Consider the following 55,593-nt stretch of genomic DNA (forward strand, 5'->3'; position numbering starts at 1 on the left):
GACGACGCCGATCGCGACGAACACCCATTTCAGATAGCGGCGCCACGCCGGCGCAGGCTTCACGCCCAGGAAGTCGTCGATCGGTTCGTCGGCCATCAGCGGGTCTCTGCCACGGGAGTTGGGGTCGCGCCGCGATCGGGCGCCTGCGGAACGACGCTCGCGTCCCAGCCGCCGCCCAACGCATTGTAGAGCGCGACGAGCGCGGTCGACTGGTCCGATCGCGCCTGAACGAGGCCATTCTGTGCGGACAGCAAGGCGGCTTCCTGCTGGTTCAGCGTCGTGAAGTCGGTGAGGCCGCTGCGATACTGGCTGCGCGACAGGATCGCCGAGGCGCTGGCCGCGTCATAGGCGATGCGGAACTGCGTCTCGCGCTGGCGGGCGGTGTCGAGCGCGACGATCGCATTCTCCACGTCCTCCAGCGCGGTCAGCACGATCCCGCGATAATTGGCGAGCGCGGCGTCGGCCGCCGCCTCGCTGGCGCGGACCTGGCTGCGCAGCCGGCCGCCGTTGAAGATCGCCTGCGTCAGCCCGGCGAACAGGCCGCCGGTGATCGCGTCGCCCAGACTGCCGATGCTGGTCGCGTTGGTGTTGATATTGCCGGTGATCGCCAGCGCGGGGTACAGCCGCGCCTCGGCGACGCCGATCTGCGCGGTCGCGGCGGCAAGCGCGCGCTCGGCGGATCGCACGTCCGGGCGGCGGCGCAGCGTGTCGGCGGGAATGCCGACGCCGACCGTGGCCGGGCCGCGCGGGATCGGGCGCGCCGCCGCCAGTGCGGAGCGCAACGCGCCCGGCGCCTGCCCGGTCAGCACCCCCAGCCGCGCCACCGCGGCGGCATATTGCTGCTCGATCTGCGGGACCGTCGCGGCGGTCTGCGCGCGCTGGCTGCGCGCCTGTTCGACGTCGACCGAGGAAACGAGGCCCGCCTGCACGCGAAAGCCGGCGATCTCCAGATTGTCGTCCTGGATGCGAAGGCTGGCGCGCGCATTGCCGAGCTGCGCCTGATAGGCGCGCGCCAGCACGTAGTTGCGCGCGACCTCGCTCTCCACCGTCAGCAGCACGGTGGCATAGTCGAAGCCGCTCGACTCATATTGCGCGCGGCTCGATTCGACGGTGCGGCGAATCTCGCCGAACAGGCCGACCTGATAGCTGGCGGACAGGCCGCCCGAAAAGCTGTTGGTGCCGCCGCCGCCGGTATCGACCACCGTCCCGTCGGGCAGGGTGAACGACCGCCCGCCGCCGCGCAGGTTCTCGTTGCGCTGGTAGCCCGCCGACCCCGACAGCGTCGGCAGCAGCGACGCGCGGCTCTGCGTCAGCGCCTCGCGCGCCTGACGCAGCCGGGCGACGGCCTGTGCGACGTCGGTGTTGGCGACGCGCGCCTGCTCGACCAGCTGCCCCAGCGTCGGATCGTCGAAGTTCGACCACCAGCGCGTCAGATCCTCAGGCGACTGCCGCGCCGGAACCGAATAGCCCGCCGGCACACCCAGCTCGGCCGCGCTCTTCGGGCGATAGTCCGGGCCGACGGTGCAACCGGCGAACGCCGCGGTGGCCAGAAGGAGTGCGGGAACGCGTGCCATGGCGTGCTGTGTGGTCAACACACCGTTGCACGTCCAGCGTTTTTGTGTCGCAATCTGTGTCGCCGCGGTGGCGGCGGCGACACGGGCCGTGTCACGCGCCGGTGAAACGCGGCTTGCGCTTCTGGAGGAAGGCGAGCCCGCCCTCCATCGAATCCGCCGAGCCGCGGGCGCTGCGCTGCGCCTCCGCCTCGGCCAGCAGCGTGGTGGCATAGTCGGTTTCCAGCGCACGGCCGAGTGCGCGGCGCATCAGCCCCAGCGCAACCGTCGGCCCGGCGGCGAGCCGCGTCGCCAGCGCCAGCGCCTCGGCATCGAGTGCCTCGTCGGCGACGACCCGGTGGATCATGCCCCAGTCGAGCGCGCGCGCGGCGGGCACACGCTCGCCGAGCATCATCATCTCCGCGGCCCGCGCGCGTCCGATCAGCCGCGGCAGCATCCACGACGCGCCGCCGTCGGGGACCAGCCCGATGTTGACGAACGCCTGCAGGAAATAGGCGGTCTCGCTCGCGACGCAGAAATCGGCGGCGAGCGCGAGCGAACAGCCGATGCCCGCGGCCGGTCCGCGCACCGCGCTGACGACCGGCACCCCGAGGTCGGCGATCGCCGCGATCGTCGGATTGTAATGGGCGGTCAGCGCGGCGTAGGTCGCCTCCCCCGGCGCATCGCTGCCGAGCGCACCACCGGCGACGTCGGCGCCGGAGCAAAAGGCCCGCCCGGCGCCCGCGATCAGCACCGCCCGCGCGCCGCCGAGATCGGCGAGCGCGGCGCGCAAGTCGTCGAACATCTCCGGCGGCGCGGCGTTGAGCCGATCGGGCCGGTCGAGCGTCAGGATCAGGACGTCGCCCTGCGTCTCGACGCGGATATGCTGATAGGTCATGGCGCGTCCCCTCCCGTGCGGCGCAGCACGCCGGCGAAGGTTGACGGCGATGGCTGGCGCACCCGACAGGATTCGAACCTGTGGCCTCTGCCTTCGGAGGGCAGCGCTCTATCCAGCTGAGCTACGGGTGCCTGGGGAAGGCGCCTAGCAAAGGCGGTGGCGGGGCGCCAGAGGCTTTATCGCGCGGGGGTGCGGCTTTCGGGCGGCGGGGTCTTGGCTTTGAACGCGCACAGGTCCGCGACGATGCACCGCCAGCATTCGGGCCGCCGCGCCTTGCAGACGTAGCGGCCATGCAGGATCAGCCAGTGGTGCGCATGCAGCCGAAAAGGCTGCGGCGTCGCCCTGTCCAGCTTCAGCTCGACCGCCAGCGGCGTCTTGCCGCGGGCGAGGCCGGTGCGGTTGCCGACGCGGAAGATATGCGTGTCGACCGCGAACGTCGCCGCGCCGAAGGCCACGTTCATCACGACGTTGGCGGTCTTGCGGCCGACGCCGGGCAGGCGTTCGAGCGCGTCGCGATCGTCGGGGACCTGCCCGTCATGCTCTGCGACCAGCATCTCCGACAGGGCGATGACGTTCTTCGCCTTGGTGTTGAACAGGCCGATCGTGCGGATGTGGTGTTTCAGCGCGTCGAGGCCCAGCGCGACCATCTGTGCGGGCGTGTGCACCGCGGCGAACAGCGCCCGCGTCGCCTTGTTGACGCCGGCATCGGTCGCCTGCGCCGACAGGACGACGGCGACGAGCAGCTGATAGGCGTTGCCCGATTCGAGTTCGGTTTCCGGATGCGGGTTGGCCTCCGCCAGCCGGGAATAGAAGGTGAAGACGTCCGCCTTCTTCACAACCCGAGCACGTCCCCCATGCGATAGCGGCCCGCCGGCCGGCCCGCGATCCACAGCGCTGCACGCACCGCGCCGCGCGCGAAGATGCTGCGGTCCTGCGCGAGATGCGCCAGCTCGATCCGCTCGCCCTCCGCGGCGAAGATCACGTTGTGGTCGCCGATCACCGATCCGCCGCGCAGCGAGGCGAGCCCGATCGTCCCCTCGGTCCGCGCGCCGGTCAGGCCGGCACGGCCGTCCACGCGCAGCTCGGACAGCGTCGTCCCCCGCCCCGCCGCCGCCGCCTCGCCGAGCAGGATCGCGGTGCCGGACGGCGCGTCGACCTTGTGACGGTGGTGGCTCTCGACGATCTCGATATCCCAGTCGGTGCCGAGCCTGGCGGCCGCCTCGCGCACCAGCTGCGCGAGCAGCGTCACGCCGAGCGAGGTGTTGCCGGTCTGGAGCACCGCGATGTCCGTCGCCGCGGCATCGATCAGGCCGTGCTGCGCCTGGCTGAGGCCGGTGGTGCCGATGACGATCGGCGTCCGCGCGGCGCGCGCGATGGCAAGGTGCGCCGCAAGCGCGGACGGCGCAGAGAAATCGACCAGCACGTCGGCGACCTCGGCGAGCGCCGCCGGATCGCCGCCCGCATCGACCCCGCCGGCGAGCGTCGCGCCCTCCGCGACGATCTGTTCGGCGATCGCGCGTCCCATCCGCCCGCTGCTGCCGTAGATACCGATCGCGGTCATGATCGCCCCGCCGGATCACGGGGGGTGCGGTGGTTTCGCGAGGCTGGGGATCGGACGCCGGTCATGCGCCTTCCTTGGCACAGGCCCGCCGGATAGGACAGAAGCAGGCGACAGGGCGTTGATATATGGGCTTATCTCCCGGACGAGCGGCACGCCGCACGATCCGGCGTGGCGATCGATCCGCGATTCCCCTACATCGCGGCCGTGCCCCGCGCGGGCGTCACTTGACGGACGAGGACAAACGATGAAGCTCAGTGCCCGCAACCAGATGTCCGGCACGGTCGTGGCGATCACGCCCGGCGCGGTCAACGGGACGGTCAAGGTCGACATCGGCGGCGGCACCATCGTCACCGCGAGCATCACCGAGGAAGCGATCGCCGATCTGGCGCTGGCCGACGGCGATCGCGTGACGGTGATCGTCAAGGCCAGCGACGTGATGATCGGCAAGTGAGATGAAGATCGGCCCGCTCTGGCTGAAGCTGCAGATCGCCTGCGGCGATGCGCTGGCGCTCGGCCCCGGCAAGGCGGACCTGCTCGACGCGATCGGCACGCATGGGTCGATCTCGGCGGCGGGGCGCGCTTTGGGAATGAGCTATCGGCGGGCGTGGGTGCTCGTCGACGAGATGAACCGCTGTTTCGACCCGCCCGTCGTCGAGACGTTGCGCGGCGGCGGGCTGGAGCGCGGCGCGCGCGTCACCGAAACCGGCGTCGCCGTGCTGGCCGCGTATCGCGAGATGGAGGCGGAGGCCGCGGCGATCGCGGACCGACCCGCCTATGCGCGGCTGCGCGCCAGCCTGCGCCCCACGCCGCTGCCGCCGACGACGAAATGAGATGATCCACTTTATATACGGATGAATATAACCTCGATATACGGCCGGACATAACGAGCGTGGACTGCCCGCGCCGCCCCGGGGGGTCCTGCCGATGTCGATGCGTCTGTCCGGATTGTTCTGCACGATCGCCATGCCGCTGTGCGCGTGGCCCGCGATCGCGCAATCGGTCGATGCGACCGACGACGCGCCGGGGGGCGCCGCCGAGGCCGATACGCGCGGCCTGCCCGACGTCGTCGTGACGGCGCGTCGCCGCGCGGAAAACGCGCAGACCGTGCCGGCGGCGCTGTCGGTCGTCGACGGCACGCTGATCGACCGCAGCCTGACCGTGAACACGCAGGGGCTGACGACGCTGATCCCCAGCCTCAACTACAGTTCCGCCAACCCGCGCAACACCGCCTTCACGATCCGCGGCCTGGGGTCGAGCGTCGTCGCGGTCAGCCAGGCGAACGACGGGCTCGAACCGGGCGTCGGCTTCTACGTCGACCAGGTGTATCACGCGCGCCCCGCGACCGCCGCCTTCGACTTCGCCGATATCGAGCGGGTCGAGGAACTCCGCGGGCCGCAGGGGACGTTGTTCGGCAAGAACACGACCGCGGGCGCGCTCAACATCACGACGCGGGCGCCGGTCTTCACGCCCGAAGGCTTCGTCGAGCTGTCCTATGGCGAACGCAACCTCGTCCAGGCCAAGGGGTGGGTGTCGGGACCGGTCACCGACACGATCGCCTATCGCGTGTCGGGCGTGTCGACGCGGCGCGACGGGGTGATCGACAACGTCCGCACGGGTCGCGACACCAACACGCTCGGCACGCAGGCGGTGCGCGGCCAGCTGCTGTTCGTGCCCGACGACGCGATCCGGATGCGGGTGAGCGCCGATTTCACCAATTTCCAGGCCTATTGCTGCGGACAGGTCTATCTGCGCACCGGCACCAGCCTGCGCGCCGCCAGCCGCCAGTTCGGCGGCCCGGCGGGGCTCGCCGCGCAGTTCGGCTATGCGCCCGCCAGCACGAACCCCTACGACCGCGTCACCGACATCGACGGGCCGCTCGGCGTCGACACCAACGAGGGCGGCGTCGCCGCGATCACCGACTGGAACCTGGGCTTCGCGACGCTGACCTCGGTCAGCGCGTGGCGCTTCTGGAACTGGGATGCCGAGAACGACCGCGACTATACCGGGTTGCCGATCCAGTCGTCGCAGCACATCCCCTCGCGCCAGGACCAGTACAGCCAGGAGCTGCGGCTCGCCTCCAACGGCACCGGCCGGATCGCCTATGTCGTCGGACTGTACGGGTTTCGCCAGCGGATCGTCGGACGGCCGATCAGCATCTACGGCCCGGCGGCGGCGCGCTACCTGATCGGCACCAGCGTGACGACGGGCACCGCGCCCAACCAGGTGGTGACGGCGGTGCCGTCCAGCCTGCTCGACGGCTACGGCCAGGACGGCCGGACCGATTTCCGCAGCCGCAGCTATGCCGCGTTCGGCGAGCTCAACTGGCGGATCGTGCCGCGGGTCACCGCGACGATCGGCCTGCGCTACACGCAGGAGGACAAGGACGGGTCCTACGCGACCACCGTCTCCGGCGGCCCCGCCACCACCAATGCCGCGCTGGTCGCCGCGCGGCTCGGCGTGCTGCGTCCGCAAAGCTATGCCGCGCACGACAGCGACGGCAGCCTGTCGGGGCGCGGCAACGTCGCCTGGCAGGCGACCGATGCGACGATGGCCTATGCGAGCTATGCGCGCGGGTACAAATCGGGGGGCATCAACATGTCGGGCCTGCCGCTCGACAACGCCAACCGCCCGGTGCTCGCGACCGCGGTCGTCCGGCCGGAACGCAACGAAACCTATGAAATCGGGCTCAAGAACACGCTGTTCGATCGTCGCCTGACCTTCAATGTCGATGCCTTTTACACGCGGGTGCGGGATTTCCAGGCGACGGTGGTCGAAAATTCGCTGACCCAGACGGTGCAGCTGCGCGGCTATCTGTCCAACATCCCGGCGGTGACGGTGAAGGGGATCGAGGCGGATGCGGCCGCGATCCTGCTGCCCGGCCTGACCGCGCGCGCCAGCATCGCCTATAGCGACGGGCGGTACAGCGACTATCCCGCCGGCCCCTGCCCGCTCGAGGTGCAGACCGCCGCCACCACGCAATGCAGCCTGACCGGCCGGCGGCTCGCCTCGCTGCCGCGCTGGGCGCTGACCGCGGGGCTCGACTATGTTCGCAGCATCGGGCGGGGCGCGGCGTTCGTCCACGTCGATACCGCCGCACGCAGCGGCTATAACGGCGACCCGAGCCTGTCGCGCTTCACCCGCATCGAGGCCTATGCGCTGACCAACGCCAACATCGGCTATCGCTTCGCCGACGGCACCGAAGTGCTGGTCTTCGCGCGCAACCTGCTCGACGCGGACTATATCCAGAACCTGACGATCCAGGCGGGCAATTCGGGACTGATCCTCGGCTCCCCGAGCGATCCGCGCACGATCGGCGGCACGATCCGGTTTCGGATGTGAGGCACGCTCGGCTCGTCATGGCGCGAGCCGGAGGGAAGTTTACGCTCAGTTCCCGACGATCGAGCCGGTAACCCACGCTGCCGATAACGGCCATTTGTGATATGTGATGCTTCCCGTTTCTCCGTCTCCGTCGGGCTACTGCGGGAAAGAGCAATCGGGAACAGATTCTGGGAAAACAGCCGGCCCCAACGACCATTGGCGCCATCACCGGAGCGACTGTCCCGCTGTGGGTTCCCAAACGGGAATGGCGACGGAGAACATTGCGGCGTACTGATCCATCACCAACCACCCGGACTTGATAGGATCGTTGTGTCGGAAGCGCCGTTCGGTTTGAACGAGAAAGAGCGGGAGGTGCTCCGGCTGCTAACGCAAGGGCACGACGTAAAAAGTGCTGCCGCGTCCTTGGGCTTGTCAGTTCACATGGTGAACGAGCGCCTTAGAGAGGCTCGCGCTAAAACGCAATCAAGCAGCAGTAGAGGAGCGGCGCGCCTCTTGGCCGAGATCGAAGCTCCCAAGAATCTTGGGCACACAAAAACTGATGTTTCGTTTGTGCCTGCTGCGCCGAAAAGGTCGGGGCCGTCCCATGATGGGGCGACAAAGAGCTCTCGCTTTTCGAGCCGTTGGAGATCCCTGACCATGCTGATCGCATTCATAGCCGCGACCGCAATCGCGGGCATTGCTTTCGTTTCGGATAAAGCGCTCAAGCCGGCCCCTCCAAAGGTGATTTCTACCTTTCCGACGCAGGGTGCCATCATCACACCCGGTCCAATAAAACTGAGCGTCACATTCGACCGACCCATGAGGCAAAGGAGCTATTCCTTCGTCCAGAAAAGCGCGGAGACCTATCCCGATTGCGGGACAAACCAGCCTGTGCAGTCGAATAATGGCAAAACCTTCACGCTGACGTGCAAGGTCAAGGCTGGTCACCGATACGAAGTCTGGTTCAACAACCCGCCGTACCTGCACTTCGCCGGTGAGAATGGCGATCCCGCCGTCCCGTTCGGGTTGAGTTTCCAAACAAAGCCAAGTGCGAACAGCAGCGAATAGCGAGTACTGGCGCTACGACCGCCTCGACCCGTGAGGGGCCGTAGCGGCCAATTGACGTAAATGCGGTCAGCGGCCGATGACAATTTTCCCGTTTTACCATCGTCTTCGGGAAAGGCAGCGACCCGACGATGTTTGCTATTGGGTCCTGCCTTGCCGACAGCCGCCGGGCCGCTTCTCCCCCACTTCCTGCCGCTCATCGCCGCCCGTATAACCGACGCATGACCGCCGTCCGCAATATCGTCGTCCTGACCGGGGCCGGCGTGTCCGCCGAATCCGGCATTCCGGTGTTTCGCACCGCGGGGGACGGGAGCCTTGGATGGGACACGGGCAAGACCGTCTACCGGATCGAGGACGTCTGCACGCCGCGGGCACTGGCGGCGGATGCGGCGCTGGTGCATCGCTTCTACGACCAGCGCCGGGCGGCGCTGGCCGATGTCGTGCCCAATGCGGCGCATGTCGCGCTGGCGCGGCTGGATCGGGAATGGGACGGCGGGCTGCTGATCGTGACGCAGAACGTCGACGACCTGCACGAGCGCGCGGGCACGCGGCGGCTGCTGCACATGCACGGCGCGCTGCGGTCGGCGCTGTGCGCGGCGTGCGGAGCGCGGCAGCCATGGGACGACGCGCTGCCGCCGGGCGCCATATGCGCGGCCTGCGGGGCGGCGGCGCTACGGCCGGACATCGTGTTCTTCGGCGAGATGCCCTATGACATGGAGCGGATCGAGACGGCGCTGGCCGAGGCCGACCTGTTCGTCTCGGTCGGCACGTCCGGGGCCGTCTATCCGGCGGCGGGCTTCGTCCAGCTTGCGGATGCGCACGGGGCCGATACGCTCGAACTGAACCTCGACCGGTCGGCGGGCAGCGGATATTTCGCGCGGACGCGACTGGGGCCGGCGGCGACGCTGGTGCCCGCGTGGGTGGAGGCGATGCTCGCCGGCACCGGGGGCTGATCGCCGGCACCTGCGGACACCCCCGGCCGGTGCGTCACTCGACCCAGTCGAGCCCCAGGTCGCGATAGACGTCGCGGTCCTCGTCCCAGCCGGGCTTGACCTTGACGTGGAGGTAGAGGTGGACCGGGCGGCCGGTGATCGTGGCGAGTTCGGTACGGGCGCGTGCGCCGATTTCCTTGATGCGCGCGCCGCCCTTGCCCAGCACGATCGCGCGCTGGGTCGGGCGCTCGACGAGGATCTGCTGGTGGATCTCGACCGATCCGTCCGGGCGTTCGCTGTATTTCTCCGTTTCGACCGTGCTGGAATAGGGCAGTTCGGCGTGGAGCTGGAGGAACAGCTGTTCGCGCGTCACCTCGCTGGCGAGCGCGCGTTCGGTCGCGTCGGACACCTGGTCCTCCGGGTAGTGCCACGGCCCCTCCGGCATCGCGCGCGCCAGCGCCGCCTTGAGTTCGGGCAGCCCGTCGCCGGTCTGCGCGGAGACGAACCACGTGTCGTCGAAGTGCATCAGCGCATTCAGCTTTTCGGCGTGGAGCAACAGCTTCGGCTTGTCCGCGACGTCGACCTTGTTGAGGATCAGGATCTTGCGCTCGGGGCGATCCTTCAGCGAGTCCGCGATCGCGGTCACCTTGCTGCCGATCCCGCCCTTGCCGTCGACGACCAGCGCGATCAGGTCCGCGCCCTCGGTCCCGCCCCAGGCGGCGGCGACCATCGCGCGGTCGAACCGGCGCTGCGGTTCGAAAATGCCGGGCGTGTCGACCAGCAGGATCTGCGCGTCGCCCTCGATCGCGACGCCGAGCAGCTTGGTCCGCGTCGTCTGTGCCTTGGGGCTGACGATCGCGACCTTCTGGCCGACGAGCGCGTTGACCAGCGTGGATTTGCCGGCGTTGGGCGCGCCGACGACGGCGACGAGGCCGCAATGTTGGGTTTCGGGGGTCATGATACTGTGTCCGATAGGGGCATGGGCGCGGGCGTGAGCGGACGGGGGCGCACGGTCATGCGCCGAGCTTCGCGAGCAGCGCCCGCGCCGCGGCGGTTTCCGCTTCCTGCTTGTTGGTGCCGGTGGCGCTCGCCTCGGCGAAGGTACCGATCCGCACCTGCACGGTGAAGCGCGGCGCGTGGTGCGGGCCGGAGCGGTCGACGACGACATATTCGGGGGTGCGACGGCTCGACGCCGCCGCCCACTCCTGCAACGCCGACTTGGGGTGCTGTGGCGCCTTGTCGCCGTGCTGGACGCGCGTCCCCCATATGCGCCGGACGAAGGAGCGCGCACCGTCGAGCCCGGTTTCGCGATACCAGGCGCCGATCAGCGCCTCCATCACGTCGCCGAGGATATTGTCGCTGTCGTGTGCGCCGTCGTCGCGCGCCTGCTTGCCGAGGCGCAGATGCGCACGCACGCCAAGCGACCGCGCGACGTCGGCGCAGACGGCGCCGGTGACCAAAGCATTGAGCCGCTTCGACAATTGTCCTTCGGGCTCGTTCGGGAACAGCTCCCACAGCCATTCGGCGATGACGAGGCCGAGCACGCGGTCGCCGAGGAATTCCAGCCGCTCGTAATTCTCCGCGGCCTGGCTGCCGTGCGTCAGCGCGCGCTCATAGGGCTTGAGGTCGGCGGGCCGGCAGCCGAACGTGGTGGTCAGCCAGGCGGGCAGGTCGGCGCTCAGAAGCCTTCTCCGACCCGTTGCAGGCGCGCGGCCGAGAACCAGCTGACCGGATTGTACCAGGCCGAATTGCCGTTGGTGGAGAAGAAGGTGACGACCGCCTTGCCCTCGATCCGCTCCATCGGGATATAGCCCATGCCGATCGGCGCGGGGAAGCGGCTGTCGGCGCTGTCGTCGCGATTGTCCCCCATCAGGAACACGTTGCCGGCGGGGACGGTGTAGAGGCCGGTGTCGTCCGCCTGCGGGATGTCCGCCTGGTCGAGGACCATGTAGCTCTTGCCGTTGGGCAGCGTCTCGCGGAACTGCGGATAGCGGCAGACGGGCACGCCGGCGGCATCGACGTCCTGGAAGCTGGCGCCGCATTTCTGCGCATCGAAATTGGCGCTCAGCGGCACGACGAAATCGGCGACGCGCTGTTTGGGGATCGGCTTGCCGTTCAGGATCACCTGGCCGCGGCGGACCTGGATCGTGTCGCCGGGCAGGCCGATGACGCGCTTGATGACGTCGTGGTCCTCGGGCTCGGGCGAACGGAAGACGACGACGTCGCCCCTGGTCGGATCGCGGGCGAGAATGCGGCCGGGGATAGGCGGAATCCCATAGGGCAGCGACCAGCGCGAATAGCCGTAGTTCCACTTCGTCACGAACAGATAGTCGCCGATCAGCAGCCGCGGCAGCATCGATTCCGACGGGATCGAGAACGGCGCGAAGAGGAAGCTGCGCAGGATCAGCACGGCGATCGCGAGCTTGACGAGGAAGCGCAGCGTTTCGTTGAGTTCGGAACGCGCCGGCGGCGGCGTCGGTGCCGGGGTATCCGCCGCGGCGGCTTTCGTCGGGATCTGGTCCATAGGACGGGAGCCTTAGCGCGACCCAAGCGTCCTGAGTAGTCGTCCCGTATCCTGCGGCGGGGGCTTGGCCACCGGCGAACGGATCGATACGGGACTGTCACGAACAAGCCTCCCCGAAGGACGGACATACGATGAGCGACTGGTCTGCGATCGAAGCCCTCCCCTCCCCCAAGCTGGTCGACCTGTTCGCCGCCGACGACGGGCGCCTCGGCACGTTCAGCCTGGACGTCGCCGGCATCCATTTCGACTGGTCGAAGACGCATCTGACGCGGGAGGCGGTGGAGGCCTTTGCGGCGCTGGCCAAGGCACAGGGACTCGCCGGCAAGCGCGACGCGATGTTCGGCGGCGAGCATGTCAACGTCACCGAGGACCGGCCGGTCGAGCACACCGCCGAACGCGGCGAGGGCAATGCGGAGAGCGTCACGCGCGCACGCAAGCTGCACGAACGGATGCGCTCGCTGATCGACGCGATCGAGGGCGGCGCGCTGGGCGACATCCGCCACGTCCTCCACATCGGCATCGGCGGGTCGGCGCTGGGGCCGCACCTGCTGGTCGATGCGCTGGGCCGCGAGGACAAGCGCTACGACGTCGCGATCGTCTCCAACGTCGACGGCGTCGCGCTGGAGGATGCGATCAAGGATTTCGATCCCGCCGCAACGCTGCTGGTGCTCGCGTCCAAGACCTTCACGACCAAGGAGACGATGCTCAACGCCGAATCGGCGCTGCAATGGATGACCGAGCATGGCGTCGAGGATCCGTATGGCAAGGTGATCGCGCTGACCGCGGCGCCCGACAAGGCGATGGAATGGGGCGTCGACGAAACCCGCATCCTGCCGTTCGGCGAAGGTGTCGGCGGGCGCTATTCGCTGTGGTCGTCGATCGGGTTTCCGGCGGCGATCGCGCTCGGCTGGGGTGCGTTCGAGGAACTGCTGGAGGGCGCGGCAGAGATGGACCGCCACTTCCGCCTGACCGCGCTGCACGAGAACGCGCCCGCGCTTGCCGCCTTCGCCGACCTTTATTACACACAGGTCCGCCATGCCGAGACACGCGCGCCCTTCGCCTATGACGAGCGGCTGCGGCTGCTGCCGAGCTACCTGCAACAGCTCGAGATGGAATCGAACGGCAAGGGCGTGAAGACCGACGGCACGCCGGTCGGGCGGCCGACCGCGGCGATCACCTGGGGCGGCGTCGGCACCGATGCGCAGCATGCGGTGTTCCAGCTGCTCCATCAGGGCACGCATCTGGTGCCGGTCGAATTCATCGCGGTGATCGAGCCGGGCGACACGCTGGCGGAGGACCATCACCGGCAGCTGCTGCTCAACGCCTTCGCGCAAGGGGCGGCGCTGATGAAGGGCAAGCAGGTCGACGATCCGGCGCGCTCCTATTCCGGCGACCGGCCGTCCTCGACGCTGCTGCTCGACGTGCTCGATCCGCGCACGCTGGGCGCACTGATCGCCTTCTACGAACATCGCGTGTTCGTGAACGGCGTGCTGCTCGGGATCAATTCGTTCGACCAGTTCGGCGTCGAGCTCGGCAAGGAGATGGCGAAAGCCGCCGACCAGGGTGGCCAGTCGTTCGACCCGTCGACCGAAGACCTGATCCGCCGCGCCGGACTGGATTGACGGCCACCGGAACGCTATGTGTATGGCCCGGCGGAGCCATACACATGCGGACCAATATCGAGATCGACGAGGCGCTTTTGGCGAGGGTCATGACGGCGCTTGGCGTCGACAGCGAAAGCGACGCGATCAACGAGGCGTTGCGGAGGCTTATCGTGCTGCGTCAGCAGGAGGCCATTCGGGGCTTGCGTGGCCTGGGCTGGGACGGCGACCTCGACGACATGCGGACCAGCAAGCATATCCCGGCCGGATGATCGTCGTCGATTCGAGCGTCTGGATCGATTATCTTCGCGACACGCGGACCGTCCAGACGGAATATCTGCACGCCTCGCTGGGGCGACGCGAGGTTGCGGCCGGCGATCTGATCGTCGCGGAAGTCCTTCAGGGCGCACGGGATGATCGACGGTTCGCGATCGCGCTCGACCTTCTCGGTCTCGCCACGTCCCTGACCATCGGCGATCACCGCGTCGCCGTTCAGGCCGCCCGCAACTACCGCCACCTGCGCGGCCTCGGCGTCACGATCCGCAAGACGATAGACACGCTGATCGCGACGCGCTGCATCCTTGACTGCCTTCCGCTGTTGTACAGCGACCGCGATTTCGATCCCTTTGTCCAGCATCTCGGCCTCCGGTCGGCGCTCGTGACCCCGGAGTAAGACCATGGCCGACTATGACTACGACCTCTTCGTCATCGGTGCCGGATCGGGCGGCACCCGCGCCAGCCGCGTCGCCGCGGCGCACGGCGCGCGCGTGGCGGTGGCGGAGGAATATCGCGTCGGCGGCACCTGTGTCATCCGCGGCTGCGTGCCCAAGAAACTGCTCGTCTACGGCGCGCATTTCGCCGAGGACTTGAAGGATGCCAAGCGTTTCGGCTGGCAGGTGCCCGACCAGTGCGATTTCCACTGGACGACGCTGCGCGACAACGTGCTGGAGGAGGTCGACCGGATCAACGGAGCCTATACCCAGACGCTGGAGACGCATGGCGTCGAGATCATCCATAGCCGCGCGGTCGTCACCGGACCTCATAGCGTGCGCCTCGCCGACGGCACCGAAAAGACCGCGGAGCGTATCCTGATCGCGGTCGGCGCCGAACCCGCGGTGCCCGACTGCCCGGGCGCGGAATTCGGCATCACCAGCAACGATGCGTTCCACCTCGATGCCATTCCCAAGCGCATCCTGATCGCGGGCGCGGGCTATATCGCCAACGAATTCGCCGGCATCTTTCACCAGTTCGGCGCGCACGTCATCATCATGAACCGGACACAGGACATCCTGCGCGGCTACGACCTGTCGATCCGCGACCGGCTGCTCCAGATCAGCCTGATGAAGGGACTGGAATTCCGCTTCGACGCCAATTTCGAAGGCATCGAAAAGGGCGAGGACGGCTGCCTGACCGTCCGCATGTCCGGTCATGAGCCGGTGACGGTGGACATGGTGATGTTCGCGACCGGACGCGTACCCAATACGCAGGGGCTCGGGCTCGAGGAGGCGGGCGTCCGGCTGGAAAAGGGCGCGGTGGTGGTCGACGAGCATAATCGGTCGAGCGTCGACAGCATCTTCGCGATCGGCGACGTCACCAACCGCATCCAGCTGACCCCGATCGCGATCCGCGAGGGGCAGGCGTTCGCCGACACCTTCTATGGCGACAAGCCGACCGTCGTGGATTACGGCACGATCCCGTCGGCGGTGTTCAGCCATCCGCCGCTCGCCGGCGTCGGCATGACCGAGAGCGAGGCCAAGCAGAAGCTGGGATCGATCCGGGTCTATTCGTCCGACTTCCGGCCGATGAAGAACGTGCTCGCGGGCCGCAACGAGCGTGCGCTGTACAAGATGGTCTGCGACGGCGAGACCGGCCGCATCGTCGGCCTGCACATGATCGGCCCCGACGTGCCGGAGATCCTGCAGGCCGCCGCAATCGCGGTGAAGGCCGGCCTGACCAAGGCGCAGTTTGACGAGACGGTGGCGCTGCATCCGACGATGGCCGAGGAACTCGTGCTCATGAAGTGAGGAGGGCGCCGGCGATGGGCCGGCGCGATCCCGGCCCTTCCCCGATCCCGGTGCCGATCTCGGCCGCGTGCAACCGTTGCCGAAATGCAACGATCTTGCACCAAACGTCCCGAGCACCGGAACCCCTGCAAATTCAGCGCATTAATCTGGCGTTGCCGGTGACCCGTCTCTAAGGGCCGCCGTCCACGACACGAGGCGGGTTACCGTCCGAACGACCATCAGGGACGAAGCGCCTGCTTCTCCCGGGGAGGATGACACGCGCGGAGCAGCCATGGCCGGCCGCCGCGTGATCGGTGCCGGACCAGGACACCGACCCATCGCCCCCGGGACGCAGGACGACGAAGCGTGACCGTCGCGAACGGTCCGGCGCAAGGGGAACAGACATGAAGACCATCACCGCGGGCGCATTGCGTGCCCTTCTCGCCACCGGCACGATCCTGGGCGGCATCGCATCGGCGACGCCCGGCGTGGCGCAGACGACCACCGCCCAGGTTCGCGGCAAGGTGCAGGGCGCCGATGCGGCGCCGATCGCCGGAGCGACCGTGGTCGCGGTCAGCAGCGCGACCAACCAGACGTTCCGGGCACTGACCGACGGCAATGGCGCCTACACGCTGAACGGCCTGCGTCCCGGCCAGTATACGATCACGATCAGCGGCGCCGACGGCCTGACGTTCGAGCGGATCGTCGTCGTCGGCGTCGGACAGTCCGCGACGCTCGACGCGACCCTCGCCGCGGCGGCGGCACCGACCGAGACCACGACCGTCGGCGGAACCACCGCGACCGCGGACAACGGCGACATCGTCGTGACCGGCAGCCGCCTGGTCGAAACCCGGACGAGCGAGGTGGCGACCAACGTCAGCCAGACGCAGATCCGCACCCTGCCACAGACCGACCGCAACTTCCTGAGCTTCGCGGCACTGGCGCCGGGCGTCCGCTACAACGACAGCGAGACGGACAAGGGCTTCAGTTCGGGTGCGTCCACCGCCAGCCAGGTCAACGTCTTCGTCGACGGCATCAGCCTCAAGAACAAGCTGCGCGAGGGCGGTGTCGCGGGCCAGCAGAACAGCCGCGGCAACCCGTTCGGCCAGCTCGCCGTCCAGGAGTTCCGCGTGCTCACCCAGAACTACAAGGCCGAATACGAACAGGCCGGCGCCGCGATCATCACCTCGGTCACCAAGTCCGGCACCAACGAATTCCATGGCGAAGTGTTCGGCCAGTACACCAACAAGGGGTTGAGCGAGAAAGCCTTTCTCGACAAGCTCAACAACCGGCCGGAACCGGCGTTCGAGCGCAAGCAATACGGCATCGCGCTCGGTGGCCCGATCATCAAGGACAAGCTGTTCTTCTTCGGCACCTATGAAGGCAACGACCAGGATCGCGCGTTCAACGTCGCCTCCAACGCCAGCGCCGCGCAGCGCGCCGAATTCGAGCGGGTCAGCGGCCGGCGCCTGAGCGAGTTCGAGGGCGCCTTCGTCAGCCCGTTCCGCGGCGACTTCTATTTCGGCAAGCTGACCTTCACGCCGGATTCCAACCAGGTATTCGACCTGTCGTACAGCCGCCGGACCGAAACCGACATCCAGGGGTTCGGCGGCGAAACGTCGTTCTCCGCGGCGGAGAACAAGGTCAACACGGTCGACACCTACCTGTTCAAATGGACGTACACCGGTGAGGACTTCGTCAACGAGGTCAACGTCAACCACCTGAACTACGTCTTCAATCCGACCTCGCTCAACCCCGACCTGCCGCAGTTCGAATATCAGGGCATCATCACCTTCGGCGGCAAGGATTCGACCCGCCGCGAAGTGCAGCAGGGCTGGACGATCCGCGACGACGTGACGTGGACGGCATTCGATGGCCATACGATCAAGGTCGGCGGCCGCGTCGAGGTGACCGACATCGAATTCAACAACCAGTCGTTCATCCAGCCGCGCTACACCTTCACGACCGCAGGCGCGAACACACCCAACGATCCGACCGACGACACCAACATCACGTTTCCGTCCGAAGCGCGGCTCGGCCTCGGCAACGGCCGCATCTTCGGATCGAACACGCAGCTCGGTTTCTACGCGCAGGACGACTGGGACGTCACCGACCGGTTGCAGCTGAATCTGGGCCTGCGGTACGATTACGAGACCAACGGCTTCAACAACCATTACGTCACGCCGGGTCGCGCCGCGGCGGCGCTGCGCTCGCTGCCCAAGACGTTCTACTTCGATCCCGAAGATTATATCACCGACGGCAACAATCGCTCGCCGTTCAAATGGGCGTTCGCGCCCCGTTTCGGTTTTTCGTGGGACATCAACGACGATCAGCGCACCGTCATCTTTGGTGGTGCGGGGCGGTATTACGATCGCAACAACTTCAACAATACCGTCGACGAACTGAGCCGCACGATCAACCCGATCGGCCTGTTCCGGTTCTCGGCGACCGGCCTGCCGCGCAATGGCCAGCCGACCGTCGCGTTCAACCCGTCCTACCTGACGCGGGACGGTCTGCTGGCGCTGGCGGCCACCTCGACGCAGGGTCTGCCGGAGCTGTTCGCGGTCAAGAACGACGCCAAACCGCCGGTCAACGACCAGTTCAGCCTGGGTTTCCGGCAGAAGGTCGGCGTGTTCCAGGCGTCGGTGACCGCATCCTACCAGCGCGGCCGCAATGGCTACACCAACCTGTTCGCAACGCGGCAGAACAACGGCCTCGGCGGATGCTGCAACACCGCCAGCGCGATCGCCAACGGCTATGCCAACGTCATCGTCGGATATGACGGGCTCGATACCCGGTACAAGGCGCTCTACGTCACCCTCGACAAGAACTACACGCAGGCGAGCGGATGGGGTCTCAACGTCGCCTACACGCTCGGTAAGGCGGAGAAGAACGGCGGCGACCTGTTCAGCCTCGATGGCCTGACGCCGGACGGCTATGGCTGGCGCAACAGCCCGGGCGACGAACGTCACCGGGTGGTGATCTCCTCAATCATCGACCTGCCGCTCAATTTCCAGTTCTCGACGCTGACGACGCTCGGCTCCGGACAGGCGTATAGCGTCACCGACGGCACGCGCGGCACCGACAGCGGCGCCGCACTGCCGACGACCTATTACCCGATCAAGAACTGCATCAAGGGCGTGTTTGCCTTCTGCGAGGTCAACGTGACGCTGGCGAACAAGACCAAGATCTTTGGCGATCACGAGGTCGAGCTGGCGGTCGACCTGCTCAATGCATTCAACAACAAGAACTTCAGCGGTTTCGACGGCTTCTTCAGCGCCAGCGATCCGTTGATCCGTACCGAGATCGGCACCAGCACGATCACCCTGCCCCGGCGTATCCAGTTCCGCGCCGGCTATCGCTTCTGACCGCGTCGGGCGGCGTCCCGGCGACGTCGCCCACTGCCGGTGCCGCGTTTCGTAAAGGCTCCGCCCGATGATCGACAGACGACAGCTTCTCGGCACCGGCGGCCTGGCGCTCGCCGGGCTGACCGGCGGGTGCGCGACCCTGCCGGCGGGCGGGTCCACCGCCGGCGCCGCTCCCCGCGACCTGATCCTCGATTTGCAGGAGCGCAGCTTCCGCTTCTTCTGGGACACGACGGACCCGGCGACCGGCTGGGCGCCCGATCGCTGGCCGACGCCGAGCTTCTCGTCGATCGCGGCGGTCGGCTTCGCGCTCACCGCCTATCCGGTCGGCGTCGTCAACGGCTGGATCACCCGCGAACAGGCACGCACCCGCACGCTGGCGACGCTGGAATGGTTCGCCGCCGCACCGCAGGGGCCCGGCGCCGACGACGCGAGCGGCAACAAGGGCTTCTTCTACCATTTCCTGGGCGTGACGAAGGGGCTGCGCTTCGCCCGCGCCGAACTGTCGACGATCGACACCGCACTGCTGATCGCCGGCGTCCTGTTCGCCGGGACATGGTTCGACGGCGCCGATCCCGCCGAGGCGCGGATCCGGGCGCTGGCCGACCAATTGTATGCCGCGGTCGACTGGACATGGATCGTGCCGCGCCCGCCGTTCCTGTCGATGGGCTGGCATCCCGAGAGCGGGTTCATCGCGTCAGACTGGAACATCTACAACGAGGGGATGCTGATGTACCTCCTCGCGATCGCCTCCCCGACGCACCCGCTGCCGCCCGCGACCTGGGGCGCGCTGACGCAGCGGTTCGAGGCCGCGTGGACGACGCGCTGGGGGGAGGCGTACCTTCATTACCCGCCGCTGTTCGTGCACCAGTACAGCCACGTCTGGGTCGACTTCCGCGGTATCCGGGACCCCTTCATCGCATCGAAGGGCATCGATTACTTCGAGAACAGCCGGCGCGCGGTGCGCAACCAGCGGGCCTATGCCATCGCCAATCCCGGCGGCTGGATCGGCTATGACAAGGATTGCTGGGGCTGGACCGCGTGCGACGGCCCGGGCGATTTCACCGCCACGCTGCGCGGCCGCAGCCGCGAATTCTTCAGCTATTCCGAACGCGGCCCCGGTACCCGCGACGACGGCACGATCGCGCCCACCGCGGCGGCCGGTTCGATCGCGTTCGAGCCGGAGCTGGCCGAAACCTGCATCCGCACGATGCACGATCGCTACGGCGAGGGGATCTACGGCCAGTACGGGTTCCTCGATTCGTTCAACCCGACGCTGACCGACCCGAACGCCCCGCTGAAACACGGTCGCGTCGTCCCCGGCATCGGCTGGGTCGACAAGGACTTTCTGGGCATCGACCAGGGTCCGATCGTGGCGATGATCGAAAACCAGCGGACCGGACTGATCTGGAAGACGATGCAACGCAATCCGCACCTGCGCCGCGGATTGGAACGCGCCGGTTTCCGGGGCGGCTGGCTGGGCTGACGCCCCTTCCAACGCGGCGTGCCCCCGCCTAGGATCGTCCATACCGGATACTCGAAAGGTCTGCCCGATGCGTGAAGCCGCGATCGTTTCCACCGCCCGAACCGCGATCGGCAAGGCCTATCGCGGCGCGTTCAACGCGACAGAGGCGCCGGTGCTGGCCGGCCATGTGATGAACGCCGCGGTGGAGCGTGCGGGCATCGACCCGGCGCGGATCGACGACATCGTCTGGGGCGTCGGCAACCAATGGGGAACGAGCGGGGGCAATGCGGGCCGGATGGCGGTGTTCGCCGCCGGCTTGCCGCAGAGCGTACCGGCGTTCACGCTCGACCGGAAATGCGGATCGGGCCTGACCTCGGTCGCGCTGGCGGCGCGGACGATCATGTGCGGCGAGGCGGACGTGGTGCTCGCCGGCGGCATGGAATCGATCAGCCACACGGTGACGAAGGACGCGCCGCGCTACGTCAACGACAGCGTCGTGGCGCGCGAACCCGCCGCCTACATCCCGATGATCGAGACGGCGGAGATCGTCGCCGCGCGCTACGGCATCAGCCGCGAGGCGCAGGACGCCTATGCGGCGATGAGCCAGCAGCGGGCCGCCGCCGGCGTCGCGCGTGGCGCCTTCGCGGACGAGATCGTGCCGATCACCGTCGAGAAGGCGCTGTTCGACAAGGCCGGGCAGCGCATCGGCAGCGAAACCGTGACGGTTGCGCAGGACGAAGGGATCCGCGCCGGCACGACCGCGGCGGCGCTGGCCGGGCTGAAGCCGGTGTGGGGCGGCGGCGCCTTCACCGGCCCCGGCGGCACCGTTACCGCGGGCAACGCCAGCCAATTGTCCGACGGCGCCTCCGCCCAGCTGCTGATGGACCGCGACACCGCGGTGGCGGAGGGGCGCGAGATCCTGGGCATCTATCGCGGGTTCCAGTCGGCGGGCTGCGCGCCGGACGAGATGGGGATCGGCCCGGTGTTCGCGGTGCCCAGGCTGCTGGCGCGCGCCGGGCTGTCGGTCGCCGATATCGGCCTGTGGGAACTGAACGAGGCGTTCGCGTCGCAATGCCTCTATTGCCGCGACGCGCTGGGGATCGATCCCGACCGCTACAACGTCGATGGCGGTGCGATCGCGGTCGGACATCCGTTCGGGATGACCGGCAGCCGGCTGATCGGCCACGCACTGATCGAGGGGCGCCGCCGCGGCGTCCGCTATGTCGTGGTGACGATGTGCACCGCGGGGGGCATGGGCGCGGCCGGCCTGTTCGAGATCGTCTGAGCAACGCCACCCGACGATCGCGCACCGAGATAGGCGATGACGTCGGCACGGTCGAGCGGATCGGACAGGCCGGGATAGCCCATCGACGTGCCGGGCGCGAACCGGCGGGGTGCGGCGAGCCAGACGTTCATCCGCGCCGCGCTCCAGCGCCCCCCGACCCGCTGGAGCGCCGCGGTGTAGGCGAAGCGCGGGCTGTTGCGCGCGACCGGACCGCCCATCACGCCGTACAGATTGGGCCCGTTGCGATCGGGGGCGCCGGCCGCGTTCGCATGGCAGGCGGCACAGGCGGCGAAGACGCGCGCCCCCGCCGCAGGGCTCGCCACGCGCATCAGCCCGGCGAAATCGGGGTCCGGCCCGGCGGCGCGGAGGCGCGCGGCGCGGTCGTCGCCCGAACAGCCCGCGAGCAACAGGGCGAAACCGAGCGCGGGCACGCGGGCCATGACGCCCCGACCGGCCTGCCGGATGACGGATTCCCGATTTATTGACGATTGGGCCGTATCGGCTTCTTCGTGAATGCCGTCCGCCCCCTCTTGCTGATCGCCTGCATCGCCGGGCTGGCCGCGCCCGCCGCGGCAGTCGATCGCGCCACCGTACCCGGCGGCGACCGGCAACGGGCCTATTTCCTGGAACGGCTCACGCGCATGGCGGACCAGATCGAGCGGCAGGCCGGCGCCGGCGCGCTCGGCCGGGGTCAGGCGGCGTTCCTGCGCCAGGACCTCGACCGGGTCTGGCTCGGCGTGACCGACGACATCCGCCGCGCGGGTCGACTGACCGAGGGGCAGCGCGGCAGCTACGCCGCGATGCTGCGCCGCGTCGACCTGCGCCTGATCCGGGCGGAGGCGCGGCGCGACGTGCACCGGTCAGTCCGCGAACAATAGGACGGGCGTTTCGAGCTGCTTCTTCAGCGCCTGGACGTAGCTCGCCGCATCCCACCCGTCGACGACGCGATGGTCGCAGCTGATCGACAGGTTCATCAGCTTCGCGCGCCGGATCTCGTCGCCGCGCCCGGTGAAGACCGGCCGCTCGACGATCTTGTTGGGGCCGATGATCGCGACCTCCGGCCGGTTGATGACCGGGGTCGTGGCGATCCCGCCGAGCGGCCCGAGCGACGTCACGGTGATCGTGCCGTTGCCGAGCTCGTCGGGTTTCAGCCGGTTGGCGCGCGCAGCCTCGGCAAGGCGGCCGATCTCGGTCGCCAGCTGCCAGACGTTGCGGTCCTGCGCGTCGCGGATGACGGGGACGGTCAGCCCCGCATCGGTCTGCGCCGCCATGCCGAGGTGGACGCGGCCGGAACGGGTGACCACGCCGGCCTCGTCGTCGTAGCGCGCGTTGAGCATCGGGAAGTCGGGCAGCGTGCGACAGATCGCGACGATCAGCAGCGGCAGCATCGTCAGCTTGGGACGCGCGCCGCGGTGGTCGTTGAGGTCCGCGCGCATCGCCTCCAGCGCGGTCACGTCGATCTCGTCGACATAGGTGAAGTGCGGGATGTTGCGCTTCGATGCCGCCATGTTCTCGGCGATGCGGCGGCGCATGCCGATGACGCGGATCGGTTCGTCGGGTCGCGCGCGGCTGGCGCCCGGCGTCTGATAGCCCTGTCCGGCATTGTAGCGCAGGAACGCGTCGAGATCGGCGTGGCGGACGCGATCGGCGTCGGTCTTCACCTGCGACAGGTCGATGCCAAGGTCGCGCGCGCGGGCGCGAACCGCGGGCGACGCGAGGACGTGTTCCCCCCTTCCGTCTGCGGCAGGGGGCGGAGACGGGCTCGACGGCGCCGGCGACACCGCAGCGGATGCCGAGCGCGTTTCGGCAGCGGCCTCAGGCCCACCCACCGTTTCTGCGGCTGGCGGCAGCGACGTGGCGACGGCGTCCTCCACGCCGGGGTTTTCCGCCTCATATTGCTCGGCGACCTCGGCCTGCTCCGCCGTCGCGGGCGCGGCCACGACCTCGCCCTCGCCCTCGCCTGCGGCGGCATCCTCCGTCTCGATCACCACCAGCGCCGCGCCGATCGCGACCTGATCGCCGACCTCGCCCGCCAGTTCGACGACGACGCCCGACACCGGCGATTCCATCTCGACCGTCGCCTTGTCGGTCATCATGTCGGCGATATTCTGGTCTTCCTCGACCCGGTCGCCCACACGCACGTGCCAGGCGACGATCTCCGCCTCGGCGATGCCTTCGCCGATGTCCGGCAGCTTGAAGGTGAAGCGGCCCATCCTATGCGTCCTTCATGATCTTCTTGAGGGCCTGCCCGATGCGGACCGGTCCCGGGAAATAGGCCCATTCCAGGCTGTGCGGATAGGGCGTGTCGAAGCCGGTCACGCGCTCGATCGGCGCTTCGAGGTGATAGAAGCAGCGCTCCTGCACCAGCGCCGACAGCTCCGCGCCGAAACCGCTGGTGCGCGTCGCCTCGTGCACGATCATGCAGCGGCCGGTCTTCTTCACCGATGCCTCGATCGTCTCGATGTCGAGCGGCACCAGCGTGCGCAGGTCGACGATCTCCGCATCGATGCCGTGTTCGGCGACGACGGCCGTACAGACGTGGACCATCGTGCCGTAGCACAGGATCGTCAGCGCCTCGCCCGCGCGGACCACGGCGGCCTTGCCCAGCGGCACCTTGTAATAGCCGGTCGGCACCTCGCCCGCGGCATGTTTCGACCAGTTTTCGGCCGGGCGATCCCAATAGCCGTTGAACGGGCCGTTGTAGATGCGCTTGGGCTCGAGGAACAGGACAGGATCGTTGTCCTCGATCGCGGCGATCAGCAGCCCCTTGGCGTCATAAGGGGTCGCGGGAATCACGGTCTTCATGCCCGAGACGTGGGTGAAGATCCCCTCGGGCGACTGCGAGTGCGTCTGGCCGCCGAAGATACCGCCGCCATAGGGCGAGCGGATCGTGATCGGCGCGATGAATTCGCCCGCCGAGCGATAGCGGAGCCGCGCCGCCTCGCTGACCAGCTGGTCGAGCGCCGGGTAGATATAGTCGGCGAACTGGATTTCGGGGACGGGACGCAGGCCATAGGCGCCCATGCCGATCGCCACCCCCATGATGCCCGTTTCGGTGATCGGCGTATCGAAGACGCGGGTCTTGCCGTGCTTGGCCTGAAGGCCGGCGGTGGCGCGGAACACGCCGCCGAAATAGCCGACGTCCTCGCCCATCACCAGCACGTCCGGGTCGCGCGACATGCAGACGTCGAGCGCGGAATTGATCGCCTGGATCATGTTCATGCGGGTGGTGGGGGCGTCGGCGGTGCTCGCCGGCGCAATGGGGGTAGTGGTGTCGGTCATTCCACAATCCTCGTCATCCCCGCGGAGGCGGGGATCCAGACGCACAGGTGGTCGATGGCGCCGCCAGCGTTGCGGCTATGGATTCCCGCCTGCGCGGGAATGACGAACGTGTGGAACACGCTCACGCCTTCCTTGCCCATGGCCGCCCCGACGCTTCCTCTTCGGCCATCATCTGCGCCTGCTGTTCGCGCAAGTGCCACGGCATCTCCTCGAACACGCCCTCGAACAGCGTGTCGAGCGGCTGGTGCAGGCCATGGCCGAGGATGCCGTTCTTTTCGGCCTCCTTCTGCTCGGCGCGGACATATTCCGCCAATTCCCTGTCCTGCGCCGCGTGACGCTCCTCGTCCCATTCGCCGATCGCGATCAGATGCTGCTTCAGCCGCGCGACGGGATCGCCGAGCGGCCAGGCGGTCGGTTCGCCCGCGCTGCGATATTGCGAGGGGTCGTCCGAGGTCGAATGCCCTTCGGCGCGATAGGTGAAATGCTCGATCAGCGTCGGCCCGGCGTTGGTGCGCGCACGCTCCGCCGCCCAGAGCGTCGCCGCATAGACGGCGAGCGCATCGTTGCCGTCGACCCGCAGCCCCGCGATGCCGTAGCCGATCGCACGCGCCGCGAAGGTCGTCGCCTCCGCTCCCGCGAACCCCGAGAAGCTGCTGATCGCCCATTGGTTGTTGACGACGTTGAAGATCACCGGCGCGCGATAGACGCTGGCAAAGGTGCAGGCGGAATGGAAGTCGCCCTCCGCGGTCGATCCCTCGCCGCACCATACCGCGGCGATGCGCGTGTCGCCCTTCGCCGCGGATGCCATCGCCCAGCCCACCGCCTGCGGATATTGCGTGGTGAGGTTGCCCGAGATCGAGAAGAAGCCGTGGTCGCGTGCCGAATACATGATCGGCAGCTGCTTGCCCTGAAGCTTGTCGCCGCGGTTCGAATAGATCTGGTTCATCATCTCGACCAGCGGATACCCGCGCGAGATCAGCAGCCCCTGCTGGCGATAGGAGGGGAAGCACATGTCCTCGAAATCGAGCGCCTGCGCCGCTGCGACCGACACCGCCTCCTCGCCCGTCGCCTTCATATAGAAGCTGGTCTTGCCCTGGCGCTGCGCGCGGAACATCCGTTCGTCGAACGCGCGCAGCAGCGCCATGTTGCGCAGCATGCGGCGCAGCACGTCGGGGTTGAGCTTCGGATCCCAGGGACCGACGGCGCGCCCGTCCTCGTCGAGCACGCGCACCATCGTATAGGCGAGGTCGGTGAAATCGTGCGCCGATGCCGCCGTGTCGGGCCGTCGCGCCGCGCCCGCGGCGGGCACGTCGACGTCGGCGAAATCGACCGCGTCGCCGGGCCGGAACTTGGGTTCGGGCACATGCAGCGTCAGGGGCGGCAGATTGGCGCGCGGATGCTCGCTGGCCACGTTTCTCTCCTGTCCGTGCCGCCGGGACTCGCCGGCACCGTTGTTTGATCCTGTCGCGCCGTTGACATTAAATTTCAAGCGCGATTTTGCGATAGACCATGCCGATCGGATCGCATCCTGTGCGCGAACGGATCGGCAGCCCGTTGGTGCGGATCGCCGTGCCGACGCCGGAATGGCGGAGGAACAGGCACTTGGTGCGCAGTACCCAGCCGCCGATCCGCCCCCGCCACGCAGGATCGTCCCGCCGATCCCACGGCGGATATTTTATGCGACCGTCTGTTCGATCACGCCGAAGATCGGGTGATGCCGGTCGTCCTCCGCCCAGATCCGGACGGTGTCGCCCTTCTTGAGGAACGGCGTCGTCGCGGTGCCGCCCGCGATCGTCTCCACCGTGCGCAATTCGGCGAGGCAGGAATAGCCGACGCCACCCGCCTCGATCGTGCGGCCGGGGCCGCCGTCGGGGCCGCGGTTCGAGACGGTGCCCGAGCCGACGATCGTCCCCGCCCCCAGCCGCCGCGTCTTTGCCGCATGCGCGACGAGCGTGCCGAAGTCGAACGTCATGTCCTCCCCCGCCTCGGCGCGGCCGAAGGGCTTGCCGTTGAGATCGACGTGCAGCTTGCGGTGCAGCTTGCCGTCGCGCCACCAGTCGCCGAGCGCGTCGGGGGTGACGAACACGGGGGAAAAGGCGCTCGCCGGCTTCGACTGGAAAAAGCCGAAACCCTTTGCCAGTTCGCCGGGGATCAGGTTGCGCAGCGACACGTCGTTGGTCAGCCCGACCAGCCGGATGCCGGCGAGCGCCTCGTCCCGGGTCGCGCCGAGCGGCACGTCGCCGGTGACCACCACGACCTCCGCCTCCAGGTCGCAGCCCCAGCTTTCGTCCGCCAGCGGGATCGGGTCGCGCGGGCCGAGGAAGCCGTCCGATCCGCCCTGGTACATCAGCGGATCGTGCCAGAAGGTGTCGGGCATCTCTGCACCCCGCGCCTGCCGGACCAGCGCGACGTGGTTCACATAGGCCGACCCGTCCGCCCATTGATAGGCACGCGGCAGCGGCGAGGCGGCGTCATGCTCGTGGAAGCGTTCGCGCGGGATGACGGCATGCTCGAGATCGGTCGCAAGGTTGCGCAGGTCGGGCAGCAGCCGGTCCCAGTCGTCGAGCGCGCCCTGGAGCGTCGGCACGATATGCGTCGCATCGGCGCACCAGGCGAGATCGTCGGACACCACGACGAGCCGGCCGTCGCGTCCCTGGTTCCCGTCGGTGTGCTTCAGACTGGCGAGTTTCATGCGCGCATCCTCTTTGTCGTTGGACCCACTGTGTATCGGGTGGCGTGCGGCCATGCACCGGAAAAGTGCCGGCATAACATTTGTTACTTAGTACTTGACGCCGGTGGCCGTCGATCGCAGCGTCGCGGCCAACGGACATGACGACGGGAACGAGGAGAAAGCCATGACGCTGGACGATGTCGCCGGGCGCTTCGCCTATGACGACGATCACGAGGCGTTCCGCCAGACGGTCCGCAGCTTCCTGCGCAAGGAGGGCGTGCCGCACGTCGCGGAATGGGAGGCGGACCGGCTGGTGCCGCCCGCCTTCTGGCGCGCGGCGGGGGCGGTCGGCATGCTGTGCCCGACGGTGCCGGCAGCCTATGGCGGGCTGGGGCTCGACTTCGGCTACAATGCGATCGTCAACGAGGAACTGACCTACAACGGCGTACCGGCCGGCTTCACGCTGCAATCGGATATCGTCGCGGGCTATCTGGAGCATTACGGGTCGGAGGAGCAGAAGCGCTACTGGCTGCCGCGCATGGTGTCGGGCGAGACCATCAGCGCGATCGCGATGACCGAACCGGGTACCGGCAGCGACCTTCAGGCGATCCGCACCACGGCGCGGCGCGACGGCAACCATTATGTCGTCAACGGGTCGAAGACGTACATCACCAACGGCCAGAACGCCGACCTGATCCTCGTCGTCGCCAAGACCGATCCTGCGGCGCAACCGGCCTACAAGGGCATGTCGATCATCCTCGTCGAGGCCGATCGCGAGGGCTTCCGCCGCGGCCGCAAGCTCGACAAGATCGGACAGGACGCCGCCGACACCTCCGAACTGTTCTTCGACGACGTGCGCGTGCCGATGACCAATTGCCTGGGCATCGAGGGCAAGGGGTTCGTCTACCTGATGAGCCAGCTGCCGCAGGAGCGGCTGTCGATCGCGGTCGGCGCGCAGGCTTCGGCGCAGAAGGCGTTCGACGAGACGGTCGCCTTCACCAAGGACCGCAAGGCGTTCGCCGGCGTCGTCTTCGACTTCCAGAACACGCGCTTCGTCCTCGCCGACCTCAAGACGAAATTGCAGGTCGGCTGGGCGCATCTCGACTGGGCGATCCGGCGGCATCTCGCCCGCGCGCTGACCAACGAGGAAGGCGCCGCGGCGAAGCTGTGGCACACCGACGTGCAATGGGAGGTGATCGACGCCTGCCTCCAGCTGCACGGCGGCGCAGGGTACATGAACGAATATCCCATCGCGCGCGCCTGGCGCGCTGCGCGGGTCAGCCGCATCTACGGCGGGACGAACGAGATCATGAAGGAGGTCATCGGGCGCAAGCTGTAAGGGGTGTCGCGGCGCCGGGTTTCGCCGAGCATGATGACGAGCGGGCGCGAAGAGGCGCAGAAGCCGTCCCCTCGCCCGTCATTCCCGGGGAGGCGGGACTCCATAGACGCGAGGTCGGAGCAAAGGCCGCAATGTCAGCGGGTATGGATGCCCGCCTGCGCAGGGATGACGGTTGTGGTTGGGGGAGCCGCTCAGGTAGTAACCGATCAGCCCCAACCCCGTCTTGACTTTTGCCGCGGCGCAGCGCACATGGCGCAGCATCGAGGCGTCATGCAGCGTGAACGGGTTGGCTTCGCCACCCCCGGCTCCGCCTCGGTTGATCGTTCAGGGCTTCCCTATTCACGCGGGGTGTCAATTTCCCCCGCCCCCTGCGAGCCGTTCCGTCATGGTCCCGGCGCGCGGGTCAGGCTCCGTTTTGAAAGTCTGTTTCCCATGTCATTCGCCAACCTCGGCCTCGCCGAGCCGCTCGTCCGTGCGCTCGAAGCCAAGGGCTATACCACGCCCACCCCGATCCAGGCGCAGTCGATCCCGATCCTGCTCGAAGGCGGCGACCTGCTCGGCATCGCCCAGACCGGCACCGGCAAGACCGCCGCGTTCGTGCTGCCGTCGATCCAGCGGCTGACGGAAGCGAGCAAGCGCGTGTTGCCGACGCATTGCCACATGCTGGTGCTCGCGCCGACGCGCGAGCTCGCCAGCCAGATCGCCGACAGCGCCCGCGGCTACGGCCAGTTCAGCAAGCTGTCGGTCGCCACCGTGTTCGGCGGCACCAGCATCAACAAGAACCGCCAGGACCTCAGCCGCGGCGTCGACATCCTCGTCGCCACGCCGGGCCGCCTGATCGACCTGGTCGAGCAGGGCATGTGCAACCTGTCGATGATCGAGATCCTGGTGCTCGACGAAGCCGACCAGATGATGGACCTCGGCTTCATCCACGCGCTGAAGAAGATCGTGCGGATGATCCCGCGCAAGCGCCAGACGCTGTTCTTCTCGGCGACGATGCCGGTCGCGATCCGCGAGCTGGCCAACCAGTTCCTGCACGAGCCCAAGACGGTCTCGGTCGTCCCCGCGTCGACCACCGCCGAGCGCGTCGACCAGTATGTCACCTTCGTCAACCAGTCGGAGAAGCAGGCGCTGCTGACGCTGGTGCTGCAGGATCCGACGATCAACCGCGCACTGGTCTTCACCCGCACCAAGCATGGCGCCGACCGCGTCGTGAAGCTGCTCGCCGGCAACGGCATCGCGGCGAACGCGATCCACGGCAACAAGAGCCAGGGACAGCGTGAGCGCGCGCTCGGCGAGTTCAAGGACGGCAAGACCAAGGTGCTGATCGCGACCGATATCGCGGCGCGCGGTATCGACGTCTCGGGCGTCAGCCACGTCGTGAATTTCGAACTGCCCAACGTCGCCGAGCAATATGTCCACCGCATCGGCCGCACCGCGCGTGCCGGCGCGAGCGGCATCGCGGTCGCCTTCTGCGCCGACGACGAGCGGCCGTACCTGAAGGACATCGAGAAGCTGACGCGCCAGAAGGTCGCGGTGCGGCCGCTGCCCGACAATTTCCAGGGCCTGTCGAACGAGATCAAGGCGACCCGCGTCAAGGCGATCGGTGCCGACCCGGCTCCGCGCGCCGACCTGCCGCGTGGCCAGCGCCAGCCGGCGCGTCCGCGCGCCACGCACGCGCCGACCGCAACGCGCAACTATGCCAACGCCAGCCGCGGCGGCACGCGGGGCAGCAGCAGCGGTGGCGGCAGCGGCGGTCGCGGCGGTCGTTCGGGCGGTGGTGGCGGTGGCCGCGGTCAGGGCAGCGGCGCGGCGCGCTAATTCCTCCTGCGGTGCTGCAACGGACGGCCCGGTGCGTTTCGCGCGCCGGGCCGTTCGCCGTCGGGGATGGCACCGGACCCCCGGCTCGGGCATTGTCGGGGGTGAAGGAGAGAAGCCCATGGACGTGTCCACCACTCCGGTCGCCGAGCGAATCGCGCGGGTGCTTGCCGGCCAGCGGATCAGCGCCAACGCCGGCGGCGATGCCGAAAGCGCGGGCGACCGCGTGGACAGCGCTTGGCGCGACTACCTGCCCGACGCGCTCGCGGTGCTGCGGACGCTGCGCGAGCCCGACCGCACGATGGCGGCAGCGGGCGATCCGGCGATCTGGGAACGGATGGTGCTGGCCGCGATCGAGGAGTCGAAGCCCGAGCGCGTGGTGCTGTAGGCCGCGCTATTCGACCACGGTGAGCCACCGGTCCGGCGCCGCGCGCGTGCTGCGCAGGGCGTTGGCCGGGGCGGCGGCATCCTCGAACCCGATCGCCACGCCGCAGAACAGCATCCGCTCCGCCGGCAGGCCGAGCGCCTGCCCCACCGTGTCCGGATATATCGCCCAGCATTCCTGCGGACAGGTGGCGAGGCCGGCGTCGACCGCCAGCAGCATCAGCGTCTGGAGATACATGCCAAGGTCCGACCATTGCGGCGGTCCCATGCCGCGATCGATCGAGCAGAAATAAGCGGCGGGCGCACCGAAGAAGCGGTAATTGTCGGCGAACCAGCGCCGCCGGCCGGCACGGTCGTCGCGCGGAATGCCCAGATGCCCGTACAGCGCCTCGCCGACGTCGAAACGCCTGGCGCGATAGGGATCGTCCAATGCCGGCGGATAGACCGCATAGGCGGGCGTCTCCGTCTCTCCGCGCGCCAGCCGCTCCGCCATCGTCGCCTTCAGCCGCGCCATCGCCGCGCCGGCGACGATATGGACGTGCCACGGCTGGAGGTTGCCGCCCGACGGCGCGCGCGCCGCCGCCTCGGCCAGTCGGCGCAGCACGGCCACCTCCACCGGCGTGTCGAGAAACCCGCGCACCGATCGCCGTGCCCGCACCGCCTGTTCGACCTGCATCCCGATCCCCTTGCACTCGTCGCGCGATTAAGCGACACCGGCGCCGCAATAACAAGTGTTACGGAGAGCGGATCATGGCGGAAGCCTATATCGTCGAGGCGGTGCGCACCGCGGGCGGGCGGCGCGGCGGGCGCCTTGCCGGCTGGCACCCCGCGGACATGGCGGGCGAGGTGCTCGACGCCGTCGTCGCGCGCAGCGGCATCGACCCGGCGGCGGTCGAGGACGTCATCATGGGCTGCGTCAGCCAGGGCGGCGAACAGGGTTTCCAGGTCGGGCGCGGGGCCGTGCTCGCCTCGCGCTTGCCGACGAGCGTGCCCGCGGTGACGATCGACCGCCAGTGCGGATCGAGCCAGCAGGCGATCCAGTTCGCCGCACAGGCGGTGATGAGCGGGACGCAGGACGTCGTGATCGCCGCCGGGGTGGAGAGCATGAGCCGCGTGCCGATGGGATCGACCGGTGCGCTGTTCGCGCAGGCCGGCCTCGGCAAGGCGAAGAGCCCGCGGCAGGAAGCGCGTTTTCCCGACGTCCAGTTCAGCCAGTTCATGGGCGCCGAAATGATCGCGCGCAAATACGGCTTTGATCGCGCCGCGCTCGATGCCTATGCGCTCGAAAGCCACCGGCGCGCCGCCGCCGCGACGACGCGCGGCGACTTCGCCGACGAGATCGTGCCGCTGGAGGTCGAGACGCCCGACGGCCCGGTCCGCCACGACCGCGACGAGGGCATCCGCTACGACGCCAGCCCGGAGACGATCGGCGCGGTGAAGCTGTTGCAGGAGGGCGGCACGATCACCGCCGCCAATGCCAGCCAGATCTGCGACGGATCGAGCGCGGTGCTGGTGGTCAGCGAAGCGGCGCTGAAGGCGCACGGCCTCACCCCGCTGGCGCGCATCCACAATCTGACCGTGACCGGCGGCGATCCGGTCATCATGCTCGAGGAACCGTTGTTCGCCACCGACAAGGCGCTGCGCCGCGCCGGCATGCGGATCGAGGACATCGACCTGTACGAGGTGAACGAGGCGTTCGCGCCGGTGCCGCTCGCATGGTTGCGCCATGTCGGCGGCGATCCGGCGCGGCTCAACGTCAACGGCGGCGCGATCGCGCTCGGCCATCCGCTCGGCGCCAGCGGTACCAAGCTGATGGCGACGCTGGTCCACGCGCTGCACCGGCGCGGCGGCCGCTACGGGCTCCAGACGATGTGCGAGGGCGGCGGCATCGCCAACGTGACGATCGTCGAGCGGCTGTAGCCCGCCCCCCCCTAACCCGCTTTCGCGCCGGGCCCCGCGCGGGGCCGGCCAACTCCCGGAGACCCTGATGCTCATCACCGACACCATTGCCGCCGTCGTCACCGGCGGCGCCTCCGGCCTCGGCGCCGCCACCGCGCGGGCGCTCGCGGCGAAGGGTGCGCGGGTCGCGATCTTCGACTTGCAACGCGAGAAGGGCGAGGCGCTCGCGGCCGAGATCGGCGGCGTGTTCTGCGAGGTGAACGTCACCAGCGACGAGAGCGTCGACGCCGGCTTCGCGCGCGCCCGCGCCGCGCACGGACAGGAAGCGGTGCTGGTCTGCTGCGCGGGCACCGGCAATGCGGTGAAGACCGCGAGCCGCTCGAAGGAGGACGGCAGCATCAAGCACTTCCCGCTCGCCGCCTTCGACTGGCTCATCCAGATCAACCTCGTCGGCACCTTCCGCTGCGTCGCCAAGTCCGCGGCGGGGATGCTGACGCGCGATCCGGGGGCGGACGGCGAACGCGGCGCGATCGTGATGACCGCGAGCGTCGCGGCGGAGGACGGACAGATCGGCCAGGCCGCCTATTCCGCATCGAAGGGCGGCGTCGTCGGCATGACGCTGCCGATCGCGCGCGACCTGATGGGCGAGGGCATCCGCGTCAACACGATCCTGCCCGGTATCTTCGACACGCCGCTGTTGCAGGGGGCGCCGCAGCCGGTGAAGGACGCGCTGGCGGCCAGCGTGCCGTTCCCCAAGCGGCTCGGCGATCCGGCGGAATATGCGCATTTGGCGATGACGCTGATCGAGAACGGCTATTTCAACGGCGAGGACATCCGCCTCGACGGCGGCATCCGGATGGCACCGCGGTAAGCGCGCGGGTCGCGCTCGCCTTCCGGCGCTGCGCGCCGTTTCCTTCCCCTGCCGGACGATGCAAGAGATGGCCGGGCCGGCGGCCGCGACGGCGGGGCATTCGCGCGACGCCGCAACAGGACACCCTCACCCTTCGGCGCTGCGCGCCTTTTCCTCTCCCGCTGGGAGCGGGAAGAGACGGCGAAGCCGGCGATAGGGTGAGGGTCAGTGGGGGACTGGAATCCCGCGCCGCTTCGCCGCGACGATGACGGGGCCTCATGGCCCCGCATTGTGCCGTCGCGGCCGCGACAGCGAACAGCCATGGTCGGTAAGCGCGCTATCCGCCGTCAGCACGCCTGCCCCCTCGGGAGACGACGCCGATCGATCGGGTCGCCGGCGACACCGGTTCAGTCGGCGAACACCGCCGGCCGCTTGCCCATGTTGGCGGCGACCGCCTCCATCATGTTGGGCTTGCCGATCACCTTCATCTGTTCGGCGGTCTCCGCTTCCAGCATCGTGCGCGGGTCGGCGTCGTGCGCCATGTTGAGCAGCCGCTTGGCGCCGCGGATCGCGTGCGGCGAACGGCCCGCGATCGTGCGCGCCAGCGCCAGCGCCTCCGCCAGCGGATCGTCAGCGAGCCGGGTGACGAAGCCATGGCGCAGCGCCTCGTCCGCGTCGAATTCCCGCGCGGTGTAGACCAGCTCGCGCAGCACGTCGTCGCGCACCAGCCCGCGCCAGATCGGGAAGCCCGCCATGTCGGGAACCAGCCCCCAATGCGCCTCGCGGATCGCGAAGCGGGTGGCGGGGGCGGCGATGCGGATGTCGGCGCCGGACATGATCTGGAACCCGCCGCCGAAGGCGACGCCATGGACCGCGGCGATCACCGGCATCGGCAATTGCCGCCAGCCCCAGGTGACGTGCTGGGGAAGGATGCTGCCCTGCGCGTTGCGGTCGGTCGAGGTGCCCGATCCGCCCCGCGCCATGCTTTCCATGTTGAGCCCGGCGCAAAAGCCCCTGCCCTCGCCCGACAGCACGACGCAGCGCACGTCGGTGCGGTCCGCCAGCGCGTCGATCGTCGCGCCGATCCGTTCGAACATCGCCGGATCGATCGCGTTCATCTTGTCCGCGCGTGCGAGCCGGACGTCGGCGATGCCGTCTGCGATTGCCAGGGTGACGCGGTCGGTCATGTCTCTCTCCTCGTTGCCGCGACGCTAAACCGGGCGGGCGCGTTGCGCTACCGCGGATGGCGTGTAGAGACGCGGCGATGAGCGGCTTCAACATCGACGCCTTCCTCGCGCACCGCTTCGCCGGGCATGCGGGTCGGCTGGGCATCACCTATCACGGCAAGGGCGACGGCTGGGTCGAACTGGCGCTGCCCTATGCCGATGCGCTGGTCGGCGACGTCGACAGCGGCGTGCTCGCCTCCGGCCCGATCATCGCGCTGATGGACATGGCGACCAGCGTTGCGGTGTGGGCGAAGCGCGACAAGTTCGCCGCGCAGGCGACGCTCGACCTGCGCGTCGACTATCTGCGCCCCGCCGTGCCGGGCCGGACCGTGATCGGCCGCGGCGAATGCCTGAAGCTGACCCGCGCGATCGCCTTCGTCCGCGGCATCGCCTATGACGAGACGCCCGACGATCCGCTGGCGCATGTCGCCGGAACGTTCATGCTGATGGATGCGCTCGCATGACGCTGCCCCCCTATGCCGAGATGCTGGGCATCACGCTGGAACCGCGCGACGGCGGCGCGCCGGTGCTGGTCATGCCCTTCGCCGCCGACGTGCTCGGCCGGCCCGGCTTCCTGCACGGCGGCGCCATCGCCGGGCTGCTCGAGGTCGCGGCGATCGTCTCGCTCCGCCACGCGCTGGCGGAAGAGGGCGGCGGCCGGATCAAGCCGGTCAACGTCACCGTCGACTTCATGCGCGGCGGCCGCGACAAGCCGACGCATGCCGAGGGGATCGTCACCCGCCTCGGCACCCGCGTCGCCAACGTCGAGGCGATCGCCTGGCAGGACGACCGGGCAAAACCGATCGCGCACGCCCGCATGAACTATCTGATCGCGCGCGACTGACCGGCGCGGATCGTGGCGCCTAGCCGCGCGCCAGCGTGGCCGCGTCGGCGATCTGCGCGGCGGTCGGGGTCACGCCGGTATACAGGACGAACTGTTCGACCGCCTGCAACACCGCGATCGCGCTGCCCGTGATCGTGCGCTTGCCGGCATCCTGCGCGGCGCGGATCAGCGGCGTGTCGGGCGGCAGCGCGACGGCATCGAGGACAAGGCCGGCCGCGGCGATCGTCCCACGGTCGAACGCCAGCGCATCGGCGTCCGCGCCCTCCATGCCGATCGGCGTGACGTTGGCCAGCACGCCCGCGGTCCGCGATCCGACGTCGGCCGCCCAGTCCCAGTCGACCGAGGCCGCCAGCGCCCGCCCGGTCGCCTCGTTCCGGGCGACGATCGTGCCGCGCGTCAGGCCCGCGTCGCGCAGCGCCGTCGCCACCGCCTTGCCCATCCCGCCCGACCCGCGCAGCAGCACGTCGCTGTCCGGCGGCAGCGCGGCCTGCTCCACGAGCGTCCGCACCGCAGAATAATCGGTGTTGTAGCCGGTGAGCCGCCCGTCGTCGTTGACGATGGTGTTGACGCTGTCGATCGCCGCCGCCGAGCCTTTCAGCCCGTCGAGCAGCGGGATCACCGCCTCCTTGAACGGCATCGACACCGCGCAGCCACGGATGCCGAGCGCACGGATGCCCCGGATCGCGCCGGGCAGATCGGTCGTGGAGAACGCCTTGTAGACGAAGTCGAGCCCGGTCAGTTCGTACAGGCGGTTGTGGAACCGCGTGCCGAAGTTGCTCGGGCGCGCCGACAGCGACATGCACAGCGTCGTGTCGCGGCCGATCGGGGGCCTGGCCATGCGTCCTCCTCAGCGGGCCGTCAGGCGGATCAGCCGCCCCTGCGACTTGCCGCCGTCCTCGATCACCCAGATCGACCCGTCCGGCCCCTGCTCGACGTCGCGGATGCGCGCGCCCATCGACCATTGATCGCCCTTGCGCGCGGCCTGCCCGTCGAGGTCGACGCGGACGAGCGATTGCGACGACAGGCCGCCGATGAAGGCGTCGCCCTTCCATTGCGGGAACATCGACCCCGAATAGATCATCAGGCCGCCGGGCGAGATCACCGGGTTCCACCAGACCTTGGGCGGTTCGTAGCCGTCGCCGGGCTTGTGGTCGGGAATGTCGCTGCCGTCGTAGTTGCTGCCGTTCGAGGCGTTGGGCCAGCCGTAGTTGCGGCCGGGCATGATGAGGTTCAGCTCGTCGCCGCCCTTCGGCCCCATCTCCTGTTCCCACAGATGCCCCTGCGCGTCGAAGGCGATGCCCAGCAGGTTGCGATGGCCGTAGCTCCAGATCTCGGGCGCGAACCCCTTGGCGACCAGCGGGTTGCCCGGCGCCGGCTTGCCGTCGAGTGTCAGCCGCAGCACCTTGCCCAGCGTCACCTGCGGGTCCTGCGCCGGCGTGAACTTCTGGCGTTCGCCGTTGGTGAAGAACAGCGACTGGCCGTCCGGCGCGAAGGCGATGCGGCCCGAATAATGGCCGTTGCCCTCGACGAAGGGCCGCGCCTGGAACAGCGCCTCGATCTCCCCCAGCCGTTCGCCGCCGGCGCCGTCGGGGCGCATCCGGCCGCGCGCCAGCACCACGCCCTTGCCGCCCGGACCGGCGGCCGAATAGCTGAAATAGAGGCGCTTGCTGGTCGCGAAATCGGGGGCGGGCACGACGTCCATCAAGCCGCCCTGCCCCGCCGAATCGACGGGAAGCGTCGCGATCGTCTGGCGCCGCTTGCCGTCGGGCGACAGCAGGATCATCTGCCCCGCCTTCTCGGTCACCACCATCCGGTCGTCGGGCAGGAAGGCGATCGCCCAGGGCGAGACGAAGTCGGCGACCACCGTCTCGCGGAACGGCTTGGGCGAAGGCGGCGTCTCGCCGGCCTGTCCGCCCGGCGCCGGCGCGTTGCCGGAGCAGGCGATCAGGGCGGCAGGCAGGCAGGCGAGCAGGTGTCGGCGCATGATATTCTCCCGTTTGGATGCGCGAACGCGCAAGGCGGCGCGATGGATGCTTGTTTCCACAGGGCGGCGGGCGTATATGGCTCGTGCCTTCTCTAACATCGTCAGGTGAAAGAGGCTGCGGGGGACCACTCCCGCGGCGGCGAACACGCATATTCACGCGGCATCCGCCGCATCGGTTCCGGAGCTTGCATGGCGGATATCGCCCTTCTCTCGCAGTTGATCGAACCCGAGGCGACCGCGCTGGGTTTCGACCTGGTGCGCGTCAAGATGTTCGGCGGCAAGTCCGATCCGACGTTGCAGGTGATGGCCGAACGCCCCGACACCGGCCAGCTGACGATCGACGATTGCGCCGAGCTGTCGCGCCGGATCTCGGACGTGCTCGACGCGCTGGAGGCGGAGGGACGCGATCCGATTCCCGACGCCTATCGGCTGGAAGTGTCGTCGCCCGGCATCGACCGCCCGTTGACGCGGCCGCAGGACTATACCGCCTGGGCCGGGCACGAGGCGAAGATCACGCTGGTGGAAAAGGTCGACAACCGCAAGATCCTGACCGGCGACCTGGTCGGCATCGAGGGCGACCGCGTGGCGATCGACGTGCGCGGCCATACGCGCATGACGGTGGCGCTGGACCAGATCCACGATGCCAAGCTGACGATCACCGACCGCCTGCTCGCCGCGACCGCGCCGCTGTCGAGCGAGGGCGCCGACGAAATCGAAGAGATCCCGGACGACGCGGATCTCGACCCCAACGACACCGACTCCTTGAACGAAGGACAGAAGTAAGATGGCCACCGTCGCCACCGCCAACCGCGCGGAACTGATCGCGATCGCCAATTCGGTCGCATCGGAAAAGATGATCGACAAGAGCATCGTCATCGAGGCTCTCGAAGAGGCGATCCAGCGCGCGGCCAAGACCCGCTACGGCATCGAGAACGACATCCGCGCCAAGCTCGACCCGACCAGCGGCGACCTGCGCCTGTGGCGCGTCGTCGAGGTGGTCGAGGCGGTCGACGACTATTTCAAGCAGGTCGACGTGACCCAGGCGCAGAAGCTGCAGCCGGGCGCCGTCGTCGGCGACTATATCGTCGATCCGCTGCCCCCGATCGAATTCGGCCGTATCCAGGCACAGGCATCGAAGCAGATCATCTTCCAGAAGGTCCGCGACGCCGAGCGCGAGCGCCAGTACGAAGAGTTCAAGGACCGCCAGGGCGAGATCATCACCGGCGTCGTCAAGCGCGTCGAATTCGGCCACGTCGTCGTCGACCTGGGCCGGGCCGAGGGCGTCATCCGCCGCGACGCGCAGATCCCGCGCGAGGTGGTGCGCGTCAACGACCGCATCCGCAGCCTGATCCTCAACGTCCGCCGCGAGAACCGCGGGCCGCAGATCTTCCTCAGCCGCGCGCACCCCGACTTCATGAAGAAGCTGTTCGCGCAGGAAGTGCCGGAAATCTACGACGGCATCATCACCATCCAGGCGGCGGCGCGCGATCCCGGCAGCCGCGCCAAGATCGGCGTCATCAGCCGCGATTCGTCGATCGACCCGGTCGGCGCCTGCGTCGGCATGAAGGGCAGCCGCGTGCAGGCCGTCGTGCAGGAGATGCAGGGCGAGAAGATCGACATCATCCCCTGGTCGCCCGACATCGCGACCTTCGTCGTCAACGCCTTGCAGCCGGCCAGCGTCAGCCGCGTCGTGATCGACGAGGAAGAGGAGCGGATCGAGGTGGTGGTGCCCGACGACCAGCTGAGCCTGGCGATCGGCCGCCGCGGCCAGAACGTGCGCCTCGCCAGCCAGCTGACCGGCAAGGCGATCGACATCCTGACCGAGCAGGACGCGAGCGAGAAGCGCCAGAAGGAATTCACCGAGCGCACCGAGATGTTCCAGAACGAACTGGACGTCGACGAGACGCTGGCGCAGCTGCTGGTCGCCGAGGGCTTCGGCGCGCTCGAGGAGGTCGCCTATGTCGAGCTCGACGAGATCGCCGGCATCGAGGGCTTCGACGAGGATCTGGGCCAGGAGCTGCAGAGCCGCGCGCAGGAAGCGCTCGATCGCCGCGAGGCCGCGAACCGCGAGGAGCGCCGCGCGCTGGGCGTCGAGGACGCGCTGGTCGACATGCCGTACCTGACCGAGGCGATGCTGGTCACGCTCGGCAAGGCCGGGATCAAGACGCTCGACGACCTCGCCGATCTCGCCACCGACGAGCTGGTCGAGAAGAAGCGCGTCGAACCGCGCCGCCGCAACGAGGACGCGCCCAAGCGGCCCGAGCCGAAGGGCGGCATCCTCAGCGAATACGGCCTGTCGGACGAGCAGGGGAACGAGATCATCATGGCCGCGCGCCAGCATTGGTTCGCCGACGAGGAAGCCCCCGCCGCCGACGCATCGGCCGATGCGACCGAGGGCGAGGACGCCTGATGCCGTTCGTCTCGATCCGCATCTCCGGCACCGCGACCCGCGAGGAAAAGGCGGGGATCGTCGCCGACGTGACGTCCTCGCTGGTCACGCGGCTGGGCAAGAACCCGGCCGCGGTGCAGATCGTGATCGAGGAAGTGTCGACGGAGAATTACGGCGCCGGAGGGCAGTTGCTCGCCGACCGCGACGCGCCCGGCAAACCGAGGGAGGACGCGCATGCGGTTCCCTCACAATGAGCCGCTAGCGCTCCATCAGGTTCGCGGCGTGCGATCGACCCTGCGGGTGACCGCGGGGGCGATGGTGCGTGCCGTGCCCACGACACGCGGCGACGCACCGGAAGGGACGATCGCATGACCGATCCCGTCCGCAAATGCATCCTGACGCAGGACCGCGACCGGCGCGACAATCTGGTCCGGCTCGCGCTGGCACCCGACGGGACGATCCTGCCCGATGTCCGTGCCAAGGCGCCGGGGCGTGGCGCGTGGATCGGCGTCACGCGCGGCGAACTGGAAGAGGCGATCGCGAAGAAGCGGTTGCGCGGTGCGCTGGCACGCGCGTTCAAGGGCGAGGTATCGACGATCCCCGACGACCTGCCGCAGCGGATCGCCGCGGCGCTGGAACGCAATGCGCTCGACCGGCTCGGGCTCGAATCGCGTTCGGGGATGCTGTTCACCGGGTCCGAGAAGATCGAGACCGCGGCACGTTCGGGCCAGCTGAAGGCGCTCTACCATGCCGCCGACGCGGGTGCCGACGGCAACCGCAAGCTGGACCAGGCGTGGCGGATCGGATCGGATCGCGAAGGATCGCCGCTGCGGGGCTTGGTATTGCCGGTCGCGCGCACCATATTGTCGTTGGCGCTGGGCCGCGAGAATGTGGTACATATCGGCGTGACCGACCGCGCTGCGGCCGGGCGGGTGAGCGACGCGCTCGACCGCTGGCTGCATTTTATCGGACCTGAACCCACACCCGTGCCTTGCGAAACGGCCCCGCAAGGCGCATCGGCGCCCGGACGCGAACCCGACATCGTCGGGGCCGCAACCGACCGGCTTCGACCGGCCGTAGACGTAAACGAGGAATTTGAGTGAGCGACACCGACAACGAGAAGCCGAAACTTGGCATGCGCGCGCCCCTGGGGCTGAAGCGTACGGTCGAGACCGGCCAGGTGAAGCAGAGCTTCAGCCATGGCCGGTCCAATACGGTGATCGTGGAAACGAAGCGGCGGCGCGTGCTCGGCCGGCCGGGCGAAGCCGCCCCTGCGGCCGAACCGCAGGTCGAGGCGCCCGTCGCCGCGCCCGCCCCGGCGGCCGCCCCCGCACCGGCACCGCGCGCGCCCGCGTCGAACGAGACGGCGCAGGAGCGTCAGGCCCGCATGCTGCGCGAGGCCGAGGATCAGCGCATGCACGCGCTGGAGGACGCACGCCGTCGCGAGGAGGCCGCACGCGTGCAGGCCGCCGAGGACGAGCGCACGCGCGCCGCCGAAAAGGCCGCCGCCGCTGCGGCGCCTGCCGCGCCGGCGCCAGAACCGGTCGCAGCGCCTGCCCCCGCGCCGGAGCCTGCCGCTCCGTCGGTGGCCGCGCCGATCGTGCCGACGCCGGCCGGCCGTGGCTTCCGCCCGGTCGAGCGCGCCGCACCGCCGCCCGCACCCGCCGCCGAGCCCGCACCCGTGGCGGCGGTGGAACCCGCTCCCGCGCCGGTCGTGGCAGCGCCTGCGCCCGCCCCTGCCCCGCGTCCCGCCGCACCGGCGCCCGCGCCGACGCTGGAACTCGGGCGCGATCCGTCGATGCCGGCGCCGCGCCGCTTCTCGCCGGTCGCGCGACCCGAGATTCCCAAGCCGCAACCCAAGCCCGAACCGGTCGCCGCACCTGCCGCCGCCGCTTCGTCGTCGGCCGCATCGCCGTCGGCTGCCGGTGGTGCCTCGCGCAGCCTGCCCTCGGGTCAGGCGACGCCGCGCAACGCGCCGCCGAGCCGTCCGCAGCAGCGCGATCGCAAGGGCGACGAGCGTCGCGGCGGCAAGCTGACCGTCAACCGTGCGCTCGGCGACGATGGTGCGCGTTCGCGCAGCCTTGCCGCGCTCAAGCGTGCGCGCGAAAAGGAAAAGCGCCACTTCGGCGGCCCGCGCGAGGTGCAGGCCAAGCAGATCCGCGACGTCCAGGTGCCCGAGGCGATCACCGTCCAGGAACTCGCCAACCGCATGGCGGAAAAGGGCGCCGACCTCGTCAAGACGCTGTTCAAGATGGGCATGCCCGTTACGATGACGCAGACGATCGACCAGGATACCGCCGAATTGCTGGTGACCGAATTCGGCCACAACATCGTGCGCGTGTCCGACAGCGACATCGATCTGGCGATCGACACCGTCGAGGATGCCGACGAGCAGCTGAAGCCGCGTCCGCCGGTGGTCACGATCATGGGCCACGTCGACCACGGCAAGACGAGCCTGCTCGACGCGCTGCGCGGCACCGACGTGGTGCGCGGCGAGGCGGGTGGCATCACCCAGCATATCGGCGCCTATCAGGTCACGCTGAAGGACAAGTCGAAGGTCACGTTCCTCGACACGCCGGGCCACGAGGCGTTCACGCAGATGCGCGCGCGCGGTGCCGACGTCACCGACATCGTCGTGCTGGTCGTCGCCGCCGACGACGGGCTGATGCCGCAGACGATCGAGGCGATCAACCACACCAAGGCGGCCGGCGTGCCGATGATCGTGGCGATCAACAAGATCGACAAGTACGAGGCCAATGCCCAGCGGGTGCGCGAGCGCCTGCTGAGCGAAGAGGTGGTGGTCGAGGAAATGGGCGGCGACGTCCAGGACGTGGAGGTGTCCGCGCTCCAGAAGACCGGGCTCGACACGCTGATCGAGAAGATCCAGCTCCAGGCCGAACTGCTCGAACTGCGCGCCAACCCCGATCGCCCCGCCGAGGGCACGGTGATCGAGGCGAAGCTCGACAAGGGCCGCGGCCCGGTCGCGACGATCCTCGTCAACCGCGGCACGCTGAAGGTCGGCGACGTCTTCGTCATCGGCGCGGAAAGCGGCAAGGTCCGCGCGCTGATCGACGACAAGGGGCGTCAGGTGAAGGAAGCCGGCCCGGCGATGCCCGTGGAAGTGCTCGGCATGACCGGCGTTCCGTCGGCGGGCGATCCGTTGCAGGTGGTCGAGAGCGAGGCACGGGCACGCGAGGTCGCCGAATATCGCCAGAGCGTGCTGACGCAGAAGCGCACCACGACGGCGCCGGCGAGCCTCGAGAGCATGTTCTCGGCGCTGAAGGCCAATGCCGCGATCGAATATCCGCTCGTGGTGAAGGCCGATACGCAGGGCACCGTCGAGGCCATCGTCGCGTCGATCAACAAGATCTCGACCGATCTCATCAAGGCGCGCGTGCTGCACGCGGGCGTCGGCGGGATCACCGAGAGCGACGTGACGCTGGCGGGTGCCAGCGGCGCGCCGATCATCGGCTTCAACGTCCGCGCCAACGCCAAGGCGCGCGAGATCGCCGACCGGCAGAAGGTGGCGTTGAAATATTACGACGTCATCTACGACCTGACCGACGAGATCCGCGCCGGCATGGCAGGGCAGCTCGGGCCGGAGGCGTTCGAGACCGTCGTCGGGCGTGCGGAGATCCGCGACGTCTTCTCGGCCGGCAAGCACGGCAAGGCCGCCGGTCTGTTGGTCGTCGAGGGTATCATCCGCAAGGCGCTCAAGGCGCGCATCACGCGCAACGACGTCATCATCTACCAGGGTGAGATCGCCAGCCTGCGCCGCTTCAAGGACGACGTCCCCGAAGTGCGCGCCGGCCTGGAGTGCGGCGTGACGTTCACGTCGAACTTCGTCGACATCAAGGCGGGCGACTTCCTCGAGACGTTCGAGGTCGAGATGCGCGAACGCACGCTGTAAGTCTCTCCCCTTCCGCTTGGCGGGAGGGGAGTCATATGAACAAAGAACCCCAGGAAAAGTCGGTCCGCACGCTGCGCGTCGGCGAACAGGTGCGTCACGCCCTGTCCGAAATCCTCGCCCGTGGCGACGTCCACGACGAGACGCTCGCGAAGCATATGGTTTCGATCACCGAGGTGCGCATGTCCCCCGACCTGCGCCACGCGACGGCGTTCGTGAAGCCGTTGCTCGGCAAGGACGAGGCGGCGGTGTTGAAGGCGCTGCGCACCAACACCGCCTATCTCCAGCGCGAGGTAGCGCACAGGATCCAGACCAAATATGCGGCCAAGCTCAAGTTCCTGGCGGACGAAAGCTTCGACGAGGGCAGCCACATCGACGCGCTGCTGCGCAAGCCCGAGGTCGCGCGCGATCTGGGCGAGCACAGCGAGGATTGACGCCCGGTCGGGTAAGGCTCATCTTACCGACATGGGATTCGAAATTACCATGTCGTCCAAGGGACAGATCGTCATCCCGAAGGACGTCCGCGATGCTCTGAACCTGAAATCAGGAGAGCGGATGAGCGTGCATCGGGAAGGTCGCAGGATCATTCTCGAAGCCGCAGCGCCGCCGCGTGCGCGGATCAGCTACGAAGAGTTTCGTAACCGGGTGCCGCGATACGAGGGGCCGCCGGTGGCAACCGACGACATGACGAGCCGCATCGGAACGCTTTTCGACGACTGGCAAGAGTGACCGGGTGATCGCCGTCGATACCAACGTCGTCGTGCGGCTGATCGTGGCCGATGACGAAGGGCAGCTCATGGCGGCACTCGATCTTGTTTCGCGAGACGATGCATACGTTTCGCTGACCGTGCTGATGGAAACCGAATGGGTTCTCCGATCGCGCTACGCCTATAGCCGTGGCGCCATCCATGCCGCGTTCGACGCACTGCCTGCCTTGCTGCGGCTGCATGTCGAGGCGCCCGGCGACGTGGCATGGGCGCTGAAACGTTATGCGCTCGGCGGCGAGCTTGCGGACTATCTGCACATCGCGTCGGCGCGCACGATCGGTCGCTTCGCGTCCTTCGAAAAGAAACTGGCGGACCGCGCCGACCCTGACTCGCCCGCCACGGTGGAACTGATCGGCTGATGGCCAAGCTCTATTTCTACTATGCGTCGATGAACGCGGGCAAATCGACCAATCTGCTCCAGGCGGACTTCAACTATCGCGAACGCGGCATGGAGACGATGCTGTTCACCGCCGTGCTGGACGATCGCTTCGCGCGCGGCACGATCACCTCGCGGATCGGGCTGGAGGCGCCGGCGACGCCGTTCGACGCGACGACCGACATCGCCGCCTGCGTCGCCGACCGGCTGGCGGAACGCCCCCTCGCCTGCGTCCTGGTCGACGAGGCGCAGTTCCTGTCCGCCGGTCAGGTCGCGCAGCTCGCGCGGATCTGCGACGCGATGGACGTGCCGGTGCTCGCTTATGGTCTGCGCACCGACTTTCAGGGGCGGCTGTTCGAAGGCTCGGCCCGGCTGCTGGCGATCGCCGACACGCTCGTCGAGATCAAGTCGGTGTGCGTGTGCGGGCGGAAGGCGACGATGAACCTGCGCGTCGATACGCAAGGCCGCGCGATCGCCGAGGGCGCGCAGACCGAGATCGGCGGCAACGACCGCTATATCGCGCTGTGCCGCCGCCATTTCGCCGAGGCGCTGGAGGCGTAGGCTGCCGCTCTCAACGACGGGACCACGAACATGTTCGTGTCGACCGTGGCGCCGCCCGGTCCAGCCACCCCGTCATTGCGAGCGGAGCGAAGCAATCCAGAGCCGGACCAGGACGTCCTGGATTGCTTCGCTGCGCTCGCCATGACGGCGGGGGTGATGGGGCGCGCCGTCTGCCCATACCGCCGGTGCGGAAGCGCTAGCCCGCACGCCGCATCGCGCGCCGAAGCCCCTCGCCGTGACGAGCGCTGGCGTAACGACCCGCACCACGCCATATCGCGCGCATGAACCCCGAGAACATCGTCTACCGCACCGCCGTCTGGATCATCCCGCTGGTGATCGCGATCGTCTTTCACGAAGTCGCGCACGGCTGGATGGCGAAATGGCTCGGCGATCCGACCGCGCAGGAGGAACGGCGGCTGAGCTTCAACCCCCTGCGCCACGTCGATCCGGTCGGCACGGTGATCCTGCCGCTGGGCCTCGCCATCGCCGGCGCGCCGGTGTTCGGCTGGGCGAAGCCGGTGCCGGTGATCGCGCAAAGGATGCGCAACCCGCGCTGGGGCATGGTCGCGGTCGCGCTAGCCGGGCCGGGCATGAACCTGTTGCTGGCGACGGGCGCCGCGATCGCGATCGGCGCCGCGGCCGCGCTGTCGGGGGGTGTGCAGCCGACCGGTATCGCCGGGTTCGTGCTGGCCAACCTGTTCAACTTCCTGCTGGTCAACGTCTTCCTCGCGGTCTTCAACCTGTTGCCGATGCCGCCGTTCGACGGCGGGCACGTCGTCGAGGGGCTGCTGCCCCGCCCGCTGGCGGCGCAATGGGCGAAAATCGGGCGGTTCGGCATCCTGTTGCTGATCCTGCTGCTGGTGGTGGTGCCGATGATCTTTCCGGGCGCCGATATCGTCGGGCGGATCGTCGGGCCGCCGGCGCAGGCGGTGATCGGCTGGTTCCTCGCGCTGGCGGCGTCGATCGCCTGATGCACGGCTGGATCATCGTCGACAAACCATTGGGGCTCGGCAGCACGCAGGTCGTCTCCGCAGTCAAGCGTGCGCTGCGGCAAGCCGGCTATGGCAAGGTCAAGGTCGGCCACGGCGGCACGCTCGATCCGCTGGCGACGGGCGTGCTGCCGATCGCGGTGGGCGAAGCGACCAAGCTCGCCGGACGTATGCTCGACAGCGACAAGGTATACGACTTCACCATCCGCTTCGGGACGCAGACCGATACCCTCGATGCGGAGGGAGTGGGCATCGCCACGTCCGACGTCCGGCCGACGCTGGCGGCGGTGGAGGCGGTGCTGCCGCGCTTCACCGGGCCGATCGCCCAGGTGCCACCGGCGTACAGCGCGCTGAAGGTCGGCGGCGAGCGGGCATACGACCTCGCCCGCGCCGGTGCGGAGGTGGTGCTCGCGAGCCGGAACGTGACGGTGCACGCTCTTCATTCCTCCCCGGCACGGGGAGGGGGACCGCCGGCGTCAGCCGGAGGTGGAGGGGGATCGCCGCAAACGGCATCGCCCGAGGAGCCTCCCCTCCACCGCCCCGCAGGTGGAGGATCGCCGCAAGCGGCATTGCCCGGGGTAGCCCCCCTCCACCATCCTGCGGATGGTCCCCCTCCCCGTGCCGGGGAGGATCTGGAAGAGGTCACGCTCACCGCCCATGTGTCCAAGGGCACCTATATCCGCAGTCTCGCGCGCGACATCGCACTGGCGCTGGGCACGGTCGGTCACGTCACGATGCTGCGCCGGCTGAAGGCGGGCCCGTTCGACCTGTCACCGGCGATAACGCTGGACAAATTGGCCGAAGCCGCTACTGCGCGCACCCTTGAACAGGTAATCCTGCCGTTGAGGGCGGGGCTGGACGACATCCCGGCTCTCCCCCTCTCCCCGGATCAGGCAGGGGCGCTCCGCCAGGGGCGCGTGCTGACCGGGATCGCCCAGGACGATGGCCCGTATTTCGCGTGTGACGGTGAAACCCCGGTCGCGCTGGTGCAGGTCGAGGCCGCAGAGGCCCGTGTCGTCCGCGGTTTCAACCTATGATGTCGAGGACTGACACATGACGATCACCGCCGAACGCAAGACCGAACTCGTCAAGGAACATGCGCGCCAGGACGGCGACACGGGTTCGCCCGAGGTACAGGTCGCGATCCTGTCGGAGCGCATCAAGAACCTGACCGAGCATTTCAAGGGTCACAAGAAGGACAACCATTCGCGCCGCGGGCTGCTGATGATGGTCAACAAGCGGCGCTCGCTGCTCGACTATCTGCGCAAGACCGATGGCCAGCGGTATCTGGACCTGATCGCGAAGCTCGGCCTTCGCAAGTAACGATGAGGGCGGCCTTCGGGTCGCCCTTTTCGTATCGCCGTGCTATGCGCGGCCACGCAATTCACGAATACCGGCATGACGCCGGGTATGCGGAGACGGGCAATTCGGCCCCGACCCTCCGGAGCGACGAGACGCTCCACACCGACGCGGGCCGGCTAGCCCGCGAGACAGGCCCCCCGACGCGATCCGCGCGCGGGGAGTGAAGGAAAATACATGTTCAATGCCAAGAAGGTATCGATCGAGTGGGGCGGCCAGACGCTGACCCTCGAAACGGGCAAGGTCGCCCGCCAGGCCGACGGCGCGGTGATCGCGACGCTCGGCGAGACGGTCGTGCTCTGCGCCGTCACCGCCGCCAAGTCGGTGAAGGAAGGCCAGGATTTCTTCCCGCTGACCGTCCACTACCAGGAGAAGTTCTCCGCCAGCGGCCGCATCCCCGGCGGCTTCTTCAAGCGCGAACGCGGCGCGACCGAGCGTGAGACGCTGGTCAGCCGCCTGATCGATCGTCCGATCCGCCCGCTGTTCCCGGAAGGCTTCTACAACGAGATCAACTGCATCGCGCAGGTGATGAGCTATGACGGCGAGAACGAGCCCGACCTGCTGGCGATGATCGCCGCATCGGCCGCGATGACGCTGTCGGGCGTGCCCTTCATGGGCCCGATCGGCGCCGCGCGCGTCGGTTACCAGAACGGCGAATATGTCCTCAACCCGTCGGACACGCAGGTCGCCGAGGGCGAGCTGGACCTGATGGTCGCCGCGACGCACGACGCCGTGATGATGGTCGAATCGGAAGCCAAGGAGCTGTCCGAGGACGTCATGCTCGGCGCGGTCATGTTCGCGCACAAGGCGTCGCAGCAGGTGATCGACGCGATCATCAAGCTCGCCGAACAGGCCGCCAAGGAGCCCTGGGAACTGAAGGTCCAGGACGACAAGGCCGAAGTGAAGGCCAAGCTCAAGAAGCTGATCGGCAAGGATCTGGAGGCGGCATACAAGCTGACCGACAAGCAGCAGCGCCAGACCGCGATCAACGAGGCGCGCGCCAAGGCCCGCGACGGCATGGCCGACCTGAAGGACAGCGACCCGCAGGCGTATCTCGCCAGCCTGAAGCTGGTGAAGAAGCTGGAGGCGGACATCGTCCGCACCGCGATCCTGAAGACCGGCCGCCGCATCGACGGTCGCGACACCACCACCGTCCGTCCGATCGAATCGGAAGTCCACTTCCTGCCGCGCGCACATGGCTCCGCCCTGTTCACCCGCGGCGAGACGCAGACGATCGCCACCACCACGCTCGGCACCCGCGACGCGGAGCAGATGATCGACGGCCTCAACGGCCTGTCGTACCAGAACTTCATGCTCCACTATAACTTCCCGCCCTATTCGGTCGGCGAAGTCGGCCGCTTCGGGGCGCCGGGGCGTCGCGAGGTCGGTCACGGCAAGCTCGCGTGGCGCGCGCTGCACCCGGTGCTGCCGACCAAGGAGGAATTCCCCTACACGATCCGCGTCACCAGCGACATCACCGAGAGCAACGGCTCGTCGTCGATGGCGACGGTGTGCGGCGGTTCGCTGTCGATGATGGACGCCGGCGTGCCGCTGAAGCGCCCCGTCTCGGGCATCGCGATGGGCCTGATCCTGGAGGGCAAGGACTTCGCCGTCCTGTCGGACATCCTGGGCGACGAGGATCACCTCGGCGACATGGACTTCAAGGTCGCCGGCACCAGCGAGGGCATCACCGCGCTGCAGATGGACATCAAGATCTCCGGCATCACCGAAGAGATCATGAAGGTCGCGCTGAAGCAGGCCCATGCCGGCCGCGCGCACATCCTGGGCGAGATGGCCAAGGCACTGGGCGAGACGCGTTCGGAACTGTCGGCGCACGCGCCGCGCATCGAAACCTTCTCGATCGACAAGTCGAAGATCCGCGAAGTCATCGGCACCGGCGGCAAGGTGATCCGCGAGATCGTCGCCACCACCGGCGCCAAGGTCGACATCGACGACGAGGGCGTCATCAAGGTGTCGTCGTCCGATCCGTCGCAGATCGAGGCCGCGATCAAGTGGATCAAGGGCCTCGTCGAGGAAGCCGAAGTCGGCAAGGTCTATGACGGCAAGGTCGTCAACCTTGTGGACTTCGGTGCGTTCGTGAACTTCATGGGTGGCAAGGACGGCCTCGTCCACGTCTCCGAGATCAAGAACGAGCGCGTCGAAAAGGTGTCGGACGTCCTGTCCGAAGGCCAGGCCGTGAAGGTCAAGGTCCTCGAGATCGATCCGCGCGGCAAGGTGCGCCTGTCGATGCGCGTCGTCGATCAGGACACCGGCGCCGAGCTGGAGGACACCCGTCCGGCGCGCGAACCGCGCGAAGGCGGCGACCGTGGTCCGCGCGGGCCCCGCAGCGGCGGCGGCGACCGTGACGGCGGCGGTCGTGGCGACCGGGGTCCGCGTCGCGACGGTTCGGGCCGTGACGGCGGTGGCCGCGGCCCGCGTCGCGACGGCGGCGACCGTGGTCCCCGTGGCGAGGGCGGTGGCGATCGCGGTCCCCGCAACGGCGGCGGCAACGACGACGGCCCCGCGCCCGAGTTCGCGCCCGCGTTCCTGACCGAGACGCGCGACTGATCCTCGGCTCCGGCCGCAGGCAAGAATGGGGCCCGGCAGCGATGCCGGGCCCCTTTCGCATTGGAGCGCGGAGCATTGCGACGCTCGCCGGTCCCATGCACGACACGACGAGGACGATCCGCGCGATTGATCCAGATAAATGGCGCCGATGCCGGAATCCCATTATAGGACAGGTGCTTGCGGCGCGTGGCGTACAGGCGGCAAGCTGGTCGACTCGGGATGCCGCCATGCCCATGCCTGCTGATATGGAATATTATGCCCGCCGCGAACGCCAGGAGATGGCGCTCGCCGACCGTGCCGGCAATGCCGAGGGGCGCCGCGTCCACCTCGAGATGGCGCGCCGCTATGCCAGCCTGATCGCCGAACATCCGGCCCCGGATGATGGCGGCCTGCGCCTCGCCTGACCCCTACAGGAAGCCCACCTGACGCAGCCATGCCGCGCAGAGGGTGGGCCACGCCGCCACCGGCAGCCCCGCCGTGTCCAGCGCGAAGCCGTGCGGCGCATCGCCGAAGACGTGCAGCTCCGCCGTGCCTCCCGCCGCCAGCCATGCCGCGTGCAGTCGCCACGCATTGTCGACCGGCACCACCGGATCGTTTGCCGCATAGACGATGAACGCCGGCGGCGGCCCGGGCATCACCTGCGCGTCGGGTTGCAGCGCGTCGTAGAGCGCCTGCTTCTCGACCGGCGGCAGCGGCGGCTTGTTCGCGACGATCGTCCGGCCGGCGGCATTGGTCGAGATGGGGGCGTAGCCGATCACCATCACGTCGGGCCGCGCCACCGCCGTGCCGGGCCAGTCGGCCGGCCGCGCGGCGGCGAGGCTCGCGGCGAGATGCCCGCCCGACGAGAGGCCGACGACGCCGACCCGGTCGAACCCCGCGCCCCGGATCGCCTGCAAGGCCGCACCGGCATCGTCGAGCGGCGCCGACGGTCCATGCCGCGCATCGGGAAACCGGTGGAGCAGGACGAAGGCGCTATAGCCCAGCGCGTTCAGCCAGCGCGCGACCTGCACGCCTTCGCGTCCCGCCATCAGCGCGACATAACCGCCCCCGCCGAGCACCAGCATCGCCCGCCCGTTCGGCACCACCGGCCGGAATTCGAGCAGGACCGGCGCCGCGACCGCAGTCACCACCGCCTCGTCGGCGGCGCGCCCGGGCTCGAACGTCACCTCGCCCGCGCCGCCCGGCAGGGGCAGCAGCGCATCCGCGCCGAGCATCGCGCCCGGTCCCTCTGCCGCGGGTCGCCCCGGATCGCCGCCGCCGCTCATGCTGCGATACTGTTGCCATAGCCGATCACGACCGTCGCGATCAGCAGCAGCGCGACGCCGCCCCACACCACGGCCTTGATCCGCGCACCGACGTCCTTCCACTCGCGAAAGGCAAAGCCCCACAGCGTGCCGAAGATGATGATCGACGCCATGTGCAGCGTCCAGCTGGAAAACCCGAGCCGCCCCATCTGGCTTTCGCCCATCGTGTAGAAGAAGAACTGGAAATACCAGGTGACGCCGGCCAGCGCGCTCAGCACGTAGTTGCGCAGCAGCGGCGGACGCTCGACCGAGGGGGCGACGCGTCCTGCCCATTCGCCGCCGCTGCGGTTGCGCGCGACGAGAACGGCGCACCACACGCCGTTGGTGATGAGGCCGCCGAACATGACGAGGCACAGCACCGGCAGCCCGGTCCACAGCGGCCCCGTCCCCGCCGCCGCGGACAGGCCCTTGATCGGCTCGCCCGCGGCGAGGCCGAAGGCGAAGCAGGGGGACATGATGCCGGCGAAGATCGCGACCGCGATCCCCTTTCTGAAATCGAATTCGGCGACGACGGCGGCCTTCTGTTCGGGGGTCAGCAGCGCGTCCTTGCGCGCGCCCGCGATCGCGACGACGACGATCCCGAGCACGGTCAGGCCGATCCCCGCGAGGACGATGTTGCCCGATGTCGTCGCCAGCAGCTTTTCGTGGAATTCGCCGGTGAACAGCGGCGGGATCAGCGTGCCGAACACGGTGCACAGCCCCAGCACCACCGCCATGCCGAGGCTGAGCCCCAGATAGCGCATCACCAGCCCGTAGCCGAGGCCGCCGAAGCCCCACAGCAGCCCGAAGACGATCGGCCACCAGAACGCCGGCGAAGGCGCGCTGGTCAACACGCCGATGAGGTCGCGGGTCTGCAACGACGCGAAGAACCACGGCGCGAACACCCAGGAGAATATGCCCCCGGTCAGCCAGTAGATCTCCCACGACCACCGCTTCACGCCGCGATAGGGGACGTAGAAGCTCGCCGACGCCAGCCCGCCCAGCCAGTGGTAGAAGACGCCGAGCAGCGGATTGGGGGTCATGCGGTCGATCCTGTGGTGATAACGGGAAGAACGGTTGCCGTGTCGGGGGCCGGCGTCAGCCGCCTTGGTTGCGGACGGACGCGGCAGTCCTGCCGGCCGGTCGGTCCCCGCCCCGACCTGCGCCGGGGACCGCGCGCGCGACGGTCATGGACGGACCGTGACAATTTCACACGCCCAGCCCGAGCCGGTACACGCGGTCGGCGTTGCGCCCGAACATCGCCCGCCGATCGTCTTCGCCAAAGCCGTCCGCCACGGCGTGATACGCCTCCATGTAACGGTCGATCGGCGCGAACAGCGTGTCGGTGGGCATGTCGCTGGCGAACAGGCAGCGATCGGTGCCGAACCGGTCGATCGTCTCCAGCAGCAACGGACGCACCCGCTCCGCCGTCCAGTCGCGCCATATGAAGCCCAGCCCCGACAGCTTGACCGCGACGTGCGGCAGCGCCGAGAGCGCCGCCATCCCTGCCCGCCATTCCGACAGGCCGTCGGGATCGCTCATCACCGGCATGCCGAGGTGGTTGACGACGACCGGCACGTCGGGATGCCGTGCGAACAGCCGCGCGAGGGCGGGCATCTGGCCCGGATAGCATTGCAGGTCGAACGACAGGCGGTGATGCGCAAGCCGCGCGAAGCCCGCGTGCCACGCCGCGTCCTGCGTCACGTCGCGCGGACTGTAGGTGCGCCGGGCGTCGGGGTGCCAGTTGACGATCTGGCGGATGCCGCGCACCCGCGGATGCGCCGCCTGTCGCGCGAGCAGCGCGTCGGCCGCCGGGTCGGACAGATCGGCATAGGCGACGATCCCGGTCGGCAGGCCGGTCTCGTGCCCCTGCCGTTCGAGCCATTCGGTCTCGCGCAGCGCGTCCGCCGCCTCCGCCCCGGCGTCGATATGGACCGCGCCGACGACGTTCCAGCGGGACAGGTCGTCGCGATATTGCGCCACGCCGTAATCCCGTGCGATCGCCGCGGCGCTGCCGTTGGGGCCGTCGCCGTCGAACGGCGGGGTCAGCCACGGATAGCGGATATGGGCGAGGTCCCACAGATGGATGTGGGCATCGACGAACGGGATCGCGGTCATCCGTCTCTCCGGCTGGCCGTGCCGTCTCGCATACGGACGGCTGCGGCGTGGTTCAAAGCCTGATCCGTCATCGCGGGCGGCGCGGCGCGACCGGCGGCGTACCGGTCCGGCTCACGCATGCCGCGCCACGATCGCGATGACGGGATCGGCGGGTCAGTAGGTCGTCCGGCCGCCGGACGTGTCGAACACCGACGCGGTGGTGAAGCTGCATTCCTCGGACGCCATGAAGCACACCATCGCGGTGGATTCGTGTACCTCGCCGAGCCGCCCCATCGGAATCTTCGATCGCATATAGTCGACCTGGCTCTGCGGCAGCTGGTCGAGGATCGGGCTTTCGAACGTCGCCGGGGTCAGCGCGTTGGCGATCACGCCCTTCCCCGCCAGTTCCTTGCCCAGGCTCTTGGTGAAGCCGATCACCCCCGCCTTGGTCGCCGAATAGGCGGAGGCGTTGGGATTGCCCTCCTTGCCCGCGACCGAGGCGACGTTGACGATCCGGCCATAGCCGTTGGCGAGCAGCGCGGGCACGATCGCCCGGTTGCAATAGAACAGGCCGTTGAGGTTGACGCCGACCACCTGCAACCAACTGTCGATCGGGAATTCGTGCACCGGCACCGTGGCGCCGGTGATCCCCGCCGAACAGACCAGCACGTCGATCTTGCCGAGCGCCGCCAGCGTCGTCTCGGCCGCGCGGGCGACCGCATCCGCATCGGACACGTCGAGCGCGACGACGTGCGCCGCGCCGATCTCGTCCTTCGCCGCCGCCAGCGCATCGGCGTTGAGGTCCCACAACGCGACCGTGCCGCCCTCGGCGACGATGCGCCGCGCGACGTCGCGGCCCAGCCCCGACGCGCCGCCCGTAATGACCGCATGGCGACCCGCGAACCGTCCCGCATAGGTCATGCGAGCACGCCTTCGCCCAGGTGCCGCCACGCGACGACCTGCTGCCGCTGCGTACCGAGCTTCGCGATCGAAAGCTCCATCACGTCGCCTTCCTTGAGATAGATCGCCTCGGGCTTCTTGCCCTCGCCGACGCCCGGCGGGGTGCCGGTAATGAGCAGGTCGCCGGGCTGCAGCGTGATATATTCGCTGACGTAGCTGATGAGCTGCTTCAGGTCGAAGATCATCGTCTTCGTATTGCCGGTCTGCATCCGCGTGCCGTTGACGTCGAGCTGCATGGCGAGGTCCTGCGGATCGCCGACCTCGTCCGGGGTCACCAGCCACGGCCCGACCGGGCAGAAGGTGTCGTGCCCCTTGCCCTTCGACCATTGCGACCCGCGCTGCTTCTGGTTGAAGCGTTCCGACACGTCGTTCGCCAGCACATAGCCCGCGACGTGGTCCAGCGCCGCATCCTCGGACACGTAGCGGCAGGTCCTGCCGATGACGACGCCCAGCTCGACCTCCCAGTCGCCATG

The 55,593-nt window shown here is 68.7% G+C and carries 56 protein-coding genes, 1 tRNA gene and 1 pseudogene (2 of these 58 only partly in view); 34 read left to right on the top strand and 24 right to left on the bottom strand.

The window, feature by feature from the left end:
* From LPN01_RS05625 to dapB, 6 genes are all read right to left on the bottom strand, one after another.
* A protein-coding gene (locus LPN01_RS05625) for an efflux RND transporter periplasmic adaptor subunit (protein ID WP_262827381.1) crosses the window boundary here: on the bottom strand, window positions 1-96 show its start. Its footprint begins 1,293 nt before the window's first position; only the first 96 of its 1,389 coding nucleotides appear in the window; its start codon is at window positions 94-96; its stop codon lies off the left edge, out of view.
* Window positions 96-1,574 (bottom strand): efflux transporter outer membrane subunit, encoded by a 1,479-nt coding sequence (locus tag LPN01_RS05630; RefSeq protein ID WP_262827382.1) that lies wholly within the window; start codon window positions 1,572-1,574, stop codon window positions 96-98. The genes LPN01_RS05625 and LPN01_RS05630 overlap by 1 nt, the downstream gene beginning before the upstream one ends.
* Window positions 1,575-1,665: 91 nt before the next feature.
* The gene (locus LPN01_RS05635; RefSeq protein WP_262827383.1) at window positions 1,666-2,448 is read right to left on the bottom strand and encodes an enoyl-CoA hydratase-related protein; all 783 of its coding nucleotides are present in this window, start codon (window positions 2,446-2,448) and stop codon (window positions 1,666-1,668) included.
* A gap of 54 nt (window positions 2,449-2,502) precedes the next feature.
* Window positions 2,503-2,579: transfer RNA gene (locus LPN01_RS05640), tRNA-Arg, on the bottom strand.
* Window positions 2,580-2,624: 45 nt separating this feature from the next.
* A complete protein-coding gene (nth, locus tag LPN01_RS05645; protein WP_262827384.1) occupies window positions 2,625-3,284 on the bottom strand; it encodes an endonuclease III in 660 nt (219 codons plus the stop codon).
* Entirely contained in the window at window positions 3,281-4,009 is a 729-nt protein-coding gene (dapB, locus tag LPN01_RS05650) for a 4-hydroxy-tetrahydrodipicolinate reductase (RefSeq protein WP_262827385.1), read from the bottom strand. The genes nth and dapB overlap by 4 nt, the downstream gene beginning before the upstream one ends.
* A 244-nt stretch (window positions 4,010-4,253) precedes the next feature.
* On the opposite strand from dapB, the gene LPN01_RS05655 reads away from it, so the two are divergent.
* The 5 genes from LPN01_RS05655 (at window position 4,254) to LPN01_RS05680 (ending at window position 9,345) form a co-directional block, all read left to right on the top strand.
* Window positions 4,254-4,460 (top strand): molybdopterin-binding protein, encoded by a 207-nt coding sequence (locus LPN01_RS05655; RefSeq protein WP_262827386.1) that lies wholly within the window; start codon window positions 4,254-4,256, stop codon window positions 4,458-4,460.
* Between the two features lies 1 nt (window position 4,461).
* On the top strand, window positions 4,462-4,839 hold the full coding sequence (locus LPN01_RS05660) for a winged helix-turn-helix domain-containing protein (RefSeq protein ID WP_262827387.1): 378 nt from the start codon (window positions 4,462-4,464) through the stop codon (window positions 4,837-4,839).
* 94 nt (window positions 4,840-4,933) lie between these two features.
* Entirely contained in the window at window positions 4,934-7,348 is a 2,415-nt protein-coding gene (locus tag LPN01_RS05665; RefSeq protein WP_262827388.1) for a TonB-dependent receptor, read from the top strand.
* Between the two features lie 636 nt (window positions 7,349-7,984).
* Window positions 7,985-8,395 carry an Ig-like domain-containing protein gene (locus LPN01_RS05675; protein ID WP_262827467.1) on the top strand — a complete coding sequence of 137 codons (411 nt, stop codon included), beginning with the start codon at window positions 7,985-7,987 and terminating at the stop codon, window positions 8,393-8,395.
* A gap of 218 nt (window positions 8,396-8,613) precedes the next feature.
* On the top strand, window positions 8,614-9,345 hold the full coding sequence (locus tag LPN01_RS05680; protein ID WP_262827389.1) for an NAD-dependent deacylase: 732 nt from the start codon (window positions 8,614-8,616) through the stop codon (window positions 9,343-9,345).
* 34 nt (window positions 9,346-9,379) lie between these two features.
* Here LPN01_RS05680 and era read toward each other — a convergent pair whose 3' ends face one another.
* Genes era through lepB form a run of 3 tightly spaced genes read right to left on the bottom strand, consistent with a single transcriptional unit; the run spans window position 9,380 to window position 11,848 of the window.
* Window positions 9,380-10,282, bottom strand: coding sequence for a GTPase Era (era, locus tag LPN01_RS05685; RefSeq protein WP_262827390.1), 903 nt, complete (start codon window positions 10,280-10,282; stop codon window positions 9,380-9,382).
* 55 nt (window positions 10,283-10,337) lie between these two features.
* Window positions 10,338-11,006 carry a ribonuclease III gene (gene rnc / locus LPN01_RS05690; RefSeq protein ID WP_410482801.1) on the bottom strand — a complete coding sequence of 223 codons (669 nt, stop codon included), beginning with the start codon at window positions 11,004-11,006 and terminating at the stop codon, window positions 10,338-10,340.
* Window positions 11,003-11,848 carry a signal peptidase I gene (gene lepB / locus LPN01_RS05695; protein WP_262827391.1) on the bottom strand — a complete coding sequence of 282 codons (846 nt, stop codon included), beginning with the start codon at window positions 11,846-11,848 and terminating at the stop codon, window positions 11,003-11,005. Before lepB ends, rnc begins: the two co-directional genes overlap by 4 nt.
* 131 nt (window positions 11,849-11,979) lie before the next feature.
* On the opposite strand from lepB, the gene pgi reads away from it, so the two are divergent.
* The 7 genes from pgi to LPN01_RS05730 all read left to right on the top strand — a co-directional run bounded on the left by pgi (window position 11,980) and on the right by LPN01_RS05730 (window position 21,567).
* Window positions 11,980-13,470 carry a glucose-6-phosphate isomerase gene (pgi, locus tag LPN01_RS05700; RefSeq protein ID WP_262827392.1) on the top strand — a complete coding sequence of 497 codons (1,491 nt, stop codon included), beginning with the start codon at window positions 11,980-11,982 and terminating at the stop codon, window positions 13,468-13,470.
* A 44-nt stretch (window positions 13,471-13,514) separates the two neighbouring features.
* Window positions 13,515-13,721 (top strand): type II toxin-antitoxin system VapB family antitoxin, encoded by a 207-nt coding sequence (locus tag LPN01_RS05705; RefSeq protein WP_262827393.1) that lies wholly within the window; start codon window positions 13,515-13,517, stop codon window positions 13,719-13,721.
* Window positions 13,718-14,122, top strand: coding sequence for a PIN domain nuclease (locus LPN01_RS05710; RefSeq protein ID WP_262827394.1), 405 nt, complete (start codon window positions 13,718-13,720; stop codon window positions 14,120-14,122). The genes LPN01_RS05705 and LPN01_RS05710 overlap by 4 nt, the downstream gene beginning before the upstream one ends.
* 4 nt (window positions 14,123-14,126) lie before the next feature.
* Entirely contained in the window at window positions 14,127-15,473 is a 1,347-nt protein-coding gene (gorA, locus tag LPN01_RS05715; protein WP_262827395.1) for a glutathione-disulfide reductase, read from the top strand.
* Between the two features lie 383 nt (window positions 15,474-15,856).
* A complete protein-coding gene (locus LPN01_RS05720) occupies window positions 15,857-18,820 on the top strand; it encodes a TonB-dependent receptor (protein ID WP_262827396.1) in 2,964 nt (987 codons plus the stop codon).
* Between the two features lie 67 nt (window positions 18,821-18,887).
* Entirely contained in the window at window positions 18,888-20,303 is a 1,416-nt protein-coding gene (locus LPN01_RS05725; RefSeq protein ID WP_262827397.1) for a glucoamylase family protein, read from the top strand.
* A gap of 67 nt (window positions 20,304-20,370) precedes the next feature.
* The gene (locus tag LPN01_RS05730) at window positions 20,371-21,567 is read left to right on the top strand and encodes an acetyl-CoA C-acyltransferase (protein WP_262827398.1); all 1,197 of its coding nucleotides are present in this window, start codon (window positions 20,371-20,373) and stop codon (window positions 21,565-21,567) included.
* Between the two features lie 26 nt (window positions 21,568-21,593).
* Here LPN01_RS05730 and LPN01_RS05735 read toward each other — a convergent pair.
* Window positions 21,594-22,007: pseudogene (locus LPN01_RS05735) on the bottom strand (c-type cytochrome); the annotation flags it as partial.
* A gap of 69 nt (window positions 22,008-22,076) precedes the next feature.
* On the opposite strand from LPN01_RS05735, the gene LPN01_RS05740 reads away from it, so the two are divergent.
* Window positions 22,077-22,445 carry a hypothetical protein gene (locus LPN01_RS05740; RefSeq protein WP_262827399.1) on the top strand — a complete coding sequence of 123 codons (369 nt, stop codon included), beginning with the start codon at window positions 22,077-22,079 and terminating at the stop codon, window positions 22,443-22,445.
* On the opposite strand, the gene LPN01_RS05745 is transcribed toward LPN01_RS05740, so the two are convergent.
* The 5 genes from LPN01_RS05745 to LPN01_RS05765 all read right to left on the bottom strand — a co-directional run bounded on the left by LPN01_RS05745 (window position 22,428) and on the right by LPN01_RS05765 (window position 27,541).
* Entirely contained in the window at window positions 22,428-23,780 is a 1,353-nt protein-coding gene (locus LPN01_RS05745; RefSeq protein ID WP_262827400.1) for a dihydrolipoamide acetyltransferase family protein, read from the bottom strand. The two genes, LPN01_RS05740 and LPN01_RS05745, sit on opposite strands and share 18 nt — an antisense overlap.
* 1 nt (window position 23,781) lies before the next feature.
* A complete protein-coding gene (locus LPN01_RS05750; protein WP_262827469.1) occupies window positions 23,782-24,789 on the bottom strand; it encodes an alpha-ketoacid dehydrogenase subunit beta in 1,008 nt (335 codons plus the stop codon).
* Window positions 24,790-24,845: 56 nt separating this feature from the next.
* On the bottom strand, window positions 24,846-24,968 hold the full coding sequence (locus tag LPN01_RS05755; protein ID WP_262827401.1) for a hypothetical protein: 123 nt from the start codon (window positions 24,966-24,968) through the stop codon (window positions 24,846-24,848).
* A 2-nt stretch (window positions 24,969-24,970) separates the two neighbouring features.
* The gene (locus tag LPN01_RS05760; protein ID WP_262827402.1) at window positions 24,971-26,260 is read right to left on the bottom strand and encodes a 3-methyl-2-oxobutanoate dehydrogenase (2-methylpropanoyl-transferring) subunit alpha; all 1,290 of its coding nucleotides are present in this window, start codon (window positions 26,258-26,260) and stop codon (window positions 24,971-24,973) included.
* A gap of 264 nt (window positions 26,261-26,524) precedes the next feature.
* Window positions 26,525-27,541 (bottom strand): fumarylacetoacetate hydrolase family protein, encoded by a 1,017-nt coding sequence (locus tag LPN01_RS05765; RefSeq protein ID WP_262827403.1) that lies wholly within the window; start codon window positions 27,539-27,541, stop codon window positions 26,525-26,527.
* Window positions 27,542-27,704: 163 nt separating this feature from the next.
* Between LPN01_RS05765 and LPN01_RS05770 the strand changes: the two genes are divergently transcribed.
* The 3 genes from LPN01_RS05770 (at window position 27,705) to LPN01_RS05780 (ending at window position 31,065) form a co-directional block, all read left to right on the top strand.
* Entirely contained in the window at window positions 27,705-28,859 is a 1,155-nt protein-coding gene (locus LPN01_RS05770; RefSeq protein WP_262827404.1) for an acyl-CoA dehydrogenase family protein, read from the top strand.
* A gap of 432 nt (window positions 28,860-29,291) precedes the next feature.
* A complete protein-coding gene (locus tag LPN01_RS05775; protein ID WP_262827405.1) occupies window positions 29,292-30,680 on the top strand; it encodes a DEAD/DEAH box helicase in 1,389 nt (462 codons plus the stop codon).
* 118 nt (window positions 30,681-30,798) lie between these two features.
* A complete protein-coding gene (locus LPN01_RS05780) occupies window positions 30,799-31,065 on the top strand; it encodes a hypothetical protein (RefSeq protein ID WP_262827407.1) in 267 nt (88 codons plus the stop codon).
* A gap of 6 nt (window positions 31,066-31,071) precedes the next feature.
* Here the strand turns inward: LPN01_RS05780 and LPN01_RS05785 are convergent, their stop codons facing one another.
* Window positions 31,072-31,737 carry a nitroreductase gene (locus tag LPN01_RS05785; RefSeq protein ID WP_262827408.1) on the bottom strand — a complete coding sequence of 222 codons (666 nt, stop codon included), beginning with the start codon at window positions 31,735-31,737 and terminating at the stop codon, window positions 31,072-31,074.
* Window positions 31,738-31,811: 74 nt separating this feature from the next.
* Between LPN01_RS05785 and LPN01_RS05790 the strand changes: the two genes are divergently transcribed.
* Both LPN01_RS05790 and LPN01_RS05795 read left to right on the top strand, forming a co-directional pair.
* Entirely contained in the window at window positions 31,812-32,981 is a 1,170-nt protein-coding gene (locus tag LPN01_RS05790) for an acetyl-CoA C-acetyltransferase (RefSeq protein WP_262827409.1), read from the top strand.
* A 67-nt stretch (window positions 32,982-33,048) separates the two neighbouring features.
* Window positions 33,049-33,831, top strand: a complete 783-nt coding sequence (locus LPN01_RS05795) for an SDR family oxidoreductase (RefSeq protein WP_262827410.1) — start codon at window positions 33,049-33,051, stop codon at window positions 33,829-33,831.
* 386 nt (window positions 33,832-34,217) lie between these two features.
* Here LPN01_RS05795 and LPN01_RS05800 read toward each other — a convergent pair whose 3' ends face one another.
* A complete protein-coding gene (locus tag LPN01_RS05800) occupies window positions 34,218-34,997 on the bottom strand; it encodes a crotonase/enoyl-CoA hydratase family protein (protein WP_262827411.1) in 780 nt (259 codons plus the stop codon).
* 77 nt (window positions 34,998-35,074) lie between these two features.
* Between LPN01_RS05800 and LPN01_RS05805 the strand changes: the two genes are divergently transcribed.
* Both LPN01_RS05805 and LPN01_RS05810 read left to right on the top strand, forming a co-directional pair.
* Entirely contained in the window at window positions 35,075-35,500 is a 426-nt protein-coding gene (locus LPN01_RS05805) for a PaaI family thioesterase (RefSeq protein WP_262827412.1), read from the top strand.
* Window positions 35,497-35,880 carry a PaaI family thioesterase gene (locus LPN01_RS05810; protein WP_262827413.1) on the top strand — a complete coding sequence of 128 codons (384 nt, stop codon included), beginning with the start codon at window positions 35,497-35,499 and terminating at the stop codon, window positions 35,878-35,880. The genes LPN01_RS05805 and LPN01_RS05810 overlap by 4 nt, the downstream gene beginning before the upstream one ends.
* Before the next feature lie 19 nt (window positions 35,881-35,899).
* Here LPN01_RS05810 and LPN01_RS05815 read toward each other — a convergent pair whose 3' ends face one another.
* Both LPN01_RS05815 and LPN01_RS05820 read right to left on the bottom strand, forming a co-directional pair.
* A complete protein-coding gene (locus LPN01_RS05815; RefSeq protein ID WP_262827414.1) occupies window positions 35,900-36,718 on the bottom strand; it encodes a shikimate 5-dehydrogenase in 819 nt (272 codons plus the stop codon).
* Window positions 36,719-36,727: 9 nt separating this feature from the next.
* Window positions 36,728-37,864 (bottom strand): PQQ-dependent sugar dehydrogenase, encoded by a 1,137-nt coding sequence (locus tag LPN01_RS05820; RefSeq protein WP_262827415.1) that lies wholly within the window; start codon window positions 37,862-37,864, stop codon window positions 36,728-36,730.
* A gap of 189 nt (window positions 37,865-38,053) precedes the next feature.
* Here LPN01_RS05820 and rimP point away from each other — a divergent pair, with 189 nt between their 5' ends.
* The 14 genes from rimP to LPN01_RS05890 all read left to right on the top strand — a co-directional run bounded on the left by rimP (window position 38,054) and on the right by LPN01_RS05890 (window position 51,184).
* A complete protein-coding gene (rimP, locus tag LPN01_RS05825; protein ID WP_262827416.1) occupies window positions 38,054-38,647 on the top strand; it encodes a ribosome maturation protein RimP in 594 nt (197 codons plus the stop codon).
* A 1-nt stretch (window position 38,648) separates the two neighbouring features.
* Window positions 38,649-40,274 carry a transcription termination factor NusA gene (nusA, locus tag LPN01_RS05830; RefSeq protein WP_262827417.1) on the top strand — a complete coding sequence of 542 codons (1,626 nt, stop codon included), beginning with the start codon at window positions 38,649-38,651 and terminating at the stop codon, window positions 40,272-40,274.
* The gene (locus LPN01_RS05835; protein ID WP_262827418.1) at window positions 40,274-40,507 is read left to right on the top strand and encodes a tautomerase family protein; all 234 of its coding nucleotides are present in this window, start codon (window positions 40,274-40,276) and stop codon (window positions 40,505-40,507) included. Before nusA ends, LPN01_RS05835 begins: the two co-directional genes overlap by 1 nt.
* A 114-nt stretch (window positions 40,508-40,621) precedes the next feature.
* Window positions 40,622-41,356, top strand: a complete 735-nt coding sequence (locus LPN01_RS05840) for a DUF448 domain-containing protein (protein WP_262827419.1) — start codon at window positions 40,622-40,624, stop codon at window positions 41,354-41,356.
* Window positions 41,353-44,163, top strand: a complete 2,811-nt coding sequence (gene infB, locus LPN01_RS05845) for a translation initiation factor IF-2 (protein ID WP_262827420.1) — start codon at window positions 41,353-41,355, stop codon at window positions 44,161-44,163. The genes LPN01_RS05840 and infB overlap by 4 nt, the downstream gene beginning before the upstream one ends.
* Before the next feature lie 35 nt (window positions 44,164-44,198).
* Window positions 44,199-44,594 (top strand): 30S ribosome-binding factor RbfA, encoded by a 396-nt coding sequence (gene rbfA, locus LPN01_RS05850; RefSeq protein ID WP_262827421.1) that lies wholly within the window; start codon window positions 44,199-44,201, stop codon window positions 44,592-44,594.
* 31 nt (window positions 44,595-44,625) lie between these two features.
* Window positions 44,626-44,889, top strand: a complete 264-nt coding sequence (locus tag LPN01_RS05855) for an AbrB/MazE/SpoVT family DNA-binding domain-containing protein (RefSeq protein WP_262827422.1) — start codon at window positions 44,626-44,628, stop codon at window positions 44,887-44,889.
* A 4-nt stretch (window positions 44,890-44,893) separates the two neighbouring features.
* The gene (locus tag LPN01_RS05860) at window positions 44,894-45,286 is read left to right on the top strand and encodes a type II toxin-antitoxin system VapC family toxin (protein WP_262827423.1); all 393 of its coding nucleotides are present in this window, start codon (window positions 44,894-44,896) and stop codon (window positions 45,284-45,286) included.
* On the top strand, window positions 45,286-45,864 hold the full coding sequence (locus tag LPN01_RS05865; protein WP_262827424.1) for a thymidine kinase: 579 nt from the start codon (window positions 45,286-45,288) through the stop codon (window positions 45,862-45,864). The genes LPN01_RS05860 and LPN01_RS05865 overlap by 1 nt, the downstream gene beginning before the upstream one ends.
* Before the next feature lie 281 nt (window positions 45,865-46,145).
* Window positions 46,146-46,835, top strand: a complete 690-nt coding sequence (locus LPN01_RS05870) for a site-2 protease family protein (RefSeq protein WP_262827425.1) — start codon at window positions 46,146-46,148, stop codon at window positions 46,833-46,835.
* The gene (truB, locus tag LPN01_RS05875) at window positions 46,835-47,890 is read left to right on the top strand and encodes a tRNA pseudouridine(55) synthase TruB (protein WP_262827426.1); all 1,056 of its coding nucleotides are present in this window, start codon (window positions 46,835-46,837) and stop codon (window positions 47,888-47,890) included. Before LPN01_RS05870 ends, truB begins: the two co-directional genes overlap by 1 nt.
* Window positions 47,891-47,906: 16 nt before the next feature.
* Window positions 47,907-48,176 (top strand): 30S ribosomal protein S15, encoded by a 270-nt coding sequence (rpsO, locus tag LPN01_RS05880; RefSeq protein WP_262827427.1) that lies wholly within the window; start codon window positions 47,907-47,909, stop codon window positions 48,174-48,176.
* A gap of 213 nt (window positions 48,177-48,389) precedes the next feature.
* Window positions 48,390-50,780: a polyribonucleotide nucleotidyltransferase gene (gene pnp, locus LPN01_RS05885; RefSeq protein WP_262827428.1), complete on the top strand. Its 2,391-nt coding sequence runs from the start codon at window positions 48,390-48,392 to the stop codon at window positions 50,778-50,780.
* Window positions 50,781-51,007: 227 nt separating this feature from the next.
* Window positions 51,008-51,184: a hypothetical protein gene (locus LPN01_RS05890; protein ID WP_262827429.1), complete on the top strand. Its 177-nt coding sequence runs from the start codon at window positions 51,008-51,010 to the stop codon at window positions 51,182-51,184.
* Window positions 51,185-51,187: 3 nt separating this feature from the next.
* On the opposite strand, the gene LPN01_RS05895 is transcribed toward LPN01_RS05890, so the two are convergent.
* The 5 genes from LPN01_RS05895 to LPN01_RS05915 form a co-directional block, all read right to left on the bottom strand.
* Window positions 51,188-52,045, bottom strand: coding sequence for an alpha/beta hydrolase (locus LPN01_RS05895; RefSeq protein ID WP_262827430.1), 858 nt, complete (start codon window positions 52,043-52,045; stop codon window positions 51,188-51,190).
* Window positions 52,042-53,106, bottom strand: a complete 1,065-nt coding sequence (gene rhaT / locus LPN01_RS05900; RefSeq protein ID WP_262827431.1) for an L-rhamnose/proton symporter RhaT — start codon at window positions 53,104-53,106, stop codon at window positions 52,042-52,044. The genes LPN01_RS05895 and rhaT overlap by 4 nt, the downstream gene beginning before the upstream one ends.
* A gap of 166 nt (window positions 53,107-53,272) precedes the next feature.
* Complete coding sequence (locus tag LPN01_RS05905) at window positions 53,273-54,181, bottom strand: amidohydrolase family protein (protein WP_262827432.1); 909 nt, start codon at window positions 54,179-54,181, stop codon at window positions 53,273-53,275.
* 153 nt (window positions 54,182-54,334) lie between these two features.
* Entirely contained in the window at window positions 54,335-55,081 is a 747-nt protein-coding gene (locus LPN01_RS05910; protein ID WP_262827433.1) for an SDR family NAD(P)-dependent oxidoreductase, read from the bottom strand.
* Window positions 55,078-55,593 carry the 3' portion of a fumarylacetoacetate hydrolase family protein gene (locus tag LPN01_RS05915; RefSeq protein ID WP_262827434.1) on the bottom strand. Its footprint extends 342 nt past the window's final position, so 516 of the gene's 858 nt are visible here — the last part of the coding sequence; the start codon falls outside the window, past its right edge; it ends in the stop codon at window positions 55,078-55,080. The genes LPN01_RS05910 and LPN01_RS05915 overlap by 4 nt, the downstream gene beginning before the upstream one ends.

The organism is Sphingomonas sp. A2-49, from assembly GCF_025548555.1.
Taxonomy (GTDB): domain Bacteria; phylum Pseudomonadota; class Alphaproteobacteria; order Sphingomonadales; family Sphingomonadaceae; genus Sphingomonas.

Bases quoted from the DNA above. Each gene is read 5' to 3' on its own strand.
- dapB (WP_262827385.1), bottom strand. From the start codon at position 4,009: ATGACCGCGATCGGTATCTACGGCAGCAGCGGGCGGATGGGACGCGCG.
- LPN01_RS05780 (WP_262827407.1), top strand. From the start codon at position 30,799: ATGGACGTGTCCACCACTCCGGTCGCCGAGCGAATCGCGCGGGTGCTT.
- LPN01_RS05870 (WP_262827425.1), top strand. From the start codon at position 46,146: ATGAACCCCGAGAACATCGTCTACCGCACCGCCGTCTGGATCATCCCG.
- LPN01_RS05655 (WP_262827386.1), top strand. From the start codon at position 4,254: ATGAAGCTCAGTGCCCGCAACCAGATGTCCGGCACGGTCGTGGCGATC.
- LPN01_RS05635 (WP_262827383.1), bottom strand. From the start codon at position 2,448: ATGACCTATCAGCATATCCGCGTCGAGACGCAGGGCGACGTCCTGATC.
- LPN01_RS05705 (WP_262827393.1), top strand. From the start codon at position 13,515: ATGCGGACCAATATCGAGATCGACGAGGCGCTTTTGGCGAGGGTCATG.
- LPN01_RS05775 (WP_262827405.1), top strand. From the start codon at position 29,292: ATGTCATTCGCCAACCTCGGCCTCGCCGAGCCGCTCGTCCGTGCGCTC.
- LPN01_RS05765 (WP_262827403.1), bottom strand. From the start codon at position 27,541: ATGAAACTCGCCAGTCTGAAGCACACCGACGGGAACCAGGGACGCGAC.
- LPN01_RS05790 (WP_262827409.1), top strand. From the start codon at position 31,812: ATGGCGGAAGCCTATATCGTCGAGGCGGTGCGCACCGCGGGCGGGCGG.
- LPN01_RS05710 (WP_262827394.1), top strand. From the start codon at position 13,718: ATGATCGTCGTCGATTCGAGCGTCTGGATCGATTATCTTCGCGACACG.
- pgi (WP_262827392.1), top strand. From the start codon at position 11,980: ATGAGCGACTGGTCTGCGATCGAAGCCCTCCCCTCCCCCAAGCTGGTC.
- LPN01_RS05835 (WP_262827418.1), top strand. From the start codon at position 40,274: ATGCCGTTCGTCTCGATCCGCATCTCCGGCACCGCGACCCGCGAGGAA.
- lepB (WP_262827391.1), bottom strand. From the start codon at position 11,848: ATGGACCAGATCCCGACGAAAGCCGCCGCGGCGGATACCCCGGCACCG.
- LPN01_RS05840 (WP_262827419.1), top strand. From the start codon at position 40,622: ATGACCGATCCCGTCCGCAAATGCATCCTGACGCAGGACCGCGACCGG.
- LPN01_RS05905 (WP_262827432.1), bottom strand. From the start codon at position 54,181: ATGACCGCGATCCCGTTCGTCGATGCCCACATCCATCTGTGGGACCTC.
- LPN01_RS05865 (WP_262827424.1), top strand. From the start codon at position 45,286: ATGGCCAAGCTCTATTTCTACTATGCGTCGATGAACGCGGGCAAATCG.
- LPN01_RS05910 (WP_262827433.1), bottom strand. From the start codon at position 55,081: ATGACCTATGCGGGACGGTTCGCGGGTCGCCATGCGGTCATTACGGGC.
- rpsO (WP_262827427.1), top strand. From the start codon at position 47,907: ATGACGATCACCGCCGAACGCAAGACCGAACTCGTCAAGGAACATGCG.
- rbfA (WP_262827421.1), top strand. From the start codon at position 44,199: ATGAACAAAGAACCCCAGGAAAAGTCGGTCCGCACGCTGCGCGTCGGC.
- LPN01_RS05800 (WP_262827411.1), bottom strand. From the start codon at position 34,997: ATGACCGACCGCGTCACCCTGGCAATCGCAGACGGCATCGCCGACGTC.
- LPN01_RS05895 (WP_262827430.1), bottom strand. From the start codon at position 52,045: ATGAGCGGCGGCGGCGATCCGGGGCGACCCGCGGCAGAGGGACCGGGC.
- LPN01_RS05750 (WP_262827469.1), bottom strand. From the start codon at position 24,789: ATGAACATGATCCAGGCGATCAATTCCGCGCTCGACGTCTGCATGTCG.
- LPN01_RS05665 (WP_262827388.1), top strand. From the start codon at position 4,934: ATGTCGATGCGTCTGTCCGGATTGTTCTGCACGATCGCCATGCCGCTG.
- LPN01_RS05805 (WP_262827412.1), top strand. From the start codon at position 35,075: ATGAGCGGCTTCAACATCGACGCCTTCCTCGCGCACCGCTTCGCCGGG.
- LPN01_RS05720 (WP_262827396.1), top strand. From the start codon at position 15,857: ATGAAGACCATCACCGCGGGCGCATTGCGTGCCCTTCTCGCCACCGGC.
- truB (WP_262827426.1), top strand. From the start codon at position 46,835: ATGCACGGCTGGATCATCGTCGACAAACCATTGGGGCTCGGCAGCACG.
- LPN01_RS05795 (WP_262827410.1), top strand. From the start codon at position 33,049: ATGCTCATCACCGACACCATTGCCGCCGTCGTCACCGGCGGCGCCTCC.
- nusA (WP_262827417.1), top strand. From the start codon at position 38,649: ATGGCCACCGTCGCCACCGCCAACCGCGCGGAACTGATCGCGATCGCC.
- era (WP_262827390.1), bottom strand. From the start codon at position 10,282: ATGACCCCCGAAACCCAACATTGCGGCCTCGTCGCCGTCGTCGGCGCG.
- rhaT (WP_262827431.1), bottom strand. From the start codon at position 53,106: ATGACCCCCAATCCGCTGCTCGGCGTCTTCTACCACTGGCTGGGCGGG.
- LPN01_RS05815 (WP_262827414.1), bottom strand. From the start codon at position 36,718: ATGGCCAGGCCCCCGATCGGCCGCGACACGACGCTGTGCATGTCGCTG.
- gorA (WP_262827395.1), top strand. From the start codon at position 14,127: ATGGCCGACTATGACTACGACCTCTTCGTCATCGGTGCCGGATCGGGC.
- LPN01_RS05855 (WP_262827422.1), top strand. From the start codon at position 44,626: ATGGGATTCGAAATTACCATGTCGTCCAAGGGACAGATCGTCATCCCG.
- LPN01_RS05680 (WP_262827389.1), top strand. From the start codon at position 8,614: ATGACCGCCGTCCGCAATATCGTCGTCCTGACCGGGGCCGGCGTGTCC.
- LPN01_RS05675 (WP_262827467.1), top strand. From the start codon at position 7,985: ATGCTGATCGCATTCATAGCCGCGACCGCAATCGCGGGCATTGCTTTC.
- rimP (WP_262827416.1), top strand. From the start codon at position 38,054: ATGGCGGATATCGCCCTTCTCTCGCAGTTGATCGAACCCGAGGCGACC.
- LPN01_RS05890 (WP_262827429.1), top strand. From the start codon at position 51,008: ATGCCCATGCCTGCTGATATGGAATATTATGCCCGCCGCGAACGCCAG.
- LPN01_RS05660 (WP_262827387.1), top strand. From the start codon at position 4,462: ATGAAGATCGGCCCGCTCTGGCTGAAGCTGCAGATCGCCTGCGGCGAT.
- LPN01_RS05725 (WP_262827397.1), top strand. From the start codon at position 18,888: ATGATCGACAGACGACAGCTTCTCGGCACCGGCGGCCTGGCGCTCGCC.
- LPN01_RS05730 (WP_262827398.1), top strand. From the start codon at position 20,371: ATGCGTGAAGCCGCGATCGTTTCCACCGCCCGAACCGCGATCGGCAAG.
- LPN01_RS05785 (WP_262827408.1), bottom strand. From the start codon at position 31,737: ATGCAGGTCGAACAGGCGGTGCGGGCACGGCGATCGGTGCGCGGGTTT.
- pnp (WP_262827428.1), top strand. From the start codon at position 48,390: ATGTTCAATGCCAAGAAGGTATCGATCGAGTGGGGCGGCCAGACGCTG.
- LPN01_RS05745 (WP_262827400.1), bottom strand. From the start codon at position 23,780: ATGGGCCGCTTCACCTTCAAGCTGCCGGACATCGGCGAAGGCATCGCC.
- LPN01_RS05820 (WP_262827415.1), bottom strand. From the start codon at position 37,864: ATGCGCCGACACCTGCTCGCCTGCCTGCCTGCCGCCCTGATCGCCTGC.
- LPN01_RS05630 (WP_262827382.1), bottom strand. From the start codon at position 1,574: ATGGCACGCGTTCCCGCACTCCTTCTGGCCACCGCGGCGTTCGCCGGT.
- LPN01_RS05810 (WP_262827413.1), top strand. From the start codon at position 35,497: ATGACGCTGCCCCCCTATGCCGAGATGCTGGGCATCACGCTGGAACCG.
- LPN01_RS05770 (WP_262827404.1), top strand. From the start codon at position 27,705: ATGACGCTGGACGATGTCGCCGGGCGCTTCGCCTATGACGACGATCAC.